This window comes from Streptomyces albiaxialis (genome assembly GCF_039530985.1).
Lineage (GTDB): Bacteria > Actinomycetota > Actinomycetes > Streptomycetales > Streptomycetaceae > Streptomyces > Streptomyces albiaxialis.
Map to the genome: position 1 here is coordinate 47171 of NZ_BAAAPE010000007.1, position 55966 is coordinate 103136.

The window sequence follows — 55966 nt, forward strand, 5'->3', positions numbered from 1 at the left end:
AACGGCACCTACGGGTCACTACCGATGCGTATGCCCTAACAGTCCCGCAGCTCGGGCGACTGGTTCAGCAACTGACCACGGACAGAGGTGAAGCGCGCCAGACGCTGGTCCACCGAGGGGTCGAGCGGGAAGACCGCCACCCGATGGCAGTTCTGGAACGCGAGCCGCACCCCGAAGTGGCGCTGGAGGGCACCGCGAATGGCGTCACTCGCCAACGCCCGCAGGAGCTGGCCACGGGCCTGCTCGTCCGGGGGCGGTGTCTGATTGTCGGCGAACTCCCCGCCGTCCACCTTCAATTGCGCGACGAGCGAGCTGATCATCTCCCATGCGTACGGGAGGGAGGTGCGGACGCAGTCGACGAACGCCGCCTCATCCACCTCGCCACGCTCAGCTTGCTCCAGAAGCGCAGGTGGGACGTCGAGCGACATGGGTTCTCCTCTCGCAGACCCGGCCCGGAGGCCGGGGTCTCTAGGGGGTATCGCCCTCTCTGCGGGCCCCGCGACCCGGGAGGTTCCCCAAGCCGGAGGACCGTGGGGAGGGCCCTGGGGACACCACCGCGTAATCGCGCAACCTCGGACGGCGACGCCCCCGCTTTAACGGTAAGGGGCGAAGGCGGGGCTCAGCATGAGAATCGAAATACTCGCCTAGGGCGCACCGGAGGGTGCCCCGGGGGCGAATCGCGCCGGGGCCGACGAGTCCAGTAGCGTGACCGACCATGCGTCTCGTCATCGCCCGCTGCTCGGTCGACTACGCCGGCAGGCTCACCGCACATCTCCCCTCGGCCCCGCGGCTCATCCTCGTCAAGGCCGACGGCTCCGTCTCCGTCCACGCGGACGACCGCGCGTACAAGCCCCTCAACTGGATGTCCCCGCCCTGCACGCTCAAGGAGCAGGACGAGGGCGACGGCGCCCGCTGGACGGTGGAGAACAAGGCGGGCGAGAAGCTCATCATCACGATGGAGGAGGTCCTGCACGACTCCTCGCACGAGCTGGGCGTGGACCCGGGCCTGATCAAGGACGGCGTGGAGGCGCACCTCCAGGAGCTGCTCGCGGACCGGATGGAGACGCTGGGCGAGGGCTGGACGCTGATCCGGCGCGAGTTCCCCACGGCGATCGGACCCGTGGACATCCTCGGGCGGGACGCCGACGGTACGACGATCGCCGTCGAGATCAAGCGGCGCGGCGAGATCGACGGGGTCGAACAGCTCACCCGCTACCTCGAACTGCTCAACCGGGACCCTCATCTCGCGCCCGTCGAGGGCGTGTTCGCGGCGCAGGAGATCAAGCCGCAGGCTCGTGTCCTCGCCACGGACCGGGGCATTCGCTGCGTCACGCTCGACTATGACGCGCTGCGAGGCATCGAAGACGACAAGCTCCGCCTCTTCTGACCCCGATCCGGAGAAGAGATCCGCGCCCGGGTGCCCCGCGCTGCGCTTCGCGGGCTGCGGCTGCGCCGTGGATGGTCGCGCAGTTCCCCGCGCCCCTTAGGCCGACAGGCTGTGCGCCCACGCGGCGGAGCCGCACATCGGACACAGGCCCGCGCCCCTAGTGGGCAAGCCCCACGCTCTGCTGGGCTTGGCTGGGGGCTCAGGGGCCCGCCCCTGGCGGGGCGCAGGGTCAGGTCGTCTCCGTGGTTACCGCGTTCAGGACCGGGAGGTTCGCCGCACGGCGGGCGGGGAGGAGGGAGGCGAGCACTCCGAGGGCCACCGTCACCGCCAGCGCAGCGCCCAGGTGGGGCCAGGGGACGACGAGCGTCGCGCCCGGCTGGGTCGCCACCGCCGCCAGCGCGGTGGCGCCGCCCGCCGCGAGGCCCAGGAGCGCGCCGAGGGCGCAGATCAGCAGGGACTCCAGCCGGATCACCGACGCGATGCCCCGGCGGTCCATGCCGACGGCCCGCAGGACACCGATCTCGCGCGTCCGTTCGTGCACGGCCATGGCCATCGTGCCGACCACGCCGAGCGTGCCGATCAGGACGGCGACGCTGAGCAGCGCCGAGACGAGGTTCAGCAGCGTCTCGTAGGGGCGGGCCGCCTCGCGGGCGGCGTCGTCGTGGTTCTGGACGAGCAGCGCGGGGTTGTCGAGTGCGGCGCGGATCCGGTCGCGGGCGGCCTCCGCCTGGCCCGGGGCTGTGCGGACGACGATCTCGTCGGCGCGTTCGCCGGGGCGCGCGGCGGAGAGCGGGAGGAGGGCGGGTCCGAGCCGTTCGGGGCCCTCGTAGACCGCGACTACGCGGCGCTCGCCGAGCCGTGAACCGACCTGCCAGTCACGGGCGTCGGCCTCCTCGCGGCTGACCGCGACCCCGTGCCGCCCGAGCCGGGCCAGCGTGCCGTCGACGACCGTGAGCCCGGCGGCGCGTTCGGCCGTACGCGGGTCGACGGCGGTCGCGCCCAGCTCGCGGTCCCCGCCGAGCGGGACGCCCGTGGGGATCGTCGGCGTGACGGCCTCGGCGCCGGGGACGCGGGCGACGCGGCGGGCCGTACCGTCGCCGACCTCGGCGAAGTCGACGGACGTGACGCGCAGGTCGGACACCATCTCGCGGGCCGCGTCGCGCTCGGCCATGCCGCGCAGCGAGGACGCGCCGATGCCCGCGGCCGTGACGAGCGCGAGGCCGATCATGAGCGCCGAGGCGGTCGCGGCCGTACGGCGGGGGCTGCGGCGGGCGTTCTCGACGGCGAGCGTGCCGCGTACGCCCGCGAGGCGGCGCAGCGGGCCGCGCAGGACGGCGCCGAGCCCGACGGCGAGCCACGGGGTGAGGATCATCAGGCCGGCCATCAGGACCGCTCCGGCGACGGTGACCATGTCGATGTCGGGGGTGTCGCTGAGGTACCACAGGAGCAGCGCCCCGAACCCGGTGACGGCGCAGCCCACGAGGTTGCGGCGGCGCAGCGCGGCGGGCGTCGCCGGGACGTCCGTCCTGAGCGCGGCCATGGGCGAGACGGAGGCGGCCCTGCGTGCCGGGACGTACGCCGCGAGCGCGGTGACGCCGATGCCGACGGCGAGCGCGGCGATTCCGGCGGGGAGCGAGACGAGGGGCAGCGGCGCGTCCACGGCGCCCTCGTTGACGGGGAACCGCGCCTTCATCGCGTACGCGAGCGCGGCGCCGAGCGGGTAGCCCAGCGCGGAGGCGGCGGTGCCCACGAGCAGCGCCTCGCCGAGGACGAGCCGCAGGACGTGCGCGCGGGTGGCGCCGACGACGCGGAGCAGGGCGTGCTCGCGGGCGCGCGCCGCGGTGAGCATGGCGAAGGTGTTGGCGACGAGGAAGCCCGCGACGAGCAGCACGACGGCGGCGAAGCTCAGCAGCAGCCCGGTCGTCTTGTCGCCCTCGGCGCCGGCCTCCGCCGCGGCCGTGGCCCGTGCCTCGGTGCGCGTGACGGCCTCGGCGTCGCGCGGCAGCGCCTTCTCCGCGTGCGCGGCGAGCCGTTCCTCGCCCGCCTGCCCGGTGCCGGGCGCGGCGGCGAGGGAGATCGCGGTGAGGCCGAACTGGCGGCGGGCCGTGGCCTCGTCGAAGGCGGTCAGCGCGCCGCCGGAGGCGACGCGGGCGTCGTCGGGCGCGGTGAGGACGCCGACGAGCCGGACGTCGCGCGCGTCCCCGTCGACGACGACGCGGATCCGGTCGCCGACCCGGTGGCCCGCGCGCTCGGCGGTGCGCCGGTCGAGGGCGACCTCCCCGGCGCCGTGCGGCCCGCGCCCCTCGGCGAGCGGGTAGCGCGGGTCGGAACCCCCCTTCCCCGGCGCGTAGTTGACGCCCACGCTGTCCGTACGGGAGCCGACGAGCGTGCCATCGCGTCCGGCCACGAACGTGCTGCCCTCCGCCGTGGCGCGCACCGCGGTGGCACCCGGGAGCGCGCGCAGCCGCTCCGGGAGGCGGGCGTCGAGGCGCGGCTTCCCGTCGCCGCCGCCGGGGCCCTCGGCGTCGGCGGCGGGGGTGATCGTGACGGCCGTGTCGGGCGGCACGGTGCCGCGGGCCCGCTCGACGGCGGTCCGCGCGGACTCGCCGTACAGCAGCGAGCCGGTGACGAACGCGACGCCGAGCAGGACGGCGAGGGCGGGCAGCGCGAAGCGGGACGCGTGCGCGCGCAGGGAGCGCAGGGGACGCGCCACGGCGCGCAGCGGGCGTGGGGCAGCGGGCATGGGGGGCCTCGACGGGACGCGGGGCGGGCGGTGGACGTACTCGATCGTGCGGCGCGGCGGCCCCGCCGCGGATCGGCCGTCCAGCCGACCGGACGGCGGGGCGGCGGGCCCGTGTCGTCCGAAAGTTCGAGGTGGACCCGGCGTCCCGGCCGTAACGTGAGGCAGCATGTTCCCCGCCCGACCGCTCCCCTCCCCGCTCCGCTCCCCGCTCCGCCGGGCGCTGCTCGCCGTGGCGGCTCTCCCGGTGCTCGCCCTGCTCGTCGCCGAGGGATCGGCCACGGGATACGTGCCGACCGCCGTCGCGACCGTCGTCACAGGCGCGCTGTGCGTGGGGGCGCTCTTCGTCCCCGCCGACCGCTTCGCGCGGGCCGCCGCCGTCGCCGTGGCGGCGTCCGGCGTGCTGTCCGCCGTGACCACGCGGCTCACGCACCGTCCCGAGGTCACGCCGGGCGCGGTCGAGCTGGGCGCGCTGCTGTTCGTCGTGACCCGTGCCGTACGGCGGGCGCGTCCGGTGACCGCGGCGGTGCTGGCGGCCGGGAGCGGCCTCGCCGCCGGGCTGCTGCCGCTGCGGCTGCCGCGCGCCGAGTACGGGAACGTGGCCCAGATCGCCGAGCCCGTGATCTTCTTCGCGCTGGTGCTGGCGTGCGTCCTCGGCCTCTATCTGCGGCTGCTGGACACCTTCCGCTCCCGCGAGCGCGAGGCGGACCGGCAGGCGCAGCGGCTGGAATACGCCCGCGAGCTGCACGACTTCGTGGCGCACCACGTCACGGCGATCGTCGCGCAGACCAAGGCCGTGCGGTACGCCACCGCGAAGGGCCACGCACCGGCGCCCGACGACCTCGACCGGATGATGGCGGGCATCGAACGGGCGGGCTCGCAGGCCATCGAGTCGATGCGCGGCATGGTCTCGGTGCTCCGGGCGCCCGGCGAGGGCCCGGCCACCACGAGACCCTCGGGGGACCTGGAGAGCATGCTGCGCGGCCTCACCGAGGAGTTCGCGGCGGCGGGCACGGCCGCCGCCGAGCTGCGCGTCGCGCCCGAGCTGACGGAGCCGGGGAACGGGCTGCCGCCCGCGCTGACCACGGCCGCGCACCGGCTGGTGCGCGAGTCGCTGACCAACATCCGCAAGCACGGCGAGGGGGTGCGCCGGGTGACCGTGGTCGTACGGCCGTCACCCGAGGGCACCTTGACCGTGGCCGTCACGGACGACGGGCGCGCGCCCCTGCCCGCGGGCAAGGCGGCGTCGTCCGGGCGCTCCGGATTCGGGCTGACGGGGCTGGCCGAGCGCGTCGAGGCGCTCGGCGGGACCTTCACGGCGGGCCCGCGCGAGGACGGGACGGAGGGATGGCGGGTCGGGGCCGAACTGCCTCTGGGATCATGGGAACGGTGAACGCCAAGACGATCCGCGTGCTCCTCGCCGACGACCAGGAGATGGTCAGGGCGGCCTTCCGGATGATCCTGGAGGCACAGCCCGACATCCAGGTCGTCGCGGAGGCCGCCGACGGCGCGACGGCGGTCGCCGAGGCGCGCCGGCTGCGCCCCGACGTCTGCCTCCTCGACATCCGTATGCCGGAGATGGACGGGCTGGAGGCGACCCGGCAGCTCGCGGGCCCGGAGGCCCGCGACCCGCTGAACGTGCTGATCGCCACCACCTTCGACCTCGACGAGTACGTCTACCGGGCGCTGCGCGACGGGGCGTGCGGCTTCCTGCTGAAGGACGGCTCCCCCGCGCTGCTCGCCGAGGCCGTGCGCGCGGCGGCGCACGGCGACTCGATGATCTCCCCGTCGATCACGGTGCGGCTGCTGCGCCACATGACCCCGCCGGAGCCCGCCGCGCCCGCGCCCGTCCCCCCGCCGAGCCGCTCCCCCGCCGAGCCGCTGACGGAGCGGGAGCTGGAGGTCGTACGGCTCGTGGCGCGCGGGCGGACGAACGAGGAGGTCGCGGCGGAGCTGTACGTCACGCTGTCCACCGTCAAGACGCACCTGGGCAACGTCCAGCGCAAGCTCGACGCGCGCAACCGCGTCGAGATCGCGGCGTGGGCCTGGGAGTCGGGCCTGTGTAGCTGACGCGTCCTCAGACCGCGGCCGAGCCGGCCCCCGAGTCCGAGCCGGACGGGCTGCCCTCGGACGGCGGGTCCTCGTCCGAGTCGCTCGGCGAGGGGTCGTCGGTGGGCTTGGTCGGTGGATCGGTCGGCTTCGTCGGCGGGTCCGTGGGCTTGGTCGGGGGATCCGTCGGCTTGGTCGGCGGGTCCGTGGGCTTCGTCGGCGGGTCCGTCGGCTCGCTGGGCGAGGTCTCGCTCGGCGAGGGGCTGGTGGGCTCGTCCGGCGACTCGGAGGTCTCCTTCGTCGCGGACGGGCGCTCCGGGCTCGGCGGCGGAGTCGTCCCGGCGGCGGGCTGCTGCGAACGGGTCGTGGAACCGCCGGTCCCGGCGGCGGGCTTGTCGGCGTTCAGCCCGTCCTCGCCCTCGCCCTGGGACGCGGACTGCTCGGGCTTGACCGTGTCCGGCTCCTCGCCGCCGCCCGAGGTGGTGCCGAGCGTGACGATGGTGCCGAGGACGGCGGCGAGGAGCGCGCCCGCGCTCGCCGCGAGGACGTTCCGCTTGCTGCCGTGGAAGGCGAGCCTCCGGCGGGACGCCCCCGACACCGCCCCGGATGCCGACGCCGCGGCCGGGGTCGCCGTCGTCGTGGGCGGCGAGATCACCGTCTGCGGCGTCGCGGACGCGGGCGGCGGCGCCGACTCCTCCGCGGCCTCCGGCGGCCGTACGGCACCGGTCTGCGCCTGCGAGAGCCCCGAGGACGCCGGGGTCAGCGCGACCGTCCCGCTCTCGGCCAGCCGGTCGGAGACCAGCGCGAGGGCCCGGCGCCCGGCGAAGACGCCGCGCTGCTCGGCGAGCGTGCCGCGCAGTCCGAGCGAGGCCTCCAGCTCGGCGCGGGCCCGCTCGGGCTGACCGGTGCTGAGCGCGAGGACGCCCAACTCATGGTGGAAGTACGCCTCTTCGGCGACCTCCCCGGAGAGCCGCGCCGCCTCCTGCCCGGCCCGCAGCACCCGCTCCCACGCGGACCAGCGCAGCCCGGCCGCGAGGACGGGCGCGGCCGTACGGGCGAGGAGCACGGCGGTGCTGGCGTGCCCGGCGCGCTGCGCGCCGCGCACGGCGGCGAGGATCGCGTCGGCCTCGGCGGCGGCGCGCTCGGGCGAGACCGAGGGGTGCCCGGCCCACCAGGCGTAGTGCTGGGCGGCGGCGAGCGCGCAGGCGGCGGTGCCGTCGGCGGCGCTGTCGGAGGGACCGGCGTCGCCGCCCGTACCCCCGTCGCCGCCCGTGCCGCCGATGCCGCCCGCGTCGGCCGCCGCGTCGCTCTCGGCGAGCCGCTCGGCGACCCCGGCGGCGAGCCGGTAGTGGGCGCCCGCGAGGGTGATCAGCCCGGCGTCGGCCAGCTCGGCGACGGCCTCGTCGGCGTGCGGGTCGCCGGTGAGCGCGGGCAGGTGGCTGTGGTGCGGGAGTTCGCCGTCGAGCGCGAGGGCGAAGCGGAGGGCCTGGCGGGCGGTCTCGGAGAGCCCGGCGGCGACGAGCGGGGGCAGCGCGGCGTCCACGGGCGCCGCCGCTCCGCCGTCCCGGCCGCGCAGCAGCGCGCCCGCCTGGACGAAGCGCAGGGCCAGCCCCTCGGACTCGAACCACAGGTCCGCCGCCCAGTCGGCCTCCTCGTCGGTGAGGGGCCTGCTGACGGCGTGCTCCAGCAGTTCGAGGCAGGCGGTGCGGCTGATCCCGCCGAGGAAGACCTCCTCGACGTACGCGTCGGGGGACGGCGCGGCGATGTCCGGGGTGGCCGAGAGGACGAAGGCGCACTCGGGGGTGGCCTGGAGGAGTTCGTCGAGCGCGGCGCCGCCGAACTCCAGGTCGTCCACGACGACGACGGCGCCGACCTCGCCGAGCGCCTCGCGCAGCTCTGCGCGCCCGGGGCGGTGCAGCGGGGCGTGGTGGACGGCGGCGAAGAGGTCGTGGAGCAGGTCGCTCGGGGTGCGGTGGTAGCCGCTGAGGCGGACGACGCCGTCGGGCGCGAGGCCGGCGACGTCCTCGGCGACCGCGTCGAGCAGGGCGCTGCGCCCGGCCCCCGAGGGCCCGGTGAGGCGTACGGAGCGGCCGCGGGCCAGCAGGCGGCTCAGCCGCTCGCGCTCCTCCTCGCGCTCCAGCAGCGGTATCTGCTCGGCCGCGCTGACACCGGGGAGCCGGGGCGGGAGGTGGGGTGCGGGCCGTTCGTCCGGGTCGAGCTTCTCGGGTCTGCCCGGCCGTTCGACCGGCGGGCAGGGTTCTATCTCGCTACCGTCCACCGGATTGACCGTCAGCAGATATTCGGCCGCGACCAGTTGCGCCGTGCGCGCGAGCCCGCCGCTCCCCTGCTCGTACGCCTTTCCGCCCTCGTGCTGATCCATCGTCTCTCGCCCCCCAGTTACGGTGCCGCGCCCGGCCTCGGTACTGCGTGACTGCCGGGGCGGTCACGTCGGCGCGGCGCACGGCCCAGTATCCCGAAGCCGCGGCGGCGTCGCCCGGGCCGGGACGTCATGGCTTTGTGAGGATTTGGACGCCGGATTCCCCGGAGGAGGCGGCTCCGGCCGCTCCTCCCTCGATCGCGAGAATCCTGTGCAGTCGTGTGGCCACCAGCAGGCGCCGCATCTGCGGAGGGACCTCTCTCAGGACGAGCCTCCGGCCGCAGCGACCCGCGCGCCGGTGCGCTCCCATGATCACGCCGAGCCCTGTGGCGTCCCACGAGTCGAGCTCCGCGAGGTCCAGCACGAGGTCGCCGTCGCCGGAGTCGACGGCGCTGTGCAGGACCGTACGGGCGTCCGCGGCGCTGCGGACGTCGAGACGACCCCCGACGACCAGCTCGGCGTGGTCGCCCCTGATATGCATATGTTGCTCCCCGAGAAGTGTCCGCGTGCGTGACCTTGAGCTGTGCCCTTACCTATACGTGTTTCACCACAACTGACTGCCGAAGGGGCAGCGAAGTTGCCGTCCGTGCTCGAACCGATACCGAGTTCACCCTCCCGTGGGAGGGCGGGCCCGGCGGACGCGCTCAGTGCGCGTAGAAGCCCTGGCCGCTCTTGCGCCCCAGGTCGCCCGCGTCCACCATCCGCCGCATGAGTTCCGGCGGGGCGAACTTGCCGTCCTTCGACTCCTCGTAGATGTTCTCCGAGGCGTGCAGCAGGATGTCGACGCCCGTGAGGTCGGCGGTGGCGAGCGGGCCCATGGCGTGGCCGAAGCCGAGCTTGCAGGCCGTGTCGATGTCCTCGGCGGAGGCGACACCCGACTCGTAGAGCTTGGCGGCCTCGACGACGAGGGCGGCGATCAGCCGCGTCGTGACGAAGCCGGCGACGTCACGGTTGACGACGACGCAGGTCTTGCCGGTGGACTCGGCGAACTCGCGAGCCTTGGCGAGCGTTTCGTCGCTCGTCTTGTGGCCGCGCACCAGCTCGCAGAGGGCCATCATCGGCACGGGCGAGAAGAAGTGCGTGCCGACGACGCGCTCCGGGCGCTCCGTGGCCGCCGCGATCTTGGTGATCGGGATCGCGGAGGTGTTGGAGGCGAGCACGGTCTCGTCGCGCACGAGCTTGTCGAGGGTCGCGAAGATCTCCCGCTTGACCTCGATCTTCTCGAAGACGGCCTCGACGACGACGTCCGCGTCGGCGGCGCCGTCCAGGTCGGTGGTGGTGGTGATGCGGCCGAGGGCGGCCTCCGCCTCCGCGGCGTCCAGCTTGCCCTTGGAGACGAACTTGTCGAAGGACGCCTTGATGCCGTCGGTGCCGCGGGTCAGGGCCTCGTCCGTCACGTCACGGAGCACGACGTCCCAGCCCGCCCGGGCCGAGACCTGCGCGATTCCGGAGCCCATGAGTCCGGCTCCGATGACGGCGAGCTTCTTCGCCACGGTTTTCACCCTCCACCGTTGATTCTGCTTGTCCGTTGGGCGGACACTAGCGTTTCTCACGGGGCCATGGGCCGTGAAGAGACACGTATCACGTCTCACATGGCGGACATCACATTCGCTCAGCGCCCCCCGCGTGTCGCGTAGTTGAGGAACGCGTCGGTCGTCAGGGTCTCGAAGACGTCGAGCTTGGCGAGCGACTCGCGGGCGACCTCGTCCTTCGGCTTTCCCTCGGCGATGCCCCGGACGGCCGAACGGAAGACGACGTTGCTGATGTTGACGAGCTGGCCGGCGACCAGCTCCGGGGTCGGGTCGTCCGGCGCGGCGCCGGTCTCCTCCCGGAGCGTCTCGCGCAGCCGGTCGGCGGTGCGCTGCTGCATCACCATCAGCCGCGCGAGCAGCACGGGCGACTCCCGGACGACGCGCATGAACGTGTCGTACCCCTCGGTCAGCCCCGCGTAGAGGCTGCGGTCGCGGATGTCGCGGCGCATGCCGCCCAGGATCGCGTCGGCGGCGGACTCGCCGGGCTCGCGGTTGCGGACGGTGCGCGCGGGGCGGTCGATCATCTCCTCCTCGCGGTCGAAGAAGAGGTCCTCCTTGGCCGGGAAGTAGTTGTAGACCGTGTTGACCGAGACGTCGGCGGCCTCGGCGATCTCGGCGATCGTGACCGCCTCGAAGCCGCGGTCCAGGAACAGCCCGGTGGCGACGTCCGAGATCCGCTCCCGCGTCTCCCGCTTCTTCCGCTCCCTGCGGCCCTCGTTGGGGACGGTGCTGGTCATGCCCTCATCGTAGGCGCCCGATGGGGACGGTGAAATTTTGGAGGCATTGCAAAATTTAAGTCTCTCTGTTTTTCTGGGTGGCATGCCAGCCGTCATCCAGACCTCCGGGCTGACCCGGACCTTCCAGACGAAGAACCGCACAGTCGAGGCCGTGCGCGGCATCGACCTCACCGTGCGCGGCGGCGAGATCCTCGGCTTCCTGGGGCCGAACGGGGCGGGGAAGACCACCACGCTCCGCATGCTCACCACCCTGCTGCCGCCCACCTCCGGCTCCGCGACCGTCGCGGGCCACGACCTCGCCCGCGACCCTCGCGGCGTCCGCGCCCGGATCGGGTACGTCGCGCAGTCCGGCGGCGTCGACCCGACCGTCACCGTGCGGGAGGAGCTGACGACCCAGGCCCGGCTCTACCGGCTGCCCCGGCCCGAGGCCGCGGCCCGCGCAGAGGAACTCGCCGGGGAGCTGGGCCTCGCCGAGCTGCTCGACCGCAAGTGCGCGGCCCTTTCCGGCGGCCAGCGCCGCCGCCTCGACATCGCCATGGGCCTCACCCACCGGCCCGGCGTCCTCTTCCTCGACGAGCCGACGACCGGACTCGACCCGGGCAGCAGGGCCGCGCTGTGGGAGCTGATCCGGCACCTGCGCGACAGCCGCGGCATGACCGTCTTCCTCACCACGCACTACCTCGACGAGGCCGACGCGCTCGCCGACCGCCTCGTCGTCGTCGACCAGGGGCGGATCGTGGCCGAGGGCACACCCGCCGAGCTGAAGTCCACGTACGGGGGCTCGCCCGGGGCGAGCCTCCAGGACGCCTTCCTCGCGGTCACCGGGCGCAGCCCGGCCCCGCGCGCCGAGACCCCGGCGGCGGTGTGACCGTGTCCCACGTTCTCGCCGACACCGGCGTCATCGCCGGGCGCTACGTCCGCCAGACTCTCGGCTCCCGCGTCGGGCTCCTGTTCGGGCTGCTCCAGCCGATGCTGTTCCTCGTCCTGTTCGGCCCGCTGCTGGAGGGCGTCCCGCTCGGCGGCGACGGCGACTCCTGGCAGACGCTCGTGCCGGGGCTGCTGGTCCAGCTCGGGCTGTTCTCCTCGGCGTTCGCCGGGTTCTCGATCCTCATCGAGAAGCAGTACGGGGTGGTGGAGCGGATGCGCGTGACGCCCGTCAGCCGCCTCGCGCTGCTGCTCGGGCGGATCGTGCGCGACGTCCTCCAGCTCCTCGTCCAGTCCGTCCTGCTCGTCCTCGTCGGCGTCGCCTTCGGGCTGCGGGCTCCGGTCCTGGGCGTGGTCCTCGGGTTCGTGTTCGTGGCGGTCCTGGCGGCCTCGCTCGCCTCGCTGTCGTACGCGCTGGCGATGCGCGTGAACAGCCCGCAGGAGTTCGCCCCGGTCGTCAACTCCGTCAACATGCCCGCGATGCTGCTCTCCGGCATCCTGCTGCCGATGTCCCTGGCCCCCGACTGGCTCGACGGGCTCTCGCACGCCGTCCCGTTCCGCTATCTCGTGGACGCGGTGCGCTCCGCGTTCGTCGGGGAGTACGGGGACGGCCCCGTGGCCCTCGGTGCCCTGGTCGCTGCCGCGCTGGCGACGGTGTCCCTGGCGCTGGGCACGCACCTCTTTCGGCGAGCGGGAGCGTAGACGTTCCCACCACTTGATGGCTGCCCCCTCCTCTGGGCTGGGCAGGGGCTGCCCAGCCCGGAGAAGAGGGCACGGGGTTTCACCGGGCACGCCCAAGAGTGGCGCTCGGCCCGCAGGGCTACGCTCGGCCCATGGTTAACCTCACGCGGATCTACACCCGTACCGGCGACAAGGGCACCACCGCGCTCGGCGACATGAGCCGTACCGCCAAGACCGACTCCCGCATCGCGGCGTACGCCGACGCGAACGAGGCGAACGCCGCGATCGGGGTCGCCCTCGCCCTCGGCGGCCTGGACGAGGAGCTGAAGCCGGTCCTCACGCGCGTGCAGAACGACCTGTTCGACGTGGGCGCCGACCTGTCCACGCCGGTGGTCGAGAACCCCGAGTTCCCGCCGCTGCGCGTCGAGCAGGCGTACATCGACAAGCTGGAGGCCGACTGCGACCGCTTCCTCGCCGGACTGGAGAAGCTGCGCAGCTTCATCCTCCCCGCGGGGACGCCGGGCGCCGCCCTGCTGCACCAGGCCTGCACGGTCGTACGCCGCGCGGAGCGCTCGACCTGGGCCGCCATGGAGGAGCACGGCGAGACCATGAACCCCCTCACCGCGACCTACCTCAACCGCCTCTCGGACCTGCTGTTCATCCTCGCCCGCACCGCGAACCTCTCGGTGGGCGACGTGCTGTGGGTGCCGGGAGGCGAGCGGTGAGCGGCCCCGCGCGGGGCGCCACGCCCGTCGTGCTCCTCGACATCGGCGGGGTGCTCGTCCCGAACACCGTGCCGGGGCTCACCGCGCGGTGGAGCGCCGAGCTGGGCCTGTCCGAACGGGAGTTCCTGACCGCCCTCTTCGAGGGCAGCGACGAGCAGGTCGGCGTCGGCCGCGTCACCGAGCCCGAGTGGTGGGAGGTGGTCCGCGGACGGCTCGGCGTCTCCGCCGCGACGGCCGCCGAGATCGAGCGCGAGATGACGACCCCGTACCCGTACGACGCGACGCTCCTCGCCTGCCTGCGCGGGCTGCGCGAGCGCGGCGCCGCGCGCACCGGGCTGCTCAGCAACGCCTGGCCGCACGCCCGCCGGCTCGTCGAGGCCTCGGGCGCCCTGGACGCCGTCGAGGACGTCGTGCTCTCCTGCGAGGCGGGCTGCGCCAAGCCCGACCCCCGCGTCTACGCGCTCGCCCTGCGCCGGGTCGGCGGCCCGGAGGCGCCCCGCGCGGCGCTCTTCGTCGACGACACTCCGGCCAACGTGGAGGCCGCGCGGGAGCTGGGGATGCGGGGCCACGTCCATACGGACGCCGAGAGCACGGCGCGGCGCATCGCCGCGTTCGTCGAAGGGGACGGCCTCGGCGGAGAGGAGCGGGAATGAGCCACGGACATCCCTCCCTCACTCTGGCCACGGTCACCCTCGACTGCCGGGACGCGCGGGAGCTGGCCGCGTTCTACCAGCGGCTGTTCCCCGACTGGCACGTCGAGGCCGCCGAGCCCGAGTGGGTGCTGATGCGCCCGCCGGGCGGGGGCACGGGGCTCGCCTTCCAGGCCGAGCGCTGGTACCGCCCGCCGGTCTGGCCCGAACGGGACGGGGGGCCGCACAAGATGGCGCACCTGGAGCTGCGCGTGGCGGACCTCGCGGCGGCGACGGCGTACGCGGTGAGCGTCGGCGCCGTCCTCGCCGGGCAGCAGCCCCAGGAGGACGTACGGGTCCTCCTCGACCCGGCGGGGCACCCGTTCTGCCTCTTCGCGGAGTGAACCCTCAGGCCCTGAACACCCGCTCGATCCAGTCGACACCGAAGCGGACGGTCCCGGCCGCGTCGAAAAGGTGGCTCTCCGCCGCGCCCACCCGCCCGCGCGCGCCGAGGCCCGCCGCGAGCGCGTCGCGCGCGATGACGGCGAACGGCCACTCGCCGTCCGGCACCGCGTCCAGCGCCTCGTAGTCGAACGCGCCGTCCTCGGAGTCGATGTCGCGGAAGCGGCGCCAGACCCGCCGCCCGGCCTCGTCCCGCACCGGCTGCTCGTACTCGACCCAGCGCTTGCCCGGCGCCTCGGCCAGCGCCTCCGCGTGGTGCAGGAGCGTCATGCTGTCCAGGGGCGCGCCCAGCAGCAGCACGCGCCCGCCCTTTTCGGCCAGCCGCGCGAGCGGGGTGCCGGGGCCGTGCGGATGGTCCCAGGGGTGCTCGGCCGTCAGCTCCTCCGCGTCCGCGCCGACCGCGACGAAGCTGACGTCCGGGTGCTTGCTGCGCACCGCACCGGGCCAGCGGCGCAGGGCCTCGGGCAGCCGCCCGTTCTCGTGGTCGGCCTCGCTCACCGCCGGGTCGAACGCCGGGTGTTCGGCCCGGACGGCCGCCTGCCACTCCTCGGGCCAGGTCGTCCACTCGTAGGGCGGGGCGTCGTTCCAGCCCGCGTAGGCCATCAGCGTGCCGCGCGGGCCCACGACGTCCTGGAGCGCGGAGATGACGGTGGGCGCTCCGCCCGCGACGTACCCGAGCGCGGACATCCGGGTGTGGAACATGACGAGGTCTCCCTCGCCCAGGCCCAGTTCCCGCAGGTCCGCCGCGATCCGGCCGCGGGTCACCGGCCCGCCCGAGCGCTTCAGCAGCTCCAGCTCGTCCATCCTCGCCCCTTCTCCCGGCCCCGGCCCGCCTCTTCCGCGCGTCGCACGCGAGCGGAGAATCGTCAGCGTACGCGGCCGTTCCGGCCCTCCCCCAGCGATTTAGGAGCACGCCCTGCACCCCGGCATATCCCCCTCAGCGCGCCCGCTGGAGCGACCGTGGGCGGAGTGATCACCGGCTTCGCGGTCATCGCGACGGTCATCGCGACCGGCTACCTTCTCGGCCGCTACGAGCTGCTCGGCGCCAACGGCCGCCAGGTGCTCACCAATCTCGCGTTCCACGTCGCCACCCCGGCCCTGCTCTTCGAGACCCTCGCCACCACCGACCTGCGTGCCATCGGCTCGGGCCCGCTGCTGATCACCGCGCTCAGCACCCTGTCGGCCGCCGGGGCCTTCGTCGCCGTGGCGGCCGTACGCCGCTGGCCCGTCGGGCAGTCCACGGTCGGCGCCCTGTGCGCGAGCTACGTCAACGCCGGGAACCTCGGCATCCCCATCGCCGCCTACGTGCTCGGGGACGCCTCGCTCGTCGCGCCCGTCCTGCTGCTCCAGCAGCTCGTGATCGGGCCGTGCGCGCTGACCGTCCTCGACCTGTCGGCGTCGGGGCCGAAGGAGGAGGAGTCCGGGGGACGCCGCGTACTGCGTCTGCTCACCACGCCGTTCCGCAACCCGGTGGTGATCGGCGCGCTCTCCGGCGTCGCCGTCTCGGCGAGCGGGCTGGAGCCGCCGGGGCCCGTGCTGGAGCCCTTCGAGCTGGTCGGCGGGATGTCGGTGCCGGCCGTGCTGCTCGCGTTCGGCATCTCGCTGCGCGGCAGCGCCGCCCCGGCACGCGGCCCCGAGCGCGTCCCGGTGCTGCTCTCCGTCGGCCTGAAGACCGTGGGGCAGCCCGCGGTGGCGTGGGCGCTCGGGGCCGGGGCGTTCGGGCTGTCGGGCACGGCGCTGCTGACGGTCGTGGTGACCTCAGCGCTTCCCGCGGCCCAGAACCTGTTCACGTACGCCTCGCGCTATGGAACGGGCGTCCGGCTGGCCCGCGAGGCGGTCCTGCTCTCGACCTTCCTCTCCGTGCCCGTACTGCTGGCCGTGGCCGCGCTGCTCGGGTGAGGAGGAGAGCCCGGGAGAGGGGTCCTTCTTCGGCCACAGCGTGTAGCTCAGCGCGATGACCAGGCTGATGACGACGACCGCGCCCATCCGGACCTGCCAGCCCCGCAGGGACTCGCTCTGGGCGCCGTCGCCGACGTACCAGGCCGCGCACTGGAGGAGCCCCGCGGCGATGGCGGCGGCGCCGACCGAGCGGGCGCACAGCTTCCACTCGTGCACGGCACGCGCCATCCCGTAGCGCGGCGGCCTGGGCGGGCGGGGGCCCTTGAGGAAGCGGTGCACGAAGTGGCCGTCGGCCCACTTCACCATGTAGTGGCCGTAGGTGACGCTGAAGCCGATGTAGACGGCGGCGAGGCCGTGCTTGAAGTCGGGCTCGGCGCCGTTCTTGAGGTCGATCGCGGTGACGACGAGGAGCAGGACCTCCAGCAGCGGCTCGCAGAGCAGCACGGCCGCGCCGGTGCGCGGCATCCGTGCGACGTAGCGCAGCGCGAGCCCCGCGGCGAGGAGCACCCAGAAGCCCACCTCGCAGATGATGATCAGCGTGACGATCACGGGGATGCCCCTTTCCGGTACGTGCGCCGCGGTACGTGATTCCGGTACGTGCGCTCCGACCCCCTCAGCTTCACCCGCGCCCCCCTGGCCGCACGTCGTCGGCCGTGACGATTCCCCGGCGCCCCGTGCTGCATCGAAAGATGCAGTGCCCGCTCCCCCGGCTTCCTCCCGCAGGCCGAAGATCCGCCTCCGCGCCCCGCATAGCCTCGGTGGGGAACTCGGCGGAAGGGAGCGTGAGCGTGGTGTCGGAGGCAGTGAAGAGGACCGTGGAGGGGACGGTCCTGCTGGCCGTGGGGCTGCCGCTGTGGCTGTTCGCGGACGGGATCGAGACCCCCGTCGTCACGCTGACCAAGGCCGGGCTCGTGCTCGCCGTGATCGGCGCCGTGACGCTGCTGGGCGCCGCCTGGTCGGCCGTGCGGAATCCGGGGGCCGCCGGGCGCCCCTGAGCGCCCCGGCCCATGACCCGTGCTGAGATGGAGCCATGCCCGTACGCCGCTTCGGCCGCCCGCACCGTGACGACTGGCTCGTCGCGTGCGCCGGGCTGGCCGGCGGGCTCTTCCTGTGGTCCTTCGACCTCTACAACTCGCCGAAGCTGGCCCCGGAGCACCGCTGGCTGACGCTGCTGCCGCTCGCCGCGCTGTGCCTCGCGGTGCTGGGGCGGCGGACCGCGCAGCCGTGGGCACTGCTGCTGGCGATCCCGGCGATGGTCGCGGACCAGGTGATGGGCTCGCTGCTGGCGACGCTGCTGCTCTTCACGGACGTGGTGTACGCGGCGGTGCTCTACGGCTCGGCGCGGCTGGGCCGGATCGTCCTCCCCGGCTCGGTGATCTTCACCGTCGCGGCGACCGTGACGGCCGTCGCCACCTTCCGCGACCCGAAGGCGCTGCTCCTCGGCGCCATCGCGGGCGGCGTCACGGTGGCCCCGGCCTGGACGGGCGCCATCCTGCGCAACCACAAGGACCAGGCGGCGGCCGAGCGGCTGCGGGCCGAACAGACCGCGCTGCTGGCCGAGATGGACCGTACGCAGGCGATCAACGCGGAGCGCTCGCGGATGGCCCGCGAGCTGCACGACGTCGTCGCCAACCACCTGTCCGCCATCGCCATCCACTCCACCGCCGCGCTCTCCCTCCAGGACGCGGGGACGACGACGCGCGACGCGCTCGGCGTGATCCGGGAGAACAGCGTCCAGGGCCTGGCCGAAATGCGCCGCCTCATCGGCCTGTTGCGGGACGCGGAGGCCGCCGAGGAGTCCCCGGCGACGCCCTCCCTGGACGGCGTCGAGGCCCTGCTCGACCGGGCGCGCGCGGCGTCCGACGGGCTGGAGTTCACGCTGAGCGACGAGCGGGAGGGGACGCAGGTGCCCGCGCCGGTCGAACTCGCGGCGTACCGCGTGGTGCAGGAGGCGGTCACCAACGCGCTCAAGCACGCGTCGCCCGGCCCCGTCACCCTCGGGCTCGCCCTTACGGACGAGGGCAGGGCGCTCGCCATCCACGTCACCAGCCCCCTCGCCGGGCACGACGACGGCCCCCGCGCGCCCGGGTCGGGTGCGGGGCTGATCGGCATGCGCGAGCGCGTGGAGCTGCTGCGGGGCACGCTGACGACGGGCCCCGCGACGGCGGCGGACGGGGCGAAGATCTGGGAGGTGCGGGCCGTGCTGCCCGTACGGGAGCGGGACGAGGAGAGGGAGCGCGACAGGTGAACGGGTCAGCGGAGGGAGCGGACGGGCCGGGCGTCACGGACGGCATCCGCGTCGTCGTCGCCGAGGACCAGCGGTCCGTACGCGCGGGGCTGGTGCTGATCCTGCGGGGCGCGTCCCCGCGCATCGAGGTCGTCGGCGAGGCGGGCGACGGCGAGGAGGCGGTCCGCCTCGCGCGGGAACTGCGGCCCGACGTCGTGCTGATGGACATCCAGATGCCGCGCGTGGACGGGGTGACGGCGACCCGGACGATCACCGCCGAGGGCCTCGCGGACGTGCTGGTGCTCACCACCTTCGACCTGGACGAGTACGTGTTCGGGGCGCTGCGCGCGGGCGCCTCGGGCTTCCTGCTCAAGGACAGCGAGGCGGCGACGGTGGTCGAGGCGGTCCGTACGGTCGCGCGCGGCGAGGGCATGATCGCCCCGGCGGTGACCCGGCGGCTGATCGCCGAGTTCGCGGGGGCGCACACGTCGCCCGTACGGTCGGCCGACGCGCCTGCTGGGCTGCGGGACCTCACCCGGCGCGAGCGCGAGGTCCTCGGCTGCGTCGGCGAGGGGCTGTCGAACGCCGAGATCGCGGCGCGGCTGTCGATGGCGGAGGCGACCGTGAAGACGCACGTCAGCAGGCTGCTGACCAAGCTGGAGCTGCGCAGCCGCACGCAGGCGGCGATCCTCGCGCAGGAGCTGGGCATCGCGGCTCCCTGACGGACCCACCCGGCCCCCATTTGGTCCAGACCTATTGACCGAGTGGTACAGACCACTTAATCTCCCGCTCACTGCGGTGAGCGTGGCCCCACACGTGCTCGCAAGGCGGCGCAGGTCCTTCCCGTTTCTTCAGGATCCCCTGCGGGATCTTCCCCTGGATCGAGGAGCACCCCCGTGAGATCTGCAACCGCACCACTCGTCAGCCGACTACGGAAGTTGAGACACGCCCGACGCAAATCCCTGGCCTCCGCTCTGGCGCTCGCGCTCTCGTTCGGCCTCCTCACCGGCGTCGGCATGGCGGCCTCCCCCGACAAGCGCGAGGCCGACGGCGCGGACGGCGCCAAGGCCGCGGCCACCGCGACGGCCACGTACACCAAGGTCTCCGACTGGGGATCCGGCTTCGAGGGCAAGTGGACGCTCAAGAACACCGGCTCCGCCCCCATCAACGGCTGGACCGTCGAGTGGACCTTCCCCTCCGACACCAAGGTGACCTCGTCCTGGGACGCGACGGTCACCAACTCCGGCACCACCTGGACCGCCAAGGACAAGGGCTGGAACGGCACCCTGGCCCCCGGTGCCTCCGTCTCCTTCGGCTTCAACGGCACCGGCGGCGGCGCCGCGACGAACTGCAAGCTCAACGGCGCCTCCTGCGACGGCACCCAGCCCGGTGACGCACTGCCCTCGGCCCCCGGCACCCCGGCCGCGAGCGACATCACCGACACGAGCGTGAAGCTCTCCTGGAGCGCGGCCACCGACGACAAGGGCGTCAAGAACTACGACGTCCTGCGCGACGGCGCCAAGGTCGCCACCGTCGAGGGCCTCACGTACACCGACACCGGCCTGACCAAGGGCACCGACTACGCGTACACGGTCCGCGCCCGCGACACCGCCGACCAGGTCGGCCCGACGAGCGGCGTGCGCCAGGTCCGTACGACCGGCGGCGGCGACCCCGAACCGCCGGGCGACAAGGTGAAGCTGGGCTACTTCACCAACTGGGGTGTCTACCAGCGCAATTACCACGTCAAGAACCTGGTGACGTCCGGCTCGGCGGAGAAGATCACCCACATCAACTACGCCTTCGGCAACGTCCAGGGCGGCAAGTGCACCATCGGCGACGCCTACGCCGACTACGACAAGGCCTACACCGCCGACCAGTCCGTCGACGGCAAGGCCGACACCTGGGACCAGCCCCTGCGCGGCAACTTCAACCAGCTCCGCAAGCTCAAGCAGAAGTACCCGCACATCAAGATTCTGTACTCCTTCGGCGGCTGGACCTGGTCCGGCGGCTTCGGCGAGGCCATGAAGAACCCGGCCGCGTTCGCCGACTCCTGCTACAAGCTGGTCGAGGACCCGCGCTGGGCGGACGTCTTCGACGGCATCGACCTCGACTGGGAGTACCCCAACGCCTGCGGCCTGACCTGCGACACCAGCGGCCCGGCCGTCATGAAGGACATGATGAAGGCGTTCCGCGACCGGTTCGGCTCCAACAACCTGGTCACCGCCGCGATCACCGCCGACGCCTCGCCCGACGGCAAGATCGACAAGGCGGACTACGGCGGCGCCGCCCAGTACACCGACTGGTACAACGTGATGACGTACGACTTCTTCGGCGCCTGGGACGCGAAGGGCCCGACGGCCCCGCACTCCCCGCTGACCTCGTACCCCGGCATCCCGAAGCAGGACTTCAACTCCGACTCCGCGATCAAGAAACTCAAGGCCAAGGGCGTCCCCGCGAAGAAGCTGCTGCTCGGCATCGGCTTCTACGGCCGCGGCTGGACCGGCGTCACCCAGAAGGAACCCGGCGGCACGGCCACGGGCCCGGCACCCGGCAAGTACGAGCAGGGCATCGAGGACTACAAGGACCTCAAGGACCGCTGCCCGTCCAACGGAACGGTCGGGGGCACGGCCTACGCCCACTGCGGCAACCAGTGGTGGAGCTACGACACCCCCGCCACGATCGGCGGCAAGATGAACTACGCCAAGCAGCAGGGCCTCGGCGGCAGCTTCTTCTGGGAGTTCAGCGGCGACACCGCGAACGGTGAGCTGATGACCGCGATCAACAACGGTCTGAAGTAGCCCTCCCCGTCCCCGGCTCTCCGGCTCCCCCGCTCCCCGGCTCTCCGGTTGATGTCGCATTTCCGCCAGCGACCCGGCTCGCGGAGCGCCAGTCTTGAACCATGCGCACGCACACCACGATCGACAGCCCCACCGGCCCCCTCACCCTGGTCGCCGACGAGAACGGCGCCCTGACCGGCGTCTACATGGAGAATCAGCGCCACCGCCCGCCCCAGGAGACCTTCGGCCACCCGGACCCGGAGCCCTTCGCCGAAGCGGTCGCGCAGCTCCGCGAGTACTTCGCCGGGGAGCGGCGCGAATTCACCGTCCCGCTCGCCCTCGACGGCACCCCGTTCCAGCGCACCGTATGGCAGGCGCTGTGCGAGATCCCGTACGGCGAGACCGTCTCCTACGGGCAGCTCGCCGAGCGCCTCGGCAAGCCGAACGCGTCCCGCGCGGTGGGCCTCGCGAACGGCAAGAACCCCGTCAGCATCATCGTCCCCTGCCACCGCGTCGTCGGCGCCAACGGATCCCTCACCGGCTACGGCGGCGGGCTCGGCCGCAAGCGCCAGCTCCTGGACTTCGAGCGGGGAGTGCTGCCCGTGCTCGTCTGAGTCCGCGCCTACGCCACGTTCACCCGCTGGCCCGGAGGCGCCGCCTCCAGCCACGCGAGGAAGCCCGTCAGCGCGTCCTCGCTCAGCGCCAGCTCGACCCGTGTCCGCTCGTCCCCGCTGCCCACCGCGCAGGCGAGCACGACCGCGTCGGACAGCAGCGCCTGCTCCTCCTCGCCCCGGGGGGCACGGCGCTCCAGGACCTCGATGGCCCCGCGCACCAGTTGGCGGCGGGGCCTGAGAGCGTACGAGAAGACGCGGAACCATTCGATACGGTCACCGTTGTAGCGCGCGATGCCGTACGCCCATCCTTTGCCGGTGGGCTCGGCCGCCTCGGCGGCGGGCACGGCCCAGCGCAGGTTGCAGTCGAACGTTCCGCCGGACCGCTGGATGAGCCGACGCCGCACCCCGAAGGCGAACAGCCCCGCCACCCCCAGCAGGACGACCGCGCCGCACAGCAGCAGAGCGAGGACCATCTTCACCGACCTCCTCGCTCACTCATCGCACTCGCATCTGTATGGCTTCAGCCGCGGACGGTCCCGGAGGAATTCCGGGACCACCCGCGGCTGAGTGTGGTCATGGCGTCATGCGCCGAAGACGTCAGCGCACGGCCGTCACCGCTCGCAGCCGGACGTCGGCCCGCTTCTCCGCCTCGGCGTCCGCCTTGGACTTGGCCACCTCCAGCGCACGCTCGGCGCGCTCGACATCGATCTCGTCCGTCAGCTCCGCCACCTCCGCGAGCAGCGAGAGCTGGTTGTCCGCGAAGGAGATGAAGCCGCCGTGCACGGCGGCGACGACGGTGCCGCCACCGCTCTCGCCGGTCGTACGGATGGTGACCGGGCCGGACTCCAGCACACCGAGCAGCGGCTGGTGGCCGGGCATGACACCGATATCACCCGACGAGGTGCGCGCGACGACCAGGCTGGCCTCGCCCGACCAGACCTTGCGGTCGGCGGCGACCAACTCGACGTGCAGCTCAGCCACTGTGGCTCCTCAGACTGGGATGGGAAAAGGATACGGGGTGCGGAGCGGGCGCGTGCCCCGAAGCACGCGCCCACCGCTGAACGGCGTCAGGAGACGCCCAGCTCCTTGGCCTTGGCCTTCAGGTCCTCCAGGCCACCGCACATGAAGAACGCCTGCTCCGGGAAGTGGTCGAACTCACCGTCGGCGATCGCGTTGAACGCGGCGATCGACTCGTCCAGCGGAACGTCGGAGCCGTCCATGCCGGTGAACTGCTTCGCCGCGTGGGTGTTCTGCGACAGGAAGCGCTCGATACGGCGGGCGCGCGACACCGTGAGCTTGTCCTCCTCGGACAGCTCGTCGATACCGAGGATCGAGATGATGTCCTGGAGGTCCTTGTACTTCTGCAGGATCCCCTTGACGCGCTCGGCGCAGTCGTAGTGCTCCTTGGACACGAAGCGCGGGTCCAGGATGCGGGACGTCGAGTCCAGCGGGTCCACCGCCGGGTAGATGCCCTTCTCCGAGATCGGCCGGGAGAGGACCGTCGTCGCGTCGAGGTGCGCGAAGGTCGTCGCCGGGGCGGGGTCGGTGAGGTCGTCCGCGGGCACGTAGATCGCCTGCATCGAGGTGATCGAGTGACCGCGGGTCGAGGTGATGCGCTCCTGGAGCACACCCATCTCGTCCGCCAGGTTCGGCTGGTAGCCCACCGCGGAGGGCATGCGGCCCAGCAGCGTGGAGACCTCGGAACCGGCCTGCGTGAAGCGGAAGATGTTGTCGATGAAGAACAGCACGTCCTGCTGCTGCACGTCACGGAAGTACTCGGCCATGGTCAGACCGGCCAGCGCGACCCGGAGACGGGTGCCCGGCGGCTCGTCCATCTGGCCGTAGACCAGCGCGGTCTGCGGGAGCACGCCCGACTCGTCCATCTCCGCGATGAGGTCGTTGCCCTCACGCGTACGCTCGCCGACGCCGGCGAACACGGAAACGCCCTCGTGCAGCTTGGCCACACGCATGATCATTTCCTGGATGAGGACGGTCTTGCCGACGCCCGCGCCGCCGAACAGACCGATCTTGCCGCCCTTGACGTACGGGGTCAGCAGGTCGACGACCTTCAGGCCGGTCTCGAACATCTCGGTCTTGGACTCGAGCTGGTCGAAGGCCGGGGCCTTGCGGTGGATGGGCCAGCGCTCGGTGATCTCGGACTCGGCCTCGGGCTCGTTCAGGATCTTGCCGAGGGTGTTGAACACCCGGCCCTTGGTGACGTCGCCGACCGGGACGGTGATGCCCTCGCCGGTGTCGACCACGGGGGCCTGACGGACCAGGCCGTCGGTGGGCTCCATGGAGATGGCGCGGACCAGGCCCTCGCCGAGGTGCTGCGCGACCTCCAGCGTCAGGGTCTTCTTCTTGCCGTCCTCGGCCGGGTCGGCGACCTCGACGTGCAGCGCGTTGTAGATCTCCGGCATCGCGTCGACGGGGAACTCCACGTCGACGACCGGGCCGATGACCCGCGCGACGCGGCCAGTGGCCACGCCAGCAGCAGAGGTCGTCTCAACTGTGGTGGTCATGATTAGCGGTCACTCCCCGCGTTAGCGTCAGCCAGCGCGCTCGCGCCACCGACGATCTCGCTGATTTCCTGGGTGATGTCGGCCTGGCGGGCCGCGTTGGCAAGCCGCGTGAGCGACTTGATGAGTTCTTCGGCGTTGTCCGTCGCGGACTTCATCGCCCGGCGCGTGGCGGCGTGCTTGGAGGCAGCCGCCTGGAGCAGGGCGTTGTAGATCCGGGACTCGACGTACCGCGGCAGCAGGGCGTCCAGCACGTCCTCGGCCGAGGGCTCGAAGTCGTACAGCGGCATGATCTCGGGGCCGTTCTTGATGGCGCCCTTGATGACCTCGGCCGACTCCTCCGCGCTCTTGCTGAAGCTGAGCGGCAGCATCCGGTTGTCCACCGGCGTCTGCGTCATCATCGAGATGAACTCGGTGTAGACGATGTGCAGCTCGTCCACGCCGTCCGCGGCACCGGTGTCCGCCTGGATCGCCTCGATCAGCGGCCCGGCGACGGCCTTGGCGTCCGCGTACGTCGGCTCGTCCGTGAAGCCCGTCCACGACTGCTTGACCGCGCGCTCGCGGAAGCGGTAGTAGGACACGCCCTTGGAGCCCACGATGTAGTTGACGACCTGCTTGCCCTCGCCGATCAGCCGGTTGCTGAGCTGCTCGGCCGCCTTGATGGCGTTCGAGTTGTAGCCGCCCGCGAGGCCGCGGTCGCTCGTGACGAGCAGCACGGCGGCCCGCGTCGGGCGCTCCACCTCGGTGGTGAGCGGGTGCTGGGTGTCAGACCCCTGCGCCACGGCGGTGACCGCGCGGGTCAGCTCCGTCGCGTACGGCTCGGAGGCCGCCACCCTGCGCTGCGCCTTGACGATGCGCGAGGCGGCGATCATCTCCATCGCCCTGGTGATCTTCTTGGTCGCAGTGACGGACTTGATCCGCCGCTTGTAGACCCTGAGCTGGGCACCCATGCTCAGTCCTCGCCCAGCAGCTTGCCGTCGGAGGTCTCGAACTGGGACTTGAACTTGTCGACGGCCTCGCTCAGGGAGGCGATCGTGTCGTCGGACATCTTGCCGCCCTCGCGGATGCCGGTCAGCAGGCCCGCGTGCTCGCGGTGCATGTAGTCCAGCAGCTCGCGCTCGAAGCGGCGGACGTCCTGGACCGGGACGTCGTCCATCTTGCCGTTGGTGCCGGACCAGACGGAGACGACCTGGTCCTCGGTGGCGAACGGGTCGTACTGCGGCTGCTTCAGCAGCTCGACCATCCGCTTGCCGCGCTCCAGGGCGGACTTCGAGGCGTCGTCCAGGTCGGAACCGAAGGCGGCGAACGCCTCCAGCTCGCGGTACTGCGCCAGGTTCACGCGGAGCGAACCGGTGATCTGCCGGATCGCCCGGTGCTGGGCCGAACCACCCACACGGGAGACGGAGATACCGACGTTCAGCGCCGGGCGCTGGCCCGCGTTGAACAGGTCGGACTCCAGGAAGCACTGGCCGTCGGTGATGGAGATGACGTTGGTCGGAATGAACGCCGACACGTCGTTCGCCTTGGTCTCGACGATCGGGAGGCCGGTCATCGAGCCCTTGCCCATCTCGTCGGAGAGCTTCGCGCAGCGCTCCAGCAGCCGGGAGTGCAGGTAGAAGACGTCGCCCGGGTAGGCCTCACGGCCCGGCGGGCGGCGCAGCAGCAGGGAGACGGCGCGGTACGCGTCGGCCTGCTTGGAGAGGTCGTCGAAGACGACGAGGACGTGCTTGCCCTGGTACATCCAGTGCTGGCCAATGGCCGAGCCGGTGTAGGGGGCGATGTACTTGAAGCCGGCCGGGTCGGACGCGGGGGCCGCGACGATCGTCGTGTACTCCAGCGCGCCGGCCTCCTCCAGGGCGCCGCGCACGGACGCGATGGTGGAGCCCTTCTGGCCCACGGCGACGTAGATGCAGCGGACCTGCTTGTCCGGGTCGCCCGAGCGCCAGTTGTCCCGCTGGTTGATGATCGTGTCGACGCACAGCGCGGTCTTGCCGGTCTGGCGGTCGCCGATGACGAGCTGACGCTGGCCGCGGCCGATCGGCGTCATGGTGTCGACGGCCTTGTAGCCGGTCTCCATCGGCTCGTGCACGGACTTGCGCTGCATGACCGTGGGGGCCTGGAGTTCGAGGGCGCGGCGGCCCTCGGACTCGATCTCGCCGAGGCCGTCGATCGGGGCACCCAGAGGGTCCACGACGCGGCCGAGGTAGCCGTCGCCGACGGGGACGGACAGGACCTCACCGGTACGCGTGACCGGCTGGCCCTCCTCGATGCCGCTGAACTCACCGAGAACGACCGCGCCGACCTCGCGCTCCTCAAGGTTGAGGGCGAGGCCGAGGGTGCCGTCCTCGAACTTCAGCAGCTCGTTCGCCATGGCCGAGGGCAGCCCCTCGACCTTCGCGATGCCGTCACCGGCAACGCTGACCGTACCGACCTCTTCGCGCGAGGCCGCGTCCGGCGTGTACGACTGGACAAAGTTCTCCAGCGCGTCCCGGATCTCATCCGGCCGGATCGTGAGCTCCGCCATCTGGGTTCCCTGCTCTCCTTGTTGGGCCCGTAAAACTTTCGGGGGACTGGGGGTCGTCCCCCAGAAGATTGCCGTGTACGGCCCAACCCGGGCCGCTGTCGTGCTTGTTCAGTTGGTGAGTCGACGGCGCCGCCGCCGGGGTCAGCTCGCCATCCGACGCTGCGCGTCTCCGATGCGGTCGGCCACGGAGCCGTTGATGACCTCGTCGCCGATCCGGACCGTGATCCCGCCGAGAACCTCGGGGTCCACATCGAGGTTCAGGTGAACCTTGCGCCCGTACATCTTGGCCAGCGCGTCGCCGAGGCGCTGCCGCTGCCGGTCGCTGAGCGGCACCGCCGAGGTGACGACCGCGACAGAACGGTTGCGCCGCTCCGCCGCCAGCTTGGAGAGGGCTTCGAGCCCACCCTCCAGGCTACGTCCCCGCGACTGACCGACAAGGCGCGTCACGAGCCGCTCGCTGGCGGGCCGCGCCTTGCCGCCGAGCAGCGAGTGCAGCAGCGTCCGCTTCGCCTCGACCGTGGCCGTACGGCTGGACAGCGCGGCGCGCAGCTCGGGCGAGGAGGAGACGGTCCGGGAGAACCGGAACAGCTCGTCCTCGACATCGTCCAGCGAGCCGTCCCGCTCGGCCGCGACGAGGTCGGCGGTGTCCGCCAGCTCCTCGACCGCGTCGACCAGGTCGCGCGGCGAGGACCAGCGCGAGCGGACCATACCGGAGACCAGGTCGACGGTCTCGCCGCCGACCTGCCCGCCGAGCACGCTCCGCACGAGCTCCGCCTTGCGCTCGCCCTCCTGCGCCGGGTCGGTGAGGACCCGGCGCAGCGACACCTCGCGGTCGAGCAGCGTCGTCACCGATGCCAGCTCGTCCGCGAGGGCCGCCGCGTCGACCGGCGTGGAGTCGGTCAGCGCGGTCAGTGCCTCGCGTGCGCTGAGCAGCGCCTCACGGCTCGCTCCGTTCATCGGGCGGCCCCGCTGACTCCGCCGGTCTCGGCCTTCTCTTCCAGCTCGTCGAGGAACCGGTCGATGGTGCGGCTCTGCCGGGCGTGGTCCTCCAGCGACTCGCCGACGAGCTTGCCGGCGAGCTCGGTGGCGAGCTTGCCCACGTCCTGGCGGAGCGTCTGCGCCGCCTGCTTGCGGTCGGCCTCGATCTGGCTGTGGCCGGCGGCGATGATCTCCTCACGCTGCCGCTGGCCCTCCGCGCGCATCTCGGCGATCAGCGCGGCGCCCTGCTCCTGGGCCTCGGACCGGAGCCGTGCCGCCTCGTGGCGGGCCTCGGCGAGCTGGTCCTTGTACTGCTGGAGTACCTCGGACGCTTCCTGCTGGGCCGCCTCGGCCTTCTCGATGCCGCCTTCGATGGCTTCACGGCGCTCGTCCAGAACCTTGTTGATGTTCGGGAGGAGCTTCTTCCACAGGAAGAAGAAGACGATGGCGAAAGCGATCAGGCCGATGACGAGCTCTGGGATCGGCGGAACGAGCGGGTTCTGCGGAACCTCGGTCTCCGCCATGTGTACCAGGGCGTTCACGTCAGTGCCTTCCGTCGGAAAATGGGTGGTTCGCTCGATAGGTCAGGAACGGAAAACGAAGCCCATGACGATGCCGATGAGGGCCAGCGCCTCACAGAAGGCGAAGCCGAGAATCTGGTTCTGACGGATCAGACCGGCGGCCTCGGGCTGACGGGCGAGGGCCTGGGTGCCGTTACCGAAAACGATGCCGACGCCGATGCCGGGGCCGATGGCGGCCAGGCCGTAGCCGATGGAGCCGAGGTTGCCGGTGACGCCTTCAGCAGCAAGGGACTGGAGAGCGGACATGCCGTTTCTTCCTTCTCTTTCATGGACCGGTGGGGGTTGGCCACCGGACGAGTGGGGTCTGACGGGAGCCGGGGGGCTCAGTGTTCCTCCGCGAGCGCGCCCTGGAGGTAGGTGCAGGTCAGCAGGACGAAGACGTACGCCTGGATCACCTGGATGAACAGCTCGAAGGCGATCATCACGACCGTCATCAGGAACGAGACGGCGGAGAAGGCGATCCCGATGCCGTTCAGCATGTACCAGCTCGCGATGGTGAAGAGCACCACCAGCATGTGGCCGGCGAACATGTTCGCGAAGAGCCGCACCGCGTGGGTGAAGGGGCGGATCAGGAGGTTCGAGAAGAACTCGATCACCATGACCAGCGGAAGAACCTTGCCCAGCGACTTGTCGTAGCCGGTGAAGTTCTTGAAGGCGCCCACGAAACCGTGGCGCTTGAAGGTGAGGCCGACCCAGAGGACGTAGACGAGCAGCGCCAGGCCGAGCGGGATCGAGAAGATCGAGGTGACCGGGAACTGGGCGAGCGGGATGACCGACCAGAGGTTCATCACCCAGACGAAGAAGAAGAGCGCGACGACGAGGGGGACGTACTTCTCGCCCTCCTTCTTGCCGAGCGTCTCGTAGACCACCCCGCGGCGGATGAAGTCGTAACCCGCCTCGCCGACCATCTGGACCTTGCCCGGCACGAGCCTGGGCTTGTTGAAGGCGGCCCAGAAGAACCACACGATGGCGATCGTGCCGACCAGGGCGAGCAGCATCGGCTTGTTGAAGTCGAAGCCGCCGACGCTGAACATCGGCTCGAAGACGAACGAGTGGAGCCCGGGAGCTTCAAAACCGCAGCCGTCGAAGATGTGGCAGTCGGTCTTGAAGGCGAGCATCTGGTCAGCACTCACCGTGAGCTCCTTCTGCATGGCGCATGAATACGGCTACCTCGTTGTGTCGGCACGGCGTGCTGCCGCGGAACGGCACTGGTCTTGTGGTCGTGCGAAGTCTGACGAATCGGGGGGCGGCGGCTGTCAGAGAGCGGGATTGTCCGTTCCGTCCCGAGGAACGTGAAATCCCAGGCGTCCCCGCATGCGGCGCCGCAGTTGGAACCGGACGATAGCAGTTGCTCGAACGAGCGCTTATCCCGCCCCTACGAGTCCCCGGGGTTCCTGCCGTCACGAATTCGCCCCAGAGGCGGCGGCCTGCTTGTCGCCCCCCGCGGCGGACTCGGGTTCCACATACATGATCTTGGCCTTCATATGGGCCCGGCCCTGCGAGGTCACCCAGATCACGGTCGCGCCGAGCAGGGTGAAGGCGAAGGTCTTCGTATCGAAGAGCGTGGTGTCCTGGAAAACCACCACCACGACGAGAAGGAGGAGGATCTGCACGGTGTACAGCAGCAGGCCCATCGCCTGAAAGAGGTGCGGGAACGACTTGGCCGTCCGCTGGAGCACATAAAGGCCCATCCCCATGAAGAGGATCACCACGAGCGCTCCGGCCGCCGCGCCAATCGCTCCCTTACCGCCTGCGAACACGCCGCTGAGCACGGCGGCCACGACACCTGAGACGGCGGTCGGGACGGCGCAGTGCAGCAGCATGCGAGCGTCGTTCGACTGCATGGGGGTGCTCCGGAGAATTGGGGGTTCGTCTGTCGTCGATGACGAGCGTATCCCCGGCATTGAGGACATACCTCCCGCCGAAGGGCCGGGTCAGCGTGGCCTTTCGGTGGGTCACCGGGTTTCGTGAACGGTATCACAAACTATTTGATGAGGTCTTTACCTACTCCGTGTGCTGCCCGTCACACGGAGGAGTTGGAACATGTGCATCGGGCTGACGGCCGAAGCGATGTCTGGTATGGGCGACTTGGTCCGGCCGTCGCGATGTCCCGTGTCACCGACGGCTGTTGATCTTCTTCGGCCTGTTGAAGTGCTGCCGCGCCCCGATCGCCGTGGCCCCGTGGAGCCCCGCGAGGGCGGGCTCGGGCTCCTCTGCGGCGCCCTCCCCGGAGTCCCCCGCGTCCCCCGCTCCCTCGCCCTTCTCACGGTCCTCGCGCCCCTCGGCGGTCCCGGAGGTCCCGTCGGCGGAGGACGGCCGCACACGCTCCGGACGCCGGTACCGGGGCGGCACCAGCGCGTACGCCCAGCGGGGCACCCGCGGGGTGAAGCGCGGCAGCAGCAGGATGACGAGCCCGGCCGCGCTCAGCAGCACGATCGTGAGGACGATCACGAGGCTGGAGGACTGCACCGAGAAGGCGACGGCGCCGAAGGCGATCAGCGCCGCCCAGAAGTACATGATCAGCACCGCGCGGCTGTGGGAGTGGCCGATCTCCAGCAGCCGGTGGTGCAGATGCCCCCGGTCGGCGGCGAACGGCGAACGCCCGTTCCAGGTCCGGCGGACGATCGCGAGGACCAGGTCCGCGAAGGGCACCGCGATGATCGTCAGCGGCAGCAGCAGCGGCATGTAGAGCGGGATGCTCATGTGGACGGCGCCGCGCACCGAACCCGCGTTCTCGGCGAGCAGGTCGGGGTCGACCTGGCCGGTGATCGAGACCGCGCCCGCGGCGAGCACCAGGCCGATCAGCATCGAGCCGGAGTCGCCCATGAAGATCCGCGCCGGGTGCATGTTGTGCGGCAGGAAGCCCAGGCACATGCCCATCAGGACGGCCGCGAAGAGGGTGGCGGGGGCGGCGCCCTCGAACCCGTACCCGTACCACATCCGGTAGGCGTACATGAAGAACGCGATCGAGGCGATGCAGACCATGCCGGCCGCGAGGCCGTCGAGGCCGTCCACGAAGTTCACCGCGTTGATGGTGATCACCACCAGCGCGACGGTCAGCAGGGTGCCCTGGAGCGGGGTGAGCGCGACATGGCCCACACCCGGCACCGGCAGCCACAGGATCGTGAGGCCCTGCAGCACCATCACGCCCGCGGCGATCATCTGCGCCCCGAGCTTGACCAGCGCGTCCACGCCCCACTTGTCGTCGAGGACGCCGATGATCCAGATCAGCCCGGCGCCCGAGAGCAGGGCCCGAGGTTCATCGGAAAGGGTGAACAGCTCTCCGATGTTGGTGAGTTGCGAAGCCACCAGCAGGCCCGCGCAGAGCCCGAGGAACATCGCGATGCCGCCCAGCCGGGGTGTCGGCTCACGGTGCACGTCGCGGGCTCGCACGGGAGGCGCGGCGCCCGCCGCGATGGCGAACTTCCGCACCGGCCCGGTCAGCAGATAGGTGACCGCGGCCGTGACGCACAGCGTCAGCAGGTACTCCCGCACGGGCTCCCCAGGGGTCTCGGTGATCCAGCCAGCAATTCCGGGCTCACAGCCTAAGACACGCCCCCGTGTCCGCCGGTTCTACGTGTGGGCGGGAACACCCGTCAAGGCCGTCACCACGGGATCGAGCGCCCGGCTGATCTCGTCCCCGACGCTGCGGAAGTACGGGATCGGCGCCCCGTACGGGTCGTAGATCTCGTCCGCCTCCGGGCTGGGCGCCAGCAGCCAGCCGCGCAGCGCGGCCGCCGCCTGCACGAGGGCCTGCGCCCGCTCCACCACGCCCTCGGCGCTCCGCGGCGCGGGCAGCGTCGCGGGGTCTATCGCGCGGACCAGCCGCGTGAACTCCTTGAGGGTGAACGTGCGCAGCCCGGCCGAGTGCCCCATCGAGATGACCTGCGCGCGGTGGTCACGCGTCGCGGTCAGCACGAGGTCGGCCCGGATGACGTGCTCGTCCAGCAGCTCGCGCCCCCGGAAGCCGTCGGCGTCGGCGCCGCGCTCCAGGAGCACCGCGACGGCGTTCTCCTCCATCGGGGCGCCCTCGTGGCCCCAGGTCCCCGCGCTCTCCACGAGGAGGCCGCCCATGCGCGCGTCGCCGAGCCGCTCCGCCAGGGCATGACGGGAGAGCCGCTCGGTGATCGGCGAGCGGCAGACGTTGCCGGTCGAGACGTGGAGGATACGGAACGCGCCATCGGCGCCGCTTATGCCGTCGGACTCCGCTGAACCACGCCCTTGAGGGGCAGTCACTGCGGAAAGCCCCCGGCGTGTCGTCCCCGTACGAGCGCGCGCGGCGTCACGAGGCCACCTCCAGGTCGGGTACGACCTCGCGGAGTTCCTCGGCGCTCAGCGCGCCCGCGCGCAGCAGCACCGGCACCTTCGACGTCACGTCGACGATCGACGAGGGCAGCGCGTCCGGCGTCGGCCCGCCGTCGAGGTAGACGGCGACGGACTCGCCGAGCATCTCCTGCGCCGCGTCACAGGTCTGCGGGGCCGGGTGGCCGGTGAGGTTCGCCGAGGAGACGGCCATCGGGCCGAACTCGGAGAGCAGCTCGATCGCGACGGGGTGCAGCGGCATCCGCACGGCCACCGTGCCCCGCGTCTCGCCCAGGTCCCAGGTGAGCGACGGCTGGTGCTTGGCGACCAGCGTCAGCGCGCCCGGCCAGAAGGCGTCGACAAGCTCCCAGGCCATCTCGGAGAAGTCCGTGACGAGCCCGTGCAGGGTGTTCGGCGAGCCGATGAGGACGGGCGAGGGCATGCCGCGCCCGCGGCCCTTGGCCTCCAGCAGGTCGCCCACGGCGTCCGGACTGAAGGCGTCGGCCCCGATGCCGTAGACGGTGTCGGTCGGGAGCACGACCAGTTCGCCGCGGCGGACGGCCGAAGTGGCCTCGCGCAGGCCGGTCTTGCGGTCGGTCGCGTCGGAGCAGTCGTATCGCCGTGCCATTTACGGCACCTCCCTGCGTGCTGTGGCAAAACGGGGCCGGTTGTTCAGGTCGGGGTGGTCGGCGGCGTCGGCCCAGCCGCGGTCCTCGGTGAAGATCCACGGCACCTGTCCGCCCTGGGTGTCGGCGTGCTCGATGACGACGACGCCGCCGGGGCGCAGCAGCCGGTGGGCCGCGCGCTCCAGACCGCGGATGGTGTCGAGGCCGTCCTCGCCGGAGAAGAGCGCGAGCTGCGGGTCGTGGTCGCGGGCCTCGGGAGCCACATACTCCCACTCGGTGAGCGGGATGTAGGGCGGATTGGAGATCACGAGGTCGACCTGGCCGTCCAGCTCCGTGAGGGCCGTGAGCGCGTCGCCGTGGTGCAGCGTGACGCGGGAGCCCTCGACGTTCTTACGGGCCCAGCCGTACGCCCCGTCGTCCAGCTCGACCGCGTGCACACGGGAGCGGGGGACCTCCTGCGCGAGGGCGAGCGCGATGGCGCCCGAGCCCGTGCACAGGTCGACGATGAGCGGCTCGGCCACGTCCATCGCACGTACGGCGTCTATGGCCCAGCCGACCACGGACTCGGTCTCGGGGCGCGGCACGAAGACCCCCGGGCCGACCTGGAGTTCGAGGTAGCGGAAGAAGGCGCGCCCGGTGATGTGCTGGAGCGGCTCGCGGGCCTCGCGGCGGGCCACGGCCTCCCAGTAGCGCGCGTCGAAGTCGGCGTCCGCGACGCGGTGCAGTTCGCCGCGCTTGACGCCGTGCACGAACGCGGCGAGCTCCTCCGCGTCGAAGCGCGGGGAGGGCACTCCCGCGTCGGCGAGCCGCTGCGTGGCCTGCGCCACCTCGGCGAGCAGCACGTTCATGGGTCGTCTCTCCGTCTCACAGCCGTCTCAAGCCGTCTGCCGTCTCACTGCCGGGTCACTGCGCGGCGGCCAGCTTGGCGGCGGAGTCCGCGTCGACGCACGCCTGGATCACCGGGTCCAACTCGCCGTCGAGCACCTGGTCGAGGTTGTACGCCTTGAAGCCGACGCGGTGGTCGGAGATCCGGTTCTCCGGGAAGTTGTACGTGCGCACGCGCTCGGACCTGTCGACCGTGCGGACCTGACTGCGGCGGGCGTCCGAGGCCTCCTTCTCGGCCTCCTCCTGCGCCGCGGCCAGCAGCCGGGCGCGCAGGATGCGCAGGGCCTGCTCCTTGTTCTGGAGCTGGCTCTTCTCGTTCTGGCAGGAGACGACGATGCCGGTGGGCTCGTGGGTGATGCGGACCGCGGAGTCGGTCGTGTTCACGGACTGGCCGCCGGGCCCGGACGAGCGGTAGACGTCGATACGGAGATCGTTGGGGTTGATCTCGACGTCGACGTCCTCGGCCTCGGGGAGGACCAGCACGCCGGCCGCGGAGGTGTGGATCCGGCCCTGCGACTCGGTCGCGGGCACGCGCTGCACGCGGTGCACCCCGCCCTCGTACTTCAGCCGGGCCCAGACGCCCTGACCGGGCTCGGCGCCGCCCTTCATCTTCACGGCGACCTGCACGTCCTTGTAGCCGCCGAGGTCCGACTCGTTGGACTCGATCAGCTCGGTCTTCCAGCCGTGCCGCTCGGCGTAGCGCAGGTACATGCGCAGCAGGTCGCCCGCGAAGAGGGCGGACTCGTCGCCGCCCTCGCCCGCCTTGATCTCCAGGATGACGTCCTTGTCGTCGCTGGGGTCGCGCGGGACGAGCAGCAGACGCAGCTTCTCGGTCAGCTCCTCGCGGCGCCGCTCCAGGTCCTTGACCTCGTCGGCGAAGTCGGGGTCCTCGGCGGCCAGTTCGCGGGCCGTGCCGATGTCGTCCCCGGTCCGCTTCCACTCGCGGTACGCGGCGATGATCGGGGTCAGCTCGGCGTAACGCTTGTTGAGCCTGCGCGCGCCCGCCTGGTCGGCGTGGATCGCGGGGTCGGCGAGCTGCTTTTCGAGGTCGGCGTGCTCGCCGATGAGTTCCTCGACCGCCTCGAACATCGATGAGTCCCTTACATGGAGGTGTGGGCCGGAGAAGCACCAAAAGCGCCGGCCGGACCGCCCGGGGCACGGGCGGCCGCGGACCGGCGCTGCGGGGTCGCTACTTCTTGGCGGCGGTGGCGTTCTTGCCGAAGCGGGCCTCGAAGCGGGCCACACGGCCACCGGTGTCGAGGATCTTCTGCTTGCCGGTGTAGAAGGGGTGGCAGGCGGAGCAGATGTCGGCGCGGATGGAACCGCTGCTGATGGTGCTCCGGGTGGTGAACTCGTTGCCACAGGTGCAGCTCACCTGGGTTTCGAAGTACTCCGGGTGGATGTCGCGCTTCAAGGTCACTCCTAGGTTCGGGAGGGCGCCGGGTCGGGAGACGGGTTGTCCCCCGTGAACCGGGGCCGACGGTCCAGTTTGCCACTGGTGGCCGTACCCCCCAAAACCGGGGGCCGGCGAGATCTATTCCCCGGCCGTCCCCGCGGCCCGGCCCGCCTCGCCTGCCTGGCCCTTGGCCTGGCCCTTCTGCCGGACGACGCCCCCTATGTCGGTCTTGTCACCCGCCGATCCCTTGGTCGCCGACTTCGGTATCGGCTTGTCGGCCTTGACCGCCGCCCACACCTTCTTCGTCTTGGCGTCGAGGGGCACCACGCGGTTCGGGTTCGCCGGGTCGTACTGCACGGGCAGCGTCGTCATCTGGATGTCGTCCGACTTGATGCCCTTGAGCATCTTCGCCAGGCCCGTCAGCTCGCTGACCGAGTCCAGCTCGGAGTCCGTGGTGATGGCCGACGTGGCGGTGTCCGCCAGGTCGTAGAGCCGCTTGGGGTTGCCGAACAGGCCGATGCTGTTGACCTGGTCCATCAGGGCCTTGATGAACGCCTGCTGGAGCTGGATGCGGCCCAGGTCGCTGCCGTCGCCGACGCCGTGCCGGGTACGGACGAGGCCGAGGGACTGCTCCCCGTTGAGCCGGTGGGTGCCGGCCTTCAGGTTCAGGTGGCTGTCCTTGTCCTTGATGGGCTTGGCCGTCGTCATCTTCACGCCGCCGAGCGTGTTGATGAGCTTCTTGAAGCCCGTGAAATCGACCTCGATGTAGTGGTCCATACGGACGCCGGAGAGCGACTCGACGGTCTTGACTGCGCAGGCCGGGCCCCCGACCTCGTAGGCCGTGTTGAACATGGCGCGCTGCGCGGCGATCTTCTGCCCCTTGGGGGTGGCGCTGCTGTCCCCGTCGCTCTCGCAGCTCGGGCGCTCGATGAGGGTGTCCCTGGGTATGGAGACGACGCTGGCCTTCGAGTGGTCCTCGTTGACGTGGACGACCATCGCGGTGTCGGAGCGGGAGCCGCCCCCGTCGCTGCCGTACTTCGCGTTCGCGCCCTCACGGCTGTCGGAGCCGAGGACGAGGATGTCCATGGAGCCGTTGGGTATGTCCTCGGGGCGGTCGGTGCCGAGGGCGGCGTTGATGTCGACGCCGTCGATGTTGCCGTTGAGCTTGAAGTAGACGAAGCCGAGGCTGCCACCGCCGAGCACGACGGCCCCCGCGACCGTCCACGCGGCGACGCGCATCGCGCGCTGGCGGCCGCTGCGCGGCCTGCGACGGCGGCCCGTGGCGCGTATGCCCCGGGCGCGGCGCTCGGCCGCTGTATCGCCGTCCTTGCTCTCGCCCGCCATCTTCACTTCCCTCTGTCCTGCCGAATGCTGCGCTCTTCGGTAACGCATGGCTGTGTTGTCTGGTGTGGACGCTGTGCTTCGCGGAAGGGTTGCACACCGTGTCACCAGGGCGCGTAAACCATGCTCTGCGGGACGGAGGCCGCCTCACGGGGCCGCTGAATCCTTGTCGTCCCGTTCTACCTGCGACGACGTACCCCTGCCTGGTGGACCGACACCGTTTGGGGGAGGCAACTGTCTGTGGTCAAGCTCTCAACAGCCACAGGGGTCCCGGCACACACGGCGAGGGCCGCCCCACCGTGCGTGGTGGGACGGCCCTCGCCGCGTGATCCGAACGGGTGACGAACGGCTCCTTCCGGACCCGTCAGTCGCCGGCAGGGGGCTGCTCAGTCCCCGCCGTTCCCCGGAGCCGGGGTCGTCTTCTGGATCTGGAGCAGGAACTCGGCGTTCGACTTCGTCTGCTTCATCTTGTCCAGGAGCAGCTCGACGGCCTGCTGCTGGTCCAGGGCGTGGAGCACCCGGCGCAGCTTCCAGACGATCTGGAGCTCCTCGTTCGCCATGAGGATCTCTTCCTTACGGGTGCTGGACGCGTCGACGTCCACCGCCGGGAAGATCCGCTTGTCCGAGAGCTTCCGGTCGAGCTTCAGCTCCATGTTGCCGGTGCCCTTGAACTCCTCGAAGATCACCTCGTCCATCCGGGAGCCGGTCTCGACCAGCGCGGTGGCGATGATGGTGAGCGAGCCGCCGTCCTCGATGTTCCGCGCGGCGCCGAAGAACTTCTTCGGCGGGTAGAGCGCGGTCGAGTCGACACCGCCGGACAGGATGCGCCCGGAGGCCGGGGCCGCCAGGTTGTACGCACGGCCCAGACGGGTGATGGAGTCGAGCAGCACGACGACGTCGTGGCCCAGCTCGACGAGCCGCTTGGCCCGCTCGATGGCCAGCTCGGCGACCGTGGTGTGGTCCTCGGCCGGGCGGTCGAAGGTCGAGGAGATGACCTCGCCCTTGACCGACCGCTGCATGTCGGTGACCTCTTCCGGACGCTCGTCGACAAGGACGACCATCAGGTGGCACTCGGGGTTGTTGTGCGTGATCGCGTTGGCGATGGCCTGCATGATCATGGTCTTGCCGGTCTTCGGCGGGGCCACGATCAGACCGCGCTGCCCCTTGCCGATGGGCGAGACCAGGTCGATGATCCGGGTCGTCAGCGCGCCCGGCTCGGTCTCCAGGCGCAGCCGCTCCTGCGGGTAGAGCGGGGTGAGCTTCTGGAACTCGGGGCGGGCCTTGCCGCCCTCCGGCGCCATGCCGTTGACGGAGTCCAGGCGGACCAGCGCGTTGAACTTCTCGCGCCGCTCCCCCTCGCGCGGCTGGCGCACGGCGCCGGTGACGTGGTCGCCCTTGCGCAGGCCGTTCTTACGGACCTGGGCGAGCGAGACGTACACGTCGTTCGGCCCCGGCAGGTAGCCGGACGTACGGACGAACGCGTAGTTGTCGAGGATGTCCAGGATGCCCGCGACGGGGATCAGGACGTCGTCCTCGGCGATCTGCGGCTCGCCGCCGAAGTCCTCGCGGCCGCGCCGGCCGCGACGGTCCCGGTAACGGCCCCGGCGCCCGCGGCGGCCGCCGCCGTCGTCGTCGAAGTCGTCACGACCGTCCCGGCGGTTGTTGCCGCCGCCCTGGCCCTGGCCCTGGCTCTGGCCGCCACCGCCCTGCTGGCCGCCACCGTCGTTGTTCTTGTTGCGGTTGCGGTCGCGGTCACGGTCGCGCTGGCGGTCGCGCTTGTTCTGGCGGTCCTGCTGCTTGCCGCCGTCCTGGCCCTGGCCGCCCTTGTTCTCGCCGCGGTCGGCCTTGGCGTCCTTGCTGTCCTTGCCGTCCTGCTTCGCGGCGTCGGTGCGCCCCTCGGCGGTGTCGGCGGCGGCCGCGGCGTCGGACTTGCCGCGCCGCGCGCGGCCCTCACCGGCCGGGCGCTCCTCGCCCTCGTGCTGGCCGGGGATCTCGATCTGCTGCTGGGCGCCGTCGCCCGCGGACTCGTCCCGCTCGCCGGTGCGCGCCTTGGACGTCGCGCGGCGCTTCGGCTTGGTCTCTGCGGTGTCCGCGGTCTCGGCGGCCTTCGCCGCCTTCGAGTCCTTGGATTCCTTGGCGTCCTTGGCGTCCTTGCTGTCGGCGGACGACTTGGCGGTCTTGGCTGCCTTGGCGGCAGGTGCGGAGTCGGACGAACTCCCGCCCGCCTGGCGCTCCTTGATGACCTCGATCAACTGGCTCTTGCGCATCCGCGCGGTGCCCTTGATACCGAGGCCGGAGGCGACCTGCTGGAGTTCGGCCAGAACCATGCCCTCAAGCCCCGTGCCGGAGCGCCGACGCCTGGGTGCGGCACCGGAGGCAGTCGAAGCGGAAGCGTCCGTAGCAGCGGGCGCCGCGGCACCGTCGGCTGCGGTATCGGCGTTCACGCCCATCAGATCGGTGGTGTCGCTCACGAAGGGTCCTTCCCTGGAGCGGACGTCGGCCAGTCTGGCTCGGCGACCGGTTGTGCTGTCCGGCTAGAGTCCTGTGCTCGCGGACCTGACCGGGGCGGTGGTCCCGCCTGGATGTACGGCGGGGAGATCAGTACGTGGGTTCGGCGTGAAACGTAGACAAGGGTGTCCTTCACGTCGGCTCCGGAGCGTGCTCTGCGCTGCCCGGTAGTGATCCAAGCAGTGTGGGAGGCTCCTGGGAGAAGAGGTGGTCCCTACTGGGCCTGCCAGGGGAACACTCATGCACTGCACTCTTCGAGCCGCCACCGTCTTCCGCGTGGGACCCACGAGACTGCGAGTGCAGACTTGAGGTTAACACTACCGGATCCAACAAACATTCCCCCTCTCGAAGACCGGCAATCGACTCACTGGGGCGTGCGGCCGCCCGCCCCCTCCGTACCGCCCGTGCTGAGCGGCAGGACACTCGCCCCCGCGGCGTCGAGGGCGAACCGGTTGGCGGTCCAGCCCTCCCCCGCCAGCCGGGACACCTTGTCGGCCTCGCCGCTGTCGGCGGCCAGGGCCAGCACCGTCGGCCCGGCACCGGAGATGACCGCGGGGACGCCGTCCGCACGCAGACGGTTGACCAGCTCGGCACTCTCCGTCATCGCCGGGGCCCGGTACTCCTGGTGCAGCCGGTCCTCCGTGGCGGCCAGCAGCAGCTCGGGGCGCCTGGTCAGGGCCTCTACGAGCAGCGCGGCACGGCCCGCGTTGAAGGCCGCGTCGACGTGCGGGACCGTGCGGGGCAGCAGGCCGCGCGCGGTCTGGGTGAGCAGGGGCTGCGCGGGCACGAAGACCACCGGGACGAGGGAATCCGCCGGGTCCATCCTGATCGCGCGGGCGGCCCCGGCGTCCGTCCAGGCCAGGGTGAAGCCGCCGAGCAGGCACGCGGCGACGTTGTCGGGGTGGCCCTCGATCTCGGTGGCCAGCTCCAGCAGGGCCGTGTCGTCGAGCCGGGCCTCGCCGCCCGTGGTCACGGCCCGCGCCGCCATCACGCCGGCGCAGATGGCGGCGGAGGAGGAGCCGAGGCCACGGCCGTGCGGAATGCGGTTCGCGCAGACGACCTCCAGGCCGCGGGGCTGGCCCCCGAGCAGGTCGAACGCGGTGCGCAGGGAGCGTACGAGCAGGTGGCTCTCGTCGCGGGGGAGGCTCTCTGCGCCCTCTCCCGCGATGTCGACGTGCAGTCCGGAGTCGGCGACACGGACGACCACGTCGTCGTAGAGTCCCAGCGCCAGGCCCAGGGCGTCGAACCCGGGGCCGAGGTTGGCGCTGGTGGCGGGGACGCGCACACGGACGGCGGCGGCGCGGAACGCGGGACCGGCCATCTCTCGATGACTCTCCTTGCTTTGGTTGCGGCAGCACCCCTCGAACCGCGGCAGCGCGCCGGACCGGTCACGACTCTCGGCACCCGCGTGGGGGACCTTCGGGAGTCGGGGTGAATCTCAGCCTATCGAAGGAAGGTTCACTGGCGACACAGGGCGCACAGGAGGCGCACGATGCGTGTCGTGAGCCTCCCGTGCGACCGGCTCCGCCCGGGGGACGGCCGAGAGCCCTCGGGCCCGGTCCTCCAGGAGCCATGCCAGGATCTACGCCAGGCCCAGGCGCTCCGCCGCGGCGTCCGCGTCCACCGGGACCGTGACGGGCTGCGGGGCGCCCGCGACAGCCCAGTCCGGGTCCTTGAGGCCGTTGCCCGTGACGGTGCAGACGACGCGCTGGCCCGGGTCGAGCGTGCCCTGCTCGGAGGCCTGGATCAGGCCCGCGACGGAGGCGGCGGAGGCGGGCTCCACGAAGACGCCCTCCTGCGCGGCCAACAGCCGGTACGCGCGCAGGATCTGACGGTCGGTCACCGCGTCGATGAAGCCGCCGGACTCGTCCCGCGCCTGCTCGGCCAGGGTCCAGGAGGCCGGGTTGCCGATGCGGATCGCGGTCGCGATGGTGCTCGGGTCCTTGACGGCCTCGCCGCGCACGATGGGGGCGGCGCCGGCGGCCTGGTAGCCCCACATGCGCGGGGTCTTCGAGGCGGGCCCGCCCTGGCCCGCGTACTCCCCGTAGCCCTTCCAGTACGCGGTGATGTTGCCCGCGTTGCCGACCGGGAGGACGTGGATGTCGGGCGCGTCGCCGAGCATGTCCACGATCTCGAACGCGGCCGTCTTCTGGCCCTCGATCCGCACCGGGTTCACCGAATTCACCAGTGCGACCGGGTACTTCTCGGAGAGGCCACGCGCCAGGGTGAGGCAGTCGTCGAAGTTCCCCTCGACCTGGAGGATCTTCGCGCCGTGCACCAGGGCCTGGCCCATCTTGCCCAGCGCGATCTTGCCCTGGGGGACGAGGACGGCGCAGACCATCCCGGCCCGTACGGCGTAGGCCGCGGCGGAGGCGGACGTATTGCCGGTCGAGGCGCAGATGACGGCCTGGGCGCCGTCCTCCTTCGCCTTCGTGATGGCCATCGTCATGCCGCGGTCCTTGAAGGAGCCGGTGGGGTTGGCGCCCTCGACCTTCAGATGGACGTCGCAGCCCGTGAGGTCGGAGAGGACCCGCGCGGGGACGAGCGGCGTGCCGCCCTCGCGGAGGGTCACGGGGGTGGTGTCCGCGCCGACCGGGAGGCGGTCGCGGTACTCCTCGATGATGCCGCGCCACTGGTGACGGCCCGCGGACCGCCCAGCGGCGTCGGGCATTCGGTCCAGCGGAGAATCCATGACGGTCACTTTTCCTTGCTCCCCATTGCTCGCCTTGCCGGCCTTCGTGGCCCCGATGGCCTACTCACCCTCGACCCGCATGATGCTCGCGACCCCGCGCACGGTGTCGAGCTTGCGCAGCGCCTCGACGGTCGCGCTGAGCGCGGCGTCGGCGGCGCGGTGCGTGACCACGACGAGCCAGGCCCCGTCGTGGGCGCCTTCCTTGCCCTTCTGGCGCACGGTGTCGATCGAGACCCCGTGCTCCGCGAAGACCGTGGCGACCTGGGCGAGCACGCCCGGTTTGTCGGCCACGTCCAGGCTGATGTGGTACCGCGTGACCACCTCGCCCATCGGCGAGACGGGGAGCTGCGTGTACGCGGACTCGCCGGGGCCCTTCGCTCCGTTGAGCTTGTTCCGGCAGGCGGCCACCAGGTCGCCCAGGACCGCGGAGGCCGTGGGCGAGCCGCCCGCGCCCGGCCCGTAGAACATGAGCTGGCCCGCGGCCTCGGACTCGACGAACACCGCGTTGTAGGCCTCGCGCACGGAGGCCAGCGGGTGGCTCAGCGGGATCATCGCGGGGTGCACGCGCGCGGTCACGGAGCGCCCGTCGGCGGCACGCTCGCAGATGGCGAGCAGCTTGACCGTACAGCCCATGCGCTTCGCGGAGGCGATGTCCGACGCGGTCACGTCGGTGAGGCCCTCGCGGTAGACGTCGTCGAGGCGGACGCGGGTGTGGAAGGCGATGCCCGCGAGGATCGCGGCCTTGGCCGCCGCGTCGAAGCCCTCGACGTCGGCGGTCGGGTCGGCCTCCGCGTATCCGAGCGCGGTGGCCTCGTCGAGCGCCTCGCTGTAGCCCGCGCCGCTGCTGTCCATGCGGTCGAGGATGAAGTTCGTGGTCCCGTTCACGATCCCGAGGACGCGGTTGACCTTGTCGCCCGCGAGGGACTCGCGCAGGGGGCGCACGAGCGGGATGGCGGCGGCGACAGCGGCCTCGTAGAAGAGGTCGCCGCCGTGTTTCTCGGCCGCCTCGTGCAGGGTGGAGCCGTCCTCGGCGAGGAGGGCCTTGTTGGCCGTGACGACGCTCGCGCCGTTCTCGAACGCCGAGGTGATCAGCGCGCGGGCGGGCTCGATGCCGCCGATGACCTCCACCACGACGTCGATGTCCTCGCGCGCGGCGAGCGCGGCGGCGTCGGTGGTGACGAGCGCCGGGTCGATGCCCTCGCGGACCCGGTCGGGGCGGCGCACGGCGACACCGGCCAGCTCGACCGGGGCGCCGATGCGCTGCGCGAGGTCATCCGCGTGCGTCGTCATGATGCGCGCCACCTCTGAGCCGACGACCCCACAGCCCAGCAGCGCCACCTTCAGCGGACGCGTACGCATCATCTGACCTCGTTTTCCGTCTGTTCCGTCTCGTCAAGGGTGGTCTCAAGTCTCACGTACCGAGCGGGAGAATCCACGCTGGTTCCAGTATGTGGGACCTATTTCTCACTAGCCGACATCGAGCCGCAGGAGATCCTCCTCCGTCTCCCGGCGCACGACGGCCCGCGCCTCCCCGTCCCGTACGGCGACGACCGGCGGGCGCAGGGCGTGGTTGTAGTTGCTCGCCATCGAGCGGCAGTACGCGCCGGTCGCCGGGACGGCCAGCAGGTCGCCGGGGGCCAGGTCGGCGGGGAGGAACGCGTCCCGTACGACGATGTCGCCGCTCTCGCAGTGCTTGCCGACGACGCGGCTGAGCATGGGCGGCGCGTCCGAGGCGCGGGAGACGAGGGCGACGCTGTACTCGGCGTCGTAGAGCGCCGTACGGATGTTGTCCGACATGCCGCCGTCCACGCTGACGTACGTCCGCAGGCCGTCCAGCTCCTTGATCGTGCCGACCTCGTAGAGCGTGAAGGCCGTCGGCCCGACGATCGCGCGCCCCGGCTCCACGGAGAGCCGCGGGACGGCGAGCCCGGCGGACTCGCACTCGCGGGTCACGATGTCGCGCAGCGCCTTGGCGATCTCGTGCGGCTCGCTCGGGTCGTCCTCCGGCGTGTACGCGATGCCGAGGCCGCCGCCGAGGTCGATCTCGGGCAGCTCGACGCCGTGCTCGTCGCGGATGTCGGCCAGCAGTCCGACGACGCGGCGCGCCGAGACCTCGAACCCGGCCATGTCGAAGATCTGCGAGCCGATGTGCGAGTGGATGCCGATCAGCTCCAGGCTGTCGAGCTGCAGCACGCGCCGTACGGCCTCGGCGGCGTCCCCGTCGGCGAGGGCCAGCCCGAACTTCTGGTCCTCGTGCGCGGTCGCGATGAACTCGTGCGTGTGCGCCTCCACGCCCACCGTCACCCGGATCTGCACGCGCTGGCGCACGCCCAGCTTGCGGGCGATGTGCGCGACGCGGGCGATCTCCTGGTACGAGTCGAGGACGATCCGCCCGACGCCCGCCTCGACGGCGCGGCTGATCTCCTCGGTGGACTTGTTGTTCCCGTGCAGGGCGATGCGCTCGGCGGGCATCCCGGCGCCCAGCGCGGTCGCCAACTCGCCGCCCGAGCAGACGTCGAGATTCAGCCCCTCCTCGTTCAGCCAGCGCACGACGGCGCGGGAGAGGAAGGCCTTCCCGGCGTAGAACACGTCGGCGTCGTGCCCGAACGCGTCCCTCCAGGCCCGGCAGCGGGCCCGGAAATCGGCCTCGTCGAGGAAGTAGGCCGGGGTGCCGAACTCCTCGGCGAGCTGTCTCACGTCGATCCCCCCGACGCGGACGGCGCCGTCGCCGTCCCGCTGGACGGTCTGCGACCAGACGCGGGAGTCGAGGGCGTTGAGGTCGGCGGGCGGGGCCGAATAGTGCCCCTCGGGGAGCACATCGGCGTGACGGGGCCCTGCGGGGTGTGCGGAACGGCTCATGACTGCTTCTGTCCTCGTGTCCTCAGATGTGGGCGGGTGCGGAAACGCCGAGCCGGGACAGGCCGCCTGCCAGCACCGCTCCGGTGGCCTCGGCGAGGGCCAGCCGGCCGCGGTGGGCGGCCCCGGGTTTCTCGTCACCGCTGGGCAGCGGCGGACAGGAGTCGTGGAAGTCGAGGAAGGCGTCGGCGACCGCGGCGAGGTGCCGCGCGAGGGGCCCGGCGGCGTGCGTGTCCTCGACCCGGGCCTGATCGGCGAGCAGGGCCAGCAGCGCGGCCCCTTCCTCCGGCCGCCCGTCAGGGTCGGGCGCGATCCCGAGCTGCCGCCCGTTGCGCAGCACCGCCCGCGTACGGGCGTACGCGTACTGCACGCGGAAGAGCGAGCTGGAGCGCGCCGTGCGTACGGCCAGCGCGGCGGGGTCCTCGCCGGTGGCGGCGGCCCAGCGCGCGATGTCCGCGGCGGGCCGGTCCCGCGCGTCGCCGGACGACCCCGCGGCGGCGAGATCCCGTACGAGGGCGGCGCGCGCGGCATGGTCCAGCGTGACGTTCACGAACCCGGGCCCGACCACGCGGACATCCGCGACGCCGGGCTCCGCCGCGAGCCCCTTGCGCAGCAGCTCGGCGACGTCCCGCGGGGGCCGCCCTGTCCGAGCGGCGACCTGGAGCGCGACCCCGGTCGCGTAGTCCCCGCCGCCGCGCCGGGGCGGCGCCTCGACGACCACACGCCCGGGCAGCACGTTTGCGTCGGTACCGGCGCCGAGGGCGCGGCGCAGCGTGTGCAGGGCGGTGCGGGAGAGCTGGGCGGGTGTCACAGAGCAAGCGTATGGGAGGTGGGGTGGGTGCACGCGAACAGGTTTCGCGTACTGGGACGAACGATCGTGCCGCGTCCGGGACCGGAGGGGCCGGCCAGGACTCGGCCAGGGCTCGGCTAGGGCTCGACGACCTCGGAGATCTCCGAGACGGGCCCGACGGAACCACCGGGACCAACGGAACCGAGCGTGGGGCCGACCGTGGGGCCGCCCTCGCGGTGCATCAGGCGGCGGACCATCCGCACCAGCTCGGCGGGCTCGAACGGCTTCGCCAGGAACGCGTCGACGCCCCCGGGCCCCCCGCCGCTCCCCGCCTCCAGCTCGGTGCACGCGCTGACGAGCGCGAGCGGAATGTGGCGCGTACGCGGATCGGCCCGCAGCCTCTCGGCCGTACGCACCCCGTCGAGCCGGGGCATCACGGCGTCGAGCGTGACGACGTCGGGCCGGATGCGATGCACCACGTCCAGGCAATCGGCACCGTCGACGGCGGTCACGACCTCGAAGCCCTCCAGCTCAAGGTTGACCCTGATCAACTGCCGGATGACCTTGCTGTCGTCGACGACAAGGACCCGGCCGGACATACCTGGCACACCGCAAAGCCTAGGCGCGCGCCTCCACCTGCGTCCGGGTTTTGCCCATTTCCGCCCGCGCCGGTCCCCCCTACCGCCCCCACGCGAAACCGGGTTCCGGTCCACCACCCCCGAGCTGGTACTGTTCTACCTGTCGCCGCCACAGCGGCCACGCCCCCGTAGCTCAGGGGATAGAGCAACGGCCTCCGGAGCCGTGTGCGCAGGTTCGAATCCTGCCGGGGGTACTTTTCCTTAAGTGCCGAGACGCCTCGTGACCAGCTTGGATGCTGGTGCGGGGCGTTTGTCGTGTGCGCAGGCGGATGCAGCGCTGAGCGGCCGTTTGTCGGTGGTCGCGGCGTATTCGTGGGATGGCGCAGAGCCCGTTTTCGCTGGTCAGCACGGCCAACGAGAAGGCCCCCGGGGATGCTCCCCAGGGGCCTGACTGTAGCTGTGCGGCGGTCAGCCGCTCCCGTCTTCTTCCTCTTCTTCGTCCGGTTCTTCCGCCGGTTCGCCGCCGAGCAGTTCCTCAATGCGACGGTTGGCGATCTCCTGTCGGCCGTCGAGGCACTTGGCGTACCGGGTGAGCAGGACCTCCACGCTGTTCCCGGCCCGCTCCGCTACCTCTGCCGAGTCCACCCCGGCGTTGAGCCAGGAGGACAGAGCCGCGTGCCGCAGGTCGTACGGGGTACCCGCGAGCGGGGAGGCGAACTGTTCCGGAGTCAGGGCCAGGGCCCGAGCGTCCTCCCAGGTGCGGGAGTACGACGACGAGCCGATGACGCCGCCCCGCTCGTTGCAGAACAGCCGTCCGTCGTCCGCTGTGCCGAACTCCTTCACGTGCCTCCGGAGCATCCGCACCAGGTGGGGCGGGATCGGTACCGGCCGGACTTCGTCCTCCGATCGATTCTTCAGGCCCCGGTGATCGTGCACAGCCCCGTTTCCAGTCCAGCGCTTGCCCACAGTCGGGCGGGTGCGGTGCAGGTTGAGACGCCCCCATCCCCGTTCAGGCAGCTCGCAATCCTGGATCCGGAGCCCGACCGCCTCCGCCGGACGGAGACCGCCGAAGTACATGCACGCGAAGAGAGCGACCATGCGACGGCCACGCGCCCGTTTGTATAGGCCCACGTACGTCAGTGCAGTCAGCAACTCCCGGGCCTGATCGGGATTGACGACGACCCGGCGGTCGATCTCCTTTGCGATCTTCGGCGGTTTCCACTGGACAGCGGACACCGGGTTTTCGGTCAGCTCCCCGACTTCCACGGCGTAGCGGAGCACGTTGGACAGGACCGCGCGCTTACGCCGGACCGTTTCCGGCGAGGCGTGGCTCCCGTCCAGCTTGAGGGTGAGCGCATCCAGAACGCCCCGCATGATGGCCGGTCGCTTCAGCTCCGTAAGGCGCATGGATGCCTTTTCCACCCACGCAAGGGCATTGGCGATTTCGGCGGGGCGCTCCGGCTCCTCTCCAGTGGAGCAGTGCACGAAGGCCCAGCCACGCAGGGCCTTGCGCAGCACCACATCCGTTGGCCGACCCGGCTTCTTCTCCAGGAGAACCGTCGTGACGAGCGTCAACGTCTCGTTCATGCTGTCTCGGGAGTTGGGAGCCGCGTGCGGCCACTTCATCGCGAGATACTTGCGAGCGAATTCATACCAAGTCAGGGAAGGCGGAGCCTCCGTCATCGAGTCCGGCAAGCCGGTCTCTGTGTCGAAGCTTTCCCCAGCACGGGATGCCTTTACCAGGCTGGAGCGATGGCTATCCGCCAGTGCTTTGGTACGGAAGGTCTTTGAGAACGACTTTCCGGCAACCTTCCAACGCACCTCGTACGAGGGGCGCTTGCTCGACTTATTCCGGCGGATCTCCCAGATACGTACGTCCTGTGACTTCACGCGGCTGTCTCCTCTCGCCGCCGGAGCCAAGCCGTGAATTCGCTCCGCCAGATACGAATTTCGCCGTTGGGGAGCTTGAGCGACGCGGGTCCGCGCCCTATCTCCCGCCAGCGGTAGAAGGTGCGCCGGGAAACACCGCCCAGTTCGGCCAGCACCTGAGCAACCGTCATTAGTTCGTCACGCGCCATGACCGTCGCCCCCTTCACGGAGCGAGGCCGCGACGAGGGCCGCCTCCGGGCTGTAGCCGCGCCCGGCATAGCGCCACTCCCCCAGGACAGCCGTCGAACGGTCGGCCAGGCCCAGGGCGGCCCGCTGCTGTGCCGCGCGATGCTCCGTGCGTGCCTCACGAAGAGCCGTGAGCGTGGTGGAGTAGCGGCGGGACTTGGTGGAGAAGTGGCCCCGGTAGCCGAGCATGTGAGCCCAGCGACGCAGCCGCAGCGGCTCGAAGGGCGGCAGGCCGCCGAGCCACCAGCACGTCCCGATCATGCGGAGCGTGTGACGCCGTACGCGCAGCACGGCCAGGTCTCGCGCGTGCCAGATGCGGCCATCCACCGCGCCAGCCGACTCGGCGCCCTTCGTCGCGTACTTGGCGATGTACGCCGCGACGGCGGTGTCCGACGAGCCAAGCGGCCGTATGTCGGTCTGCGTGCCGAAGCGCAGGACGCGCCGCCCGATCACGTCGGCCCCAAAGGCAGAGAGCCGGACCCGGCTGACTGCCTCCCGCACGGCGTCCGCCAGGAGAGCCGTCTTTACCCAGCCGGGCGGAGCTTGCCCCGGACCGTCCGGGCCGTCGAGGCGGATCACGGCATGGAAGTGGACCAGACCGCGCCGCTGGTACTCCGCGACCTTGGCGTACGACAGCCGTACGGCGTCGCTCAACTCCGTACGGGAGAGCCCGGCACGGTCAGCGAGTACGCGCCGCAGCTCCAGCGTGAAGCGGTGCCACAGCTCCCCCGCCTGTGCCTGCCACAGCACCGCCCCGGCATAGTCGTAGCAGCGCGGGCACAGCGGTTCGCCGAGTCGCGGGTCAGACTCCACATGCCGGACGTGGCAGCCGACCGGAGCACCGTGCGGGCAGCGCTCCCCCGCCTTGCGGGGACGGCAGGGACGTACCCGGCCGTCCCGTTCACGCCGGGTGTGGACCGGGCCGAAGCCCGGAGCGGTGAGGGTGGCGAACACCCGGGGGTGTCCGCCGACCTCTGCCGTGACGCTCTTGCCGCCGACGAGTCCGGCGCGGATGAGCTGGTACGTGTCCGCCCGGTACACCTGAGCGCATGACGGGCAGACCGCCGCACGGCGGTTGCCGCACGCGACCAGGAGACGGCCGCCGAAGGCGTCGGAGCCGTACGAGTGCAGCCGCTCCCCTGTCGCCGTGTCGACCAGCGAGGCCGAGCCAACCAGGTGAACCGGGTTCGTGCAGCCGCCGAGGCGGACTAGGCTCCTGCGCCAGGCGTCGAAGTCGGCACGGTTGGCCCGCTCGACCAGGGCCGCGACTGCTGCGCTGGGGTACGTCATCGCGCACCCCCGAACGCCTCCCGCATCACGGCGGCGATGGCCTCCGGACGCGTCTTGGCCGAGAACCGGAGGCTGGGCTCCGTCAGCCAGAGTGCCGCTCCATGCCCGGGGCAAACGTGATGCTCTTCGCCCTCAACATCGACGAGTACAACTTGCTCACGGCCCGTACAGGTCGACTGTTCCTCTTCTCTCAGCTCGCACCAGGGCGAGCGGGACGGTTTGCGCGAACGATTCGCGGTGGACAAGGTAGGGATACTCCTTTCTCTACTTACGTGGCGGATGGAGGGGCTGCCTGACGGGGTCGGGTTTGGCGACTTCGCGCCCCGTCGGGAGCCCGTTTTCCGGGTGATCACAGCTCTCGCCTCCTCTCTCAGAACCTGAGCTGTCCGAGGAAGCCGGAGATGGCGAGCAGCGCCGCGTAGATGGCGGACGAGGCGGCCGTCTTGGCGAGCAGGAAGCCGAAGACGCCGCAGAGGAGCACGTCCAGCCACTTGAAGTACCGGATGTGGAGCAGGAACCAGATCAGCAGGCCGAGCAGCACGACGGCCGACATGGACAGCAGCACGGCGCCTCACCCCTCCGTTCCCGCGTCGCCGTCGAGCCGTTCGAAGTGGACGGCCGGGCCGTCGTTCACCGAGGCACCGCCGACCGCCTCCACCAGTTCCGGGATGCAGGGCGTCAGATGCGCGAACTCCTCCGCGACCGCCTCCGCATCCGTCTCGGAAACCAGGTGCGAGCGAGCCCGATCCCAGCCATCGGCCGAGGCAAGAACCGCAGTCCCGGCTTCTTCCGGCGCGATGGACTGCGCCGCGATCAGCGCATCCGGGTTGAGATCCCCGAGCGCCATCTCCGCCGTACCGGGGTCGGCCACGCGGTGGCAGACTCGGCCGCCGAGCTGGGCACGGAGGGCCGTGACGCCGGGGCCAAGGTCCGAGCCGACCCGTTGCCCCGCCGCGACGAGGTAGAGGCCCAGGGCCGCACCGAGTTGGGCTATCCGGATCAACGCCGTTGCCGCCGCCTGCGCTTCGTCCTTCTCGCTGCGGTTGGCGACTAGGAACAGCTCCGCCAGCTCATCCACGATCACGACGACGGGCACCGGGCGTTTCTCGTCCGGCAGGCCCCAGACGTTCCGTACGCGAGCCGCGCGGCAGAGCGCCATCCGGTCCAAGGTGAGATCCACGAGCGCGCCGAGCAGCTTCACCGCTTGCGCGCGGTTCGTGGCGAGGGCCGACAGGCGCGGGGCGTAGAGCGAAAGCTCCATGCCGCCCTTGCAGTCGATCCCGACCAACGCGACGCGTTGCCGGGCGAGGCCCGCCACGAGTGCGTTGATCAACGTTGACTTGCCGGAGCGCGTCGCCCCGACGATGAGCCAGTGCGGGACCTCGCGCAGGTCGATGACCCACTGTGCGCCGGATTCGAGGACACCGACGGCCACCCGGAGCAGACGGCCGGCGGTGCGCTGCTTCGGCGCACGAGGCTCCTTCAGCGGGTCGGCTGCCAAGGCTGAGATGTGAACGACGCCCGGTTTCGGAGTCGTCACGCGGACCGCGTGCACTTCCCAGTCGTGCGCCATGGCCGGGGCGGCCTTGACGAAGTCCTCGGGCACCTGCCCCGGGAGGAGCCGGACCAGGAACCAGAAGCCGCCGCGCGTCGGCCGTATGAAGCCGTAGCGGGGAACGCGGGGCTGGGGCGGGGGCGCGCCGTTGCCGACGAGCCCGGAGACCACGGTGAGCGCGGCCTTACGGCTCACCGCCAGCCCGCACCCGGCCATGAGCGGGCGCCACGTACGGACGACTCGTAACGACGCGGCGGGGAAGCCGAGGCACAGCCACCACGCGACCGGGTAGCGGCGGCGCAGGGCCGGGCCCGCTATGAGCAGGCCCGACGCCAGTACTGCGGCCACCACGAGGAGGGAGGCCGAGAGATTCACTGCCCGGCCCCCTTCCCGGAGGAGGCGGACGAGGCGGGAGCGGTGAGCGGCTTGATCTCGGCCGCCCGGAAGGCGACGCCGTGCCGCCCGTCGTTCTCCCACGGCGTGGCGACCAGATCGCGGACCTGGACCGGCAAGCCGTTCTGCACGCCGGACGGCTCACCCGCCACGCTCACGTTGACGACGTCGGCCGACGTCGCGGACATCAGGCACAGGCCGACCTGGAACACGGTCTGACCCGTTTCGCGGTCGACGCGAAGCTGTCCGGTCTCGCGGTTGGCGACGCGGGGCGTCGGAGCAACGGCGCAGATGATCCCGGTGAACTTCGCCGTGTCGATCGGCAGGGCTACCACTGTCTGAACTCCTTTGCTGTCGCCCCCGAAGGCCGTTCCTTCGGGTTGCTTTACCACCCGTAGTACGGGTGAGGAATCCAGCGTGCAGCCCGTAGTACGGGTTGTCAACCGGGTGGTGATGGGAGACGCTGTACGGGCTGACGGCGAGCAGACGACGGAGACCCCGATGGTGAAGCAAAGGCCCAGCAAGGAGCCGCAGAAGCCCAAGTACCGCCAGATCGCGGACTACTTGAGGGCGGGCATCATGGACGGCACGTACCCAGCGGGCCAGCCGCTCCCATCAGAGGAATCCCTCGCGAAGCAGTTCGAGGTCACGCGCCCGACCGTCCGACAGGGCATCGCAGAGCTACGGGCCTCCGGCCTGGTCGAGGTCATGGCCGGACGCGGCGGATTCGTCCGCTCCCCGCACAGCCGCCCCAGCCTCACACGCCCGCGCGGCGTGCGCCGGGAGCCGGACGGCCGGTACGTCGAGGCGGACGGCATCCGATGGACGAACGCGGAGGAACCCACCGCGACGCGGACCGATGCCCCGTTGGCTCTCGCCGATCTTCTGCGCGTCCCACCGGGCGAACCACTGTTCACGTACGACGTGCTCCAGACTGCCGACGGAGGCCGCCTCCGCCAACTCCACCGCACATACGTGCCGTTCTCCGTGCTGGTCGGCACGAAGTACGAGGATCAGGCCCCGCCGCCCGCGCCGGAGCTGTACGGAGCGCTTGCCGAGCTGGGGCACGAACTCCACTTCACGGAGTACGTGCGGACGCGGATGCCGTTGCCGGATCAGGCGAAGGCGTTGCGGCTGCCGGATGGGGTGCCGATGCTGCAACTGCTGCGAGTGACGGCCACCGAAGCCGGTAAGCCGCTCGCCCTGGAGGAGCTTCGATTGCCTGGTGACGATCTCGAACTTGCGTATTCGTGAGGCCACATCACCGGCAAGAGCACTCGACCCACGAAGGCAGAATCCCAGGTCAGGCGCCCACGCGCCCATTCAATGGCCTATCGAATGATCCATCAATGGCCTATCGAATGATCTATCAATGGCCTATCGGGTGCGGTACAGTCCTCTTGAGGTCTACTCCTCAAGAGGACCTAATGAGTGGCCCCGCCCTGGGCAGCCGGCAAGCAGATCCCAGAGCGAGGCACTGTTCCGTGAGTCGGGTCCGGACTAGCGTCCGGGCCCGTCGTCATGCCCGCCGAAGATCGCTTCGGCTACTGCCTGCCCGCAGATCTTCCCGATAAAGCCGAAGATCCAGGCAACGAGCGCCTGCCACCATCCACGTGTTGAGCCACGAGCCTCACGCGACACACTGGGCCCACTCAAGCCGTACCTCCATCGCATTGACCTTTCCCGGCAGTGCCGCGACCCGCATTCCGGACGGCACGCAGGGAACCGACAACGCTTCGGCACCCTGCGCACCGCCCGGCGCTGAGTGATCAACGCCTGAAGAGTGCGTCACGCAGAAGGATACCCAACACACCTACAAAACGGCCCAGTTGAGCGTTACCCAGCGTGAATTTCACCGGCTGCTCCCGTCTCGAAACTCACCGTGAGTGACGGCCATGGTGGTCCGTGGCTCAAACTTTCTCTACGTCTTCAAGGGCGGCGCTCACGCGCCGCCGGGCGGCTGGGCCGCCCCGTCCGGGCTGCGGCGCTGGGGCGCCGGTCCCGGCCGGTCGGCCGAGCCGCCCGCGAAGGACAAGGCCGACCAGCACGCACGAAGTCTTGGCAAGGAAGCCACCGACCAGAAGGTTCGTGGCTGGGGCGGCCGGCCTCCGAGTCTTGAGCCACCTCCCCGGGCCGGGCCCCGCGTCGGGCAAGCCCAGGGGGCCACATCGGGCACTTCAGCGGGCAGGCCAAGGGCTGCCCGATGTCGCCGACCAGCGTATGGCCCCCTGAACATGCCCGACCCCAGTCCGGGCAGGCCACCGGCCCAACACTCTCCGGCCGTCCGCGTGCCCGTCTTTCCGTCGACTCCGACCACGCACAAGAGCCCCGTACGCCGACTGCCATGGCCAAGGCGGAGGCGAGCAGTGGCGTACGGGGCCCGTATCCGGCCTCACGGAGGGACCGGAGTCGGAGGGGCGACGGGGCTTCAAGCAGCAGGAGCGTCGGCGGCCCGTTCCGCCATTTCGGCGGCCAGTCCGTTCGCCAGCACGCGCGCCAGCATCTCCACCGCCGCAGGTCGCACCTGGCCGAGGCACACGATGCCGTCCCCGAAAACGTTCACGTCGGCCTTGAGGCCCGGGAAGTCAGCTTCCAGGCCCAGCTCACGCAGCAGCTCCGCCAGGGCATCAGCGCCACGCTTGCCCTCAGCCCAGCCCCGCACGTACGGAACGCCCGGCCGCAAATCCTCCGCACGCCTCGCGCACACGCCCATCGGGTCCGTCATGTCATCCACCTCATCCGCTCTCGCTCAGTCGTCCACTCGCCGGGGTACTTCCTGGGGACAGTCGAGCGACTTCCGCAGCAGGGCCGCCAGCCGATCCGCCGTGTGCGGGGAGACGCGGCCCAGTTCAATCAGGCCGTGCCCGAACGCGTTCAAGTCGGCCCTGAGGTAGGGGAAGTCGCGTTCCATACCCGCAGCGATCAGCACGTCCCGAAGGGCGGCCACCGCGTCCCGCGCCGCGTGCCATTCGCTGCTGTCGATCGGGGACCAGCGCGAGTCGTCACCAGCTCCGTCGTGTTCGGGCTCAGCAGGCATGGGGTGCCTCGCTCTCCGAACCACCACCCGTGTAGCCCTGCCCGTAGCGGTCCGCACGGGAGACCACCACCGAGGCCGCGACGAGCATGGCGGCCACCGCCGCCGTACGTCCGAGCGTCACCTCCGGCCGCCGCACCGGCGCGTGCAACCAGGCGAACCGTTCGCCACCGAGCGGCATCGGTCCGGGCACCACCACGACGGACCCCTTGTCCAGGTAGCGGTACTCCAGCGACCCGGCCGCCTCGTTCTTGAGCATGTGCGTGAAGGACTCGCGTGAGCCGGACGGCAGGAAGAAGCCGACCATGCTCGCCGCCCAGTCAGCCATCACGGGGCCGAGCGGCATCCCGTGGCGTACGAGCTGGTCAAAGGTCTCGACTCCGAGGCGCTTCTCAATCGCCACGACATCGAAGAGCCGGCCGGTCGGCAGCGCGTACGGGCTGCGCGGGTCAGCCGCCCAACGCTCCCGACACTCCTCCGGGTTGTCTGCCGCAGCGGAGAGCCATTGCACGCCGCGTCTCGTCATCATCTGCACGTCAGGTCACCTCAGTTGGCCTTTCGGTCGGCCGGTCGGCCGCCTGATACCACCGTGGCGCGCGCCGTCTGAGCTGGGCAGATGACGAGAGGTGACGGGGGATGACGCCCACCCGGTAGGCGCGTCACCCCGCGTCACCCGTCTTCGGTAAGGAGGATCATGGATCACCGCGAGACACAGGAGGCTTACGTTCCGTAGATTCAGACGGAGGCGACAGGGCACAGCGGGGCCAGCGCGGGAGGCGATCACGTTGGAGGGGAACCGGCCCTTCGGAATCCTGCACGTCAACGCCCGCAAAGCGCGGGGCTGGAGTCAGCTCCGCGTCGTTCGGGAGTTGGGACAGGCCGCCGCCCGACACGGCAAGGCTCTGCCCGCAGACGCCAGCGTGAAGCGGCGGATCGCGAGTTGGGAGAACGGGCACAGCATGCCCGACGAGTTCTACGGCGCCCTGATCTGCGAGGCGTTCGGCATGGACGCGGCGGAACTGGGCCTGAACCACCTCACGGGGCATGACGCAAGTCTGCTCGACGCCCGCTATCCGCCCACGCCCGAGGACGCGTTCCGCGCCGTCGATCAACTCTGGCGGGCAGACCTCCACGGCTACGAGCCGCTACTTCTGTCCGAGGCGTCACAGCCCGCATGGAATGAGGCGTCCCTCCGCTGGCTCGTTGCCCCGGATCCCTCGTTCCCTACGAAGCCCAGCACGAG

At 71.3% G+C, this 55966-nt stretch carries 56 protein-coding genes and 1 tRNA gene (1 of these 57 only partly in view); 17 read left to right on the forward strand and 40 right to left on the reverse strand.

From position 1 onward, the window contains the following. Positions 1-35: 35 nt before the first annotated feature. A complete protein-coding gene (locus ABD343_RS11120) occupies positions 36-428 on the reverse strand; it encodes an SCO5389 family protein (RefSeq protein ID WP_344526738.1) in 393 nt (130 codons plus the stop codon). A gap of 287 nt (positions 429-715) precedes the next feature. Here ABD343_RS11120 and nucS point away from each other — a divergent pair, with 287 nt between their 5' ends. Further along, positions 716-1387, forward strand: coding sequence for an endonuclease NucS (gene nucS / locus ABD343_RS11125; protein WP_344526740.1), 672 nt, complete (start codon positions 716-718; stop codon positions 1385-1387). 229 nt (positions 1388-1616) lie between these two features. Here nucS and ABD343_RS11130 read toward each other — a convergent pair whose 3' ends face one another. Next, positions 1617-4130: an ABC transporter permease gene (locus ABD343_RS11130; protein WP_344526742.1), complete on the reverse strand. Its 2514-nt coding sequence runs from the start codon at positions 4128-4130 to the stop codon at positions 1617-1619. A 166-nt stretch (positions 4131-4296) separates the two neighbouring features. Here ABD343_RS11130 and ABD343_RS11135 point away from each other — a divergent pair, with 166 nt between their 5' ends. Together ABD343_RS11135 and ABD343_RS11140 are read left to right on the forward strand one after the other, a co-directional pair. Further along, entirely contained in the window at positions 4297-5520 is a 1224-nt protein-coding gene (locus ABD343_RS11135) for a sensor histidine kinase (RefSeq protein ID WP_344526744.1), read from the forward strand. After that, complete coding sequence (locus tag ABD343_RS11140; protein ID WP_344526746.1) at positions 5508-6197, forward strand: response regulator; 690 nt, start codon at positions 5508-5510, stop codon at positions 6195-6197. The genes ABD343_RS11135 and ABD343_RS11140 overlap by 13 nt, the downstream gene beginning before the upstream one ends. Before the next feature lie 7 nt (positions 6198-6204). On the opposite strand, the gene ABD343_RS11145 is transcribed toward ABD343_RS11140, so the two are convergent. The 4 genes from ABD343_RS11145 to ABD343_RS11160 form a co-directional block, all read right to left on the reverse strand. Further along, positions 6205-8556: an ATP-binding protein gene (locus tag ABD343_RS11145; RefSeq protein WP_344526748.1), complete on the reverse strand. Its 2352-nt coding sequence runs from the start codon at positions 8554-8556 to the stop codon at positions 6205-6207. A 127-nt stretch (positions 8557-8683) separates the two neighbouring features. Continuing rightward, positions 8684-9034, reverse strand: coding sequence for an STAS domain-containing protein (locus ABD343_RS11150; RefSeq protein ID WP_344526750.1), 351 nt, complete (start codon positions 9032-9034; stop codon positions 8684-8686). Positions 9035-9197: 163 nt separating this feature from the next. After that, on the reverse strand, positions 9198-10046 hold the full coding sequence (locus ABD343_RS11155; RefSeq protein WP_344526752.1) for a 3-hydroxyacyl-CoA dehydrogenase family protein: 849 nt from the start codon (positions 10044-10046) through the stop codon (positions 9198-9200). Positions 10047-10165: 119 nt separating this feature from the next. Beyond that, the gene (locus ABD343_RS11160; RefSeq protein WP_344526754.1) at positions 10166-10822 is read right to left on the reverse strand and encodes a TetR/AcrR family transcriptional regulator; all 657 of its coding nucleotides are present in this window, start codon (positions 10820-10822) and stop codon (positions 10166-10168) included. A gap of 82 nt (positions 10823-10904) precedes the next feature. Between ABD343_RS11160 and ABD343_RS11165 the strand changes: the two genes are divergently transcribed. From ABD343_RS11165 to ABD343_RS11185, 5 genes are all read left to right on the forward strand, one after another. Beyond that, positions 10905-11690, forward strand: a complete 786-nt coding sequence (locus tag ABD343_RS11165) for an ABC transporter ATP-binding protein (protein ID WP_344526756.1) — start codon at positions 10905-10907, stop codon at positions 11688-11690. A gap of 2 nt (positions 11691-11692) precedes the next feature. Continuing rightward, positions 11693-12448: an ABC transporter permease gene (locus tag ABD343_RS11170; protein ID WP_344526758.1), complete on the forward strand. Its 756-nt coding sequence runs from the start codon at positions 11693-11695 to the stop codon at positions 12446-12448. Positions 12449-12579: 131 nt separating this feature from the next. After that, positions 12580-13152, forward strand: a complete 573-nt coding sequence (locus ABD343_RS11175) for a cob(I)yrinic acid a,c-diamide adenosyltransferase (RefSeq protein WP_344526760.1) — start codon at positions 12580-12582, stop codon at positions 13150-13152. Beyond that, a complete protein-coding gene (locus ABD343_RS11180) occupies positions 13149-13805 on the forward strand; it encodes an HAD family hydrolase (protein WP_344526762.1) in 657 nt (218 codons plus the stop codon). Before ABD343_RS11175 ends, ABD343_RS11180 begins: the two co-directional genes overlap by 4 nt. Next, positions 13802-14185: a VOC family protein gene (locus ABD343_RS11185; RefSeq protein WP_344526764.1), complete on the forward strand. Its 384-nt coding sequence runs from the start codon at positions 13802-13804 to the stop codon at positions 14183-14185. The genes ABD343_RS11180 and ABD343_RS11185 overlap by 4 nt, the downstream gene beginning before the upstream one ends. Before the next feature lie 4 nt (positions 14186-14189). Here ABD343_RS11185 and aac(3) read toward each other — a convergent pair whose 3' ends face one another. After that, on the reverse strand, positions 14190-15047 hold the full coding sequence (aac(3), locus tag ABD343_RS11190; protein ID WP_344526766.1) for an aminoglycoside 3-N-acetyltransferase: 858 nt from the start codon (positions 15045-15047) through the stop codon (positions 14190-14192). 156 nt (positions 15048-15203) lie between these two features. On the opposite strand from aac(3), the gene ABD343_RS11195 reads away from it, so the two are divergent. The 6 genes from ABD343_RS11195 to ABD343_RS11220 all read left to right on the forward strand — a co-directional run bounded on the left by ABD343_RS11195 (position 15204) and on the right by ABD343_RS11220 (position 21760). Further along, on the forward strand, positions 15204-16142 hold the full coding sequence (locus ABD343_RS11195; protein ID WP_344526768.1) for an AEC family transporter: 939 nt from the start codon (positions 15204-15206) through the stop codon (positions 16140-16142). 788 nt (positions 16143-16930) lie between these two features. Continuing rightward, positions 16931-17137: a DUF5708 family protein gene (locus ABD343_RS11200; RefSeq protein WP_344526770.1), complete on the forward strand. Its 207-nt coding sequence runs from the start codon at positions 16931-16933 to the stop codon at positions 17135-17137. Positions 17138-17172: 35 nt separating this feature from the next. After that, on the forward strand, positions 17173-18390 hold the full coding sequence (locus ABD343_RS11205) for a sensor histidine kinase (protein WP_344526772.1): 1218 nt from the start codon (positions 17173-17175) through the stop codon (positions 18388-18390). Next, entirely contained in the window at positions 18387-19091 is a 705-nt protein-coding gene (locus ABD343_RS11210) for a response regulator (protein ID WP_344526774.1), read from the forward strand. Before ABD343_RS11205 ends, ABD343_RS11210 begins: the two co-directional genes overlap by 4 nt. 294 nt (positions 19092-19385) lie before the next feature. After that, positions 19386-21167 (forward strand): glycosyl hydrolase family 18 protein, encoded by a 1782-nt coding sequence (locus ABD343_RS11215; protein WP_344528500.1) that lies wholly within the window; start codon positions 19386-19388, stop codon positions 21165-21167. A 101-nt stretch (positions 21168-21268) separates the two neighbouring features. Next, positions 21269-21760 carry a methylated-DNA--[protein]-cysteine S-methyltransferase gene (locus ABD343_RS11220; protein ID WP_344526776.1) on the forward strand — a complete coding sequence of 164 codons (492 nt, stop codon included), beginning with the start codon at positions 21269-21271 and terminating at the stop codon, positions 21758-21760. 8 nt (positions 21761-21768) lie between these two features. Here ABD343_RS11220 and ABD343_RS11225 read toward each other — a convergent pair whose 3' ends face one another. The 24 genes from ABD343_RS11225 to ABD343_RS11340 all read right to left on the reverse strand — a co-directional run bounded on the left by ABD343_RS11225 (position 21769) and on the right by ABD343_RS11340 (position 46357). After that, a complete protein-coding gene (locus ABD343_RS11225; protein ID WP_344526778.1) occupies positions 21769-22233 on the reverse strand; it encodes a DUF2550 domain-containing protein in 465 nt (154 codons plus the stop codon). 124 nt (positions 22234-22357) lie between these two features. Continuing rightward, positions 22358-22741 carry a F0F1 ATP synthase subunit epsilon gene (locus ABD343_RS11230; RefSeq protein ID WP_344526780.1) on the reverse strand — a complete coding sequence of 128 codons (384 nt, stop codon included), beginning with the start codon at positions 22739-22741 and terminating at the stop codon, positions 22358-22360. Between the two features lie 86 nt (positions 22742-22827). After that, positions 22828-24282: a F0F1 ATP synthase subunit beta gene (atpD, locus tag ABD343_RS11235; RefSeq protein WP_344526782.1), complete on the reverse strand. Its 1455-nt coding sequence runs from the start codon at positions 24280-24282 to the stop codon at positions 22828-22830. A 2-nt stretch (positions 24283-24284) separates the two neighbouring features. Further along, positions 24285-25229 carry a F0F1 ATP synthase subunit gamma gene (locus ABD343_RS11240; RefSeq protein ID WP_344526784.1) on the reverse strand — a complete coding sequence of 315 codons (945 nt, stop codon included), beginning with the start codon at positions 25227-25229 and terminating at the stop codon, positions 24285-24287. 2 nt (positions 25230-25231) lie between these two features. After that, positions 25232-26803 carry a F0F1 ATP synthase subunit alpha gene (gene atpA, locus ABD343_RS11245; protein ID WP_344526786.1) on the reverse strand — a complete coding sequence of 524 codons (1572 nt, stop codon included), beginning with the start codon at positions 26801-26803 and terminating at the stop codon, positions 25232-25234. 141 nt (positions 26804-26944) lie between these two features. Next, a complete protein-coding gene (locus ABD343_RS11250) occupies positions 26945-27760 on the reverse strand; it encodes a F0F1 ATP synthase subunit delta (protein WP_344526788.1) in 816 nt (271 codons plus the stop codon). After that, positions 27757-28305: a F0F1 ATP synthase subunit B gene (locus ABD343_RS11255; RefSeq protein ID WP_344528502.1), complete on the reverse strand. Its 549-nt coding sequence runs from the start codon at positions 28303-28305 to the stop codon at positions 27757-27759. Before ABD343_RS11255 ends, ABD343_RS11250 begins: the two co-directional genes overlap by 4 nt. A 60-nt stretch (positions 28306-28365) precedes the next feature. After that, on the reverse strand, positions 28366-28608 hold the full coding sequence (gene atpE / locus ABD343_RS11260) for an ATP synthase F0 subunit C (RefSeq protein WP_344526790.1): 243 nt from the start codon (positions 28606-28608) through the stop codon (positions 28366-28368). 77 nt (positions 28609-28685) lie between these two features. After that, positions 28686-29513, reverse strand: a complete 828-nt coding sequence (atpB, locus tag ABD343_RS11265) for a F0F1 ATP synthase subunit A (protein ID WP_344526792.1) — start codon at positions 29511-29513, stop codon at positions 28686-28688. A gap of 249 nt (positions 29514-29762) precedes the next feature. Beyond that, positions 29763-30206 (reverse strand): Cg1360 family ATP-synthase-associated protein, encoded by a 444-nt coding sequence (locus ABD343_RS11270; RefSeq protein WP_344526794.1) that lies wholly within the window; start codon positions 30204-30206, stop codon positions 29763-29765. A gap of 271 nt (positions 30207-30477) precedes the next feature. Next, a complete protein-coding gene (locus tag ABD343_RS11275) occupies positions 30478-31857 on the reverse strand; it encodes an MraY family glycosyltransferase (protein WP_344526796.1) in 1380 nt (459 codons plus the stop codon). A gap of 78 nt (positions 31858-31935) precedes the next feature. Then, positions 31936-32598, reverse strand: a complete 663-nt coding sequence (locus tag ABD343_RS11280) for an arsenate reductase/protein-tyrosine-phosphatase family protein (RefSeq protein WP_344526798.1) — start codon at positions 32596-32598, stop codon at positions 31936-31938. 46 nt (positions 32599-32644) lie between these two features. Then, positions 32645-33292 (reverse strand): L-threonylcarbamoyladenylate synthase, encoded by a 648-nt coding sequence (locus ABD343_RS11285; RefSeq protein ID WP_344526800.1) that lies wholly within the window; start codon positions 33290-33292, stop codon positions 32645-32647. Continuing rightward, entirely contained in the window at positions 33293-34138 is an 846-nt protein-coding gene (prmC, locus tag ABD343_RS11290; RefSeq protein ID WP_344526802.1) for a peptide chain release factor N(5)-glutamine methyltransferase, read from the reverse strand. Between the two features lie 55 nt (positions 34139-34193). Continuing rightward, positions 34194-35264 carry a peptide chain release factor 1 gene (gene prfA / locus ABD343_RS11295; protein WP_344526804.1) on the reverse strand — a complete coding sequence of 357 codons (1071 nt, stop codon included), beginning with the start codon at positions 35262-35264 and terminating at the stop codon, positions 34194-34196. Positions 35265-35364: 100 nt separating this feature from the next. Continuing rightward, complete coding sequence (gene rpmE / locus ABD343_RS11300) at positions 35365-35589, reverse strand: 50S ribosomal protein L31 (RefSeq protein ID WP_344526806.1); 225 nt, start codon at positions 35587-35589, stop codon at positions 35365-35367. A 120-nt stretch (positions 35590-35709) separates the two neighbouring features. After that, entirely contained in the window at positions 35710-36915 is a 1206-nt protein-coding gene (locus ABD343_RS11305; RefSeq protein ID WP_344526808.1) for an LCP family protein, read from the reverse strand. 383 nt (positions 36916-37298) lie between these two features. Next, the gene (gene rho, locus ABD343_RS11310) at positions 37299-39383 is read right to left on the reverse strand and encodes a transcription termination factor Rho (protein WP_344526810.1); all 2085 of its coding nucleotides are present in this window, start codon (positions 39381-39383) and stop codon (positions 37299-37301) included. A 401-nt stretch (positions 39384-39784) separates the two neighbouring features. Further along, positions 39785-40741, reverse strand: coding sequence for a homoserine kinase (thrB, locus tag ABD343_RS11315; RefSeq protein WP_344526812.1), 957 nt, complete (start codon positions 40739-40741; stop codon positions 39785-39787). 261 nt (positions 40742-41002) lie between these two features. Beyond that, positions 41003-42091 (reverse strand): threonine synthase, encoded by a 1089-nt coding sequence (gene thrC / locus ABD343_RS11320; protein ID WP_344526814.1) that lies wholly within the window; start codon positions 42089-42091, stop codon positions 41003-41005. 81 nt (positions 42092-42172) lie between these two features. Further along, positions 42173-43471, reverse strand: a complete 1299-nt coding sequence (locus ABD343_RS11325) for a homoserine dehydrogenase (RefSeq protein WP_344528504.1) — start codon at positions 43469-43471, stop codon at positions 42173-42175. A 108-nt stretch (positions 43472-43579) separates the two neighbouring features. After that, on the reverse strand, positions 43580-44971 hold the full coding sequence (gene lysA, locus ABD343_RS11330; RefSeq protein WP_344526816.1) for a diaminopimelate decarboxylase: 1392 nt from the start codon (positions 44969-44971) through the stop codon (positions 43580-43582). Between the two features lie 22 nt (positions 44972-44993). Next, complete coding sequence (locus ABD343_RS11335) at positions 44994-45779, reverse strand: DALR anticodon-binding domain-containing protein (RefSeq protein WP_344526818.1); 786 nt, start codon at positions 45777-45779, stop codon at positions 44994-44996. 116 nt (positions 45780-45895) lie between these two features. Then, a complete protein-coding gene (locus ABD343_RS11340; protein ID WP_344528506.1) occupies positions 45896-46357 on the reverse strand; it encodes a response regulator in 462 nt (153 codons plus the stop codon). Between the two features lie 161 nt (positions 46358-46518). Here ABD343_RS11340 and ABD343_RS11345 point away from each other — a divergent pair. Continuing rightward, positions 46519-46590, forward strand: a tRNA-Arg gene (locus tag ABD343_RS11345). 214 nt (positions 46591-46804) lie between these two features. Here the strand turns inward: ABD343_RS11345 and ABD343_RS11350 are convergent. From ABD343_RS11350 to ABD343_RS11375, 6 genes are all read right to left on the reverse strand, one after another. Continuing rightward, on the reverse strand, positions 46805-48226 hold the full coding sequence (locus tag ABD343_RS11350; RefSeq protein ID WP_344526820.1) for a tyrosine-type recombinase/integrase: 1422 nt from the start codon (positions 48224-48226) through the stop codon (positions 46805-46807). Next, positions 48223-48414, reverse strand: a complete 192-nt coding sequence (locus tag ABD343_RS11355) for a helix-turn-helix transcriptional regulator (RefSeq protein WP_344526822.1) — start codon at positions 48412-48414, stop codon at positions 48223-48225. The genes ABD343_RS11350 and ABD343_RS11355 overlap by 4 nt, the downstream gene beginning before the upstream one ends. After that, positions 48404-49741, reverse strand: coding sequence for a replication initiator (locus ABD343_RS11360; protein WP_344526824.1), 1338 nt, complete (start codon positions 49739-49741; stop codon positions 48404-48406). The genes ABD343_RS11355 and ABD343_RS11360 overlap by 11 nt, the downstream gene beginning before the upstream one ends. Before the next feature lie 370 nt (positions 49742-50111). After that, on the reverse strand, positions 50112-50306 hold the full coding sequence (locus ABD343_RS11365) for a hypothetical protein (protein WP_344526826.1): 195 nt from the start codon (positions 50304-50306) through the stop codon (positions 50112-50114). A 6-nt stretch (positions 50307-50312) separates the two neighbouring features. Then, positions 50313-51671, reverse strand: coding sequence for an FtsK/SpoIIIE domain-containing protein (locus tag ABD343_RS11370; RefSeq protein WP_344526828.1), 1359 nt, complete (start codon positions 51669-51671; stop codon positions 50313-50315). Continuing rightward, complete coding sequence (locus ABD343_RS11375; RefSeq protein WP_344526830.1) at positions 51668-52024, reverse strand: SCO3933 family regulatory protein; 357 nt, start codon at positions 52022-52024, stop codon at positions 51668-51670. Before ABD343_RS11375 ends, ABD343_RS11370 begins: the two co-directional genes overlap by 4 nt. A gap of 166 nt (positions 52025-52190) precedes the next feature. Here ABD343_RS11375 and ABD343_RS11380 point away from each other — a divergent pair, with 166 nt between their 5' ends. Next, positions 52191-52943 (forward strand): GntR family transcriptional regulator, encoded by a 753-nt coding sequence (locus ABD343_RS11380; protein WP_344526832.1) that lies wholly within the window; start codon positions 52191-52193, stop codon positions 52941-52943. Positions 52944-54117: 1174 nt separating this feature from the next. Here the strand turns inward: ABD343_RS11380 and ABD343_RS11385 are convergent. The 3 genes from ABD343_RS11385 to ABD343_RS11395 are packed head-to-tail and all read right to left on the reverse strand — an operon-like array spanning position 54118 to position 55252. Next, positions 54118-54414, reverse strand: coding sequence for a Maf family protein (locus ABD343_RS11385; protein WP_344526834.1), 297 nt, complete (start codon positions 54412-54414; stop codon positions 54118-54120). Between the two features lie 24 nt (positions 54415-54438). Then, positions 54439-54726 carry a hypothetical protein gene (locus tag ABD343_RS11390; RefSeq protein WP_344526836.1) on the reverse strand — a complete coding sequence of 96 codons (288 nt, stop codon included), beginning with the start codon at positions 54724-54726 and terminating at the stop codon, positions 54439-54441. Continuing rightward, positions 54716-55252, reverse strand: coding sequence for a bifunctional DNA primase/polymerase (locus ABD343_RS11395; RefSeq protein WP_344528508.1), 537 nt, complete (start codon positions 55250-55252; stop codon positions 54716-54718). The genes ABD343_RS11390 and ABD343_RS11395 overlap by 11 nt, the downstream gene beginning before the upstream one ends. A 256-nt stretch (positions 55253-55508) precedes the next feature. Between ABD343_RS11395 and ABD343_RS11400 the strand changes: the two genes are divergently transcribed. Continuing rightward, a protein-coding gene (locus ABD343_RS11400) for a helix-turn-helix domain-containing protein (protein WP_486387848.1) crosses the window boundary here: on the forward strand, positions 55509-55966 show its start. Its footprint extends 931 nt past the window's final position; 458 of the gene's 1389 nt are visible here — the first part of the coding sequence; it begins with the start codon at positions 55509-55511; the stop codon falls past the right edge of the window.

Excerpts from the sequence above, each read along its gene's own strand:
- ABD343_RS11120 (WP_344526738.1), bottom strand. The coding sequence starts at position 428 with ATGTCGCTCGACGTCCCACCTGCGCTTCTGGAGCAAGCTGAGCGTGGC.
- nucS (WP_344526740.1), top strand. The coding sequence starts at position 716 with ATGCGTCTCGTCATCGCCCGCTGCTCGGTCGACTACGCCGGCAGGCTC.
- ABD343_RS11130 (WP_344526742.1), bottom strand. The coding sequence starts at position 4,130 with ATGCCCGCTGCCCCACGCCCGCTGCGCGCCGTGGCGCGTCCCCTGCGC.
- ABD343_RS11135 (WP_344526744.1), top strand. The coding sequence starts at position 4,297 with ATGTTCCCCGCCCGACCGCTCCCCTCCCCGCTCCGCTCCCCGCTCCGC.
- ABD343_RS11140 (WP_344526746.1), top strand. The coding sequence starts at position 5,508 with ATGGGAACGGTGAACGCCAAGACGATCCGCGTGCTCCTCGCCGACGAC.
- ABD343_RS11145 (WP_344526748.1), bottom strand. The coding sequence starts at position 8,556 with ATGGATCAGCACGAGGGCGGAAAGGCGTACGAGCAGGGGAGCGGCGGG.
- ABD343_RS11150 (WP_344526750.1), bottom strand. The coding sequence starts at position 9,034 with ATGCATATCAGGGGCGACCACGCCGAGCTGGTCGTCGGGGGTCGTCTC.
- ABD343_RS11160 (WP_344526754.1), bottom strand. The coding sequence starts at position 10,822 with ATGACCAGCACCGTCCCCAACGAGGGCCGCAGGGAGCGGAAGAAGCGG.
- ABD343_RS11165 (WP_344526756.1), top strand. The coding sequence starts at position 10,905 with ATGCCAGCCGTCATCCAGACCTCCGGGCTGACCCGGACCTTCCAGACG.
- ABD343_RS11175 (WP_344526760.1), top strand. The coding sequence starts at position 12,580 with ATGGTTAACCTCACGCGGATCTACACCCGTACCGGCGACAAGGGCACC.
- ABD343_RS11185 (WP_344526764.1), top strand. The coding sequence starts at position 13,802 with ATGAGCCACGGACATCCCTCCCTCACTCTGGCCACGGTCACCCTCGAC.
- ABD343_RS11205 (WP_344526772.1), top strand. The coding sequence starts at position 17,173 with ATGCCCGTACGCCGCTTCGGCCGCCCGCACCGTGACGACTGGCTCGTC.
- ABD343_RS11215 (WP_344528500.1), top strand. The coding sequence starts at position 19,386 with ATGGCGGCCTCCCCCGACAAGCGCGAGGCCGACGGCGCGGACGGCGCC.
- ABD343_RS11220 (WP_344526776.1), top strand. The coding sequence starts at position 21,269 with ATGCGCACGCACACCACGATCGACAGCCCCACCGGCCCCCTCACCCTG.
- ABD343_RS11225 (WP_344526778.1), bottom strand. The coding sequence starts at position 22,233 with ATGGTCCTCGCTCTGCTGCTGTGCGGCGCGGTCGTCCTGCTGGGGGTG.
- atpD (WP_344526782.1), bottom strand. The coding sequence starts at position 24,282 with ATGACCACCACAGTTGAGACGACCTCTGCTGCTGGCGTGGCCACTGGC.
- ABD343_RS11240 (WP_344526784.1), bottom strand. The coding sequence starts at position 25,229 with ATGGGTGCCCAGCTCAGGGTCTACAAGCGGCGGATCAAGTCCGTCACT.
- atpA (WP_344526786.1), bottom strand. The coding sequence starts at position 26,803 with ATGGCGGAGCTCACGATCCGGCCGGATGAGATCCGGGACGCGCTGGAG.
- ABD343_RS11250 (WP_344526788.1), bottom strand. The coding sequence starts at position 27,760 with ATGAACGGAGCGAGCCGTGAGGCGCTGCTCAGCGCACGCGAGGCACTG.
- ABD343_RS11255 (WP_344528502.1), bottom strand. The coding sequence starts at position 28,305 with ATGGCGGAGACCGAGGTTCCGCAGAACCCGCTCGTTCCGCCGATCCCA.
- atpE (WP_344526790.1), bottom strand. The coding sequence starts at position 28,608 with ATGTCCGCTCTCCAGTCCCTTGCTGCTGAAGGCGTCACCGGCAACCTC.
- atpB (WP_344526792.1), bottom strand. The coding sequence starts at position 29,513 with ATGCAGAAGGAGCTCACGGTGAGTGCTGACCAGATGCTCGCCTTCAAG.
- ABD343_RS11270 (WP_344526794.1), bottom strand. The coding sequence starts at position 30,206 with ATGCAGTCGAACGACGCTCGCATGCTGCTGCACTGCGCCGTCCCGACC.
- ABD343_RS11285 (WP_344526800.1), bottom strand. The coding sequence starts at position 33,292 with ATGGCACGGCGATACGACTGCTCCGACGCGACCGACCGCAAGACCGGC.
- prmC (WP_344526802.1), bottom strand. The coding sequence starts at position 34,138 with ATGAACGTGCTGCTCGCCGAGGTGGCGCAGGCCACGCAGCGGCTCGCC.
- prfA (WP_344526804.1), bottom strand. The coding sequence starts at position 35,264 with ATGTTCGAGGCGGTCGAGGAACTCATCGGCGAGCACGCCGACCTCGAA.
- ABD343_RS11305 (WP_344526808.1), bottom strand. The coding sequence starts at position 36,915 with ATGGCGGGCGAGAGCAAGGACGGCGATACAGCGGCCGAGCGCCGCGCC.
- thrB (WP_344526812.1), bottom strand. The coding sequence starts at position 40,741 with ATGGCCGGTCCCGCGTTCCGCGCCGCCGCCGTCCGTGTGCGCGTCCCC.
- thrC (WP_344526814.1), bottom strand. The coding sequence starts at position 42,091 with ATGCCCGACGCCGCTGGGCGGTCCGCGGGCCGTCACCAGTGGCGCGGC.
- ABD343_RS11325 (WP_344528504.1), bottom strand. The coding sequence starts at position 43,471 with ATGCGTACGCGTCCGCTGAAGGTGGCGCTGCTGGGCTGTGGGGTCGTC.
- lysA (WP_344526816.1), bottom strand. The coding sequence starts at position 44,971 with ATGAGCCGTTCCGCACACCCCGCAGGGCCCCGTCACGCCGATGTGCTC.
- ABD343_RS11340 (WP_344528506.1), bottom strand. The coding sequence starts at position 46,357 with ATGTCCGGCCGGGTCCTTGTCGTCGACGACAGCAAGGTCATCCGGCAG.
- ABD343_RS11355 (WP_344526822.1), bottom strand. The coding sequence starts at position 48,414 with ATGGCGCGTGACGAACTAATGACGGTTGCTCAGGTGCTGGCCGAACTG.
- ABD343_RS11360 (WP_344526824.1), bottom strand. The coding sequence starts at position 49,741 with ATGACGTACCCCAGCGCAGCAGTCGCGGCCCTGGTCGAGCGGGCCAAC.
- ABD343_RS11380 (WP_344526832.1), top strand. The coding sequence starts at position 52,191 with ATGGTGAAGCAAAGGCCCAGCAAGGAGCCGCAGAAGCCCAAGTACCGC.
- ABD343_RS11385 (WP_344526834.1), bottom strand. The coding sequence starts at position 54,414 with ATGACGGACCCGATGGGCGTGTGCGCGAGGCGTGCGGAGGATTTGCGG.
- ABD343_RS11390 (WP_344526836.1), bottom strand. The coding sequence starts at position 54,726 with ATGCCTGCTGAGCCCGAACACGACGGAGCTGGTGACGACTCGCGCTGG.
- ABD343_RS11395 (WP_344528508.1), bottom strand. The coding sequence starts at position 55,252 with ATGATGACGAGACGCGGCGTGCAATGGCTCTCCGCTGCGGCAGACAAC.